Origin of the sequence: Cellulophaga omnivescoria, from assembly GCF_001999725.1 — a bacterium.
Lineage (GTDB): Bacteria > Bacteroidota > Bacteroidia > Flavobacteriales > Flavobacteriaceae > Cellulophaga > Cellulophaga omnivescoria.
Window position 1 is genome coordinate 1 of sequence record NZ_MDDP01000043.1, and the last position, 57671, is coordinate 57671.

A 57671-nucleotide genomic window follows, 5' to 3' on the forward strand; every position below is an offset into this window, starting at 1 on the left:
ATTTTTAATTTAAACATAGTCTTTCTTATGAGGTTTTGTCTTGATTGTTGTAATGTTATAATTAATATTTCCTATATCTTTTTGTATATCTAGTCATAGTAGACGCATCACCATGACCTCAAGATAGACGGCAGCATCAGATGTCTATATCACCGCTACCTTTAGGGGCTTCTACTTCGTCATCATCAGTGCTAACTTCACCACCGCTACCTTTAGGGGCTTCTACTTCGTCATCATCAGTGCTAACTTCACCGCCACTACCTTTAGGGGCTTCTACTTCATCATCGTCTGTAACACTAATGTTGTCGTAAAGTGCGTCGTTAGAATTGCTGTCTACATCGCAAGAAAATAATAATAGGCTAAAAATAAATAATACAAGCAGGTTAATTAAATTTTTCATAATTGTTTTTTTTGGTTAAATATATTTTTATTGCTTTGCTAAAGTATAATCATCTACGTATAAAATTAGTAAGAAATTATATCTGTTAGTGTAAGTTATATATTTGTTAGTGTTTGGGTTGGTTTTGTTAGTTTTTAATTAATTCTGTGTTGAAATAGCGTTTTTGCTAATTTTATTTTTAATTATATCTATTTTTTGTTTGTATGTTTTTGAGAATGGTAGTTTAACATCGCTCTTTTTTATGACACAAATATTTTTACCATAATTAATGCCAGATACGTATGAACTATTTATAATGTAACTTTGGTGTATTCTAATAAAGTTTTCAGGTAGTTTATTTTCAAAAGTTTTAAGGGTTTTAAAAGCGCTAACTATTTTACCACTATTTAAATATATATCTGTTGCATTATTATCTGCCTTTAAATAAAGTATATCTGTAGTTTCTATGTACTGAAAATCTTTATAGGATTGAAGACAAAGTGTTTGTGTTGTTTCTTTTTTTGGAGATTGTTTTCTTATTTTAAAAACAGCTTTTCTAACATCAAACTCATTATATGGAAGTAACCAGTAATCAAAAAAACCATTTTTAATGGCTTCGTAAGCATATTCTTTATTTTTACTTATACCAATAATTAGTGGAATTTCATTAATATATTGATGAAGGTTTGAAACCATCTGAAAATATTCTAAAGCATTTTTCTGAAGGTCTATAAAAATGATATCCGGACTGTATTTAAGTATACTGTTTAGTGCGTTGTTAGCATTATCCGAAATATCAGCGCACATAAAGTCCTTATACTCTTCTAAATAATACTGAAGTTGTAAGTTAGAAGCAGCAGAGTTTCCTATTATTGTATATGAATAATTCATAGCTAAAGTTCTCTAGCATAAAATTACGTATACATACACAAAATTGATTATAGGTAAACCTCTAATTTTTTGTGGTTTTAAGTGTTAAAATGTTGGTATTATTGTATTTTTGGTGTATAAACTTACAAAAATAAAAGAAAATGAAATAAATAGTTGTTTTATTTTAATTTATAAGGGGTTGTTTATAAAATCAATAAGAACTATACAAATAGCCGAATTTAAGACGTTTTTAAGTGTGTTTTTTAATAAAAACTAAAGGAAATAATATTTTATCCATATTATTATAATTGAAAAAAATTATTTAAAATACAGAGGAGTACCCGTTTAATTCTATTTTTTAAATAAAGTAATATGTAAAATATACTCTTTTACCGTTTTAAGAAATGTATTATATATAATAAGGTATATAAATTTTGTATTTATCTGTATTACTCAATAAAAATATTCTTTATTTCTTCAGATACTCGTATGGGTCTAAAACTTTTAGAGTTTAACAAACACCACTCTGTCTTTGCTTTTAGTATAAATTTATTAGTAGCAGCATTTCTCATTTCTACTATACGAACAGATATTGCACCTTCTGATTTTTTAATATATGTTTTAACCTTAATTACATCGTTTAAAACAGCGGCAGACTTATATTCAATATAATGTGTGCTAACCACCCACATATGGTTATTTTGAACTTCTTTGCTTGCAGATGTTTGCCAATGTTCTTTAGAAATGTCTTGTACCCATTGTAAGTATCTAACATTGTTTACGTGATTTAGATCATCTAAATCATCTGTAGTAACTTTTATGGTTTTGTGGTAGACTTTCAAAAGCTTACTTTTTTATTATATTAACTTCAAACATTTTATCCCAGTTTTTACCAGTAACAAAAAATGTTTTGGTCTTTGGGTTATAAGCTATACCATTTAAAACGTCTACATTATCAGTTTTTGTAACTTTATCTTTTAACCCATTAAAATTAATAATTCCTTCTACAACACCGCTACTTGGATCTATAATCACAGCTACATCTTGTCCAGATTGCCAAGTGTTAGCGTAAATTTTACCGTTTACGTATTCTAATTCATTAATTTTTATTAGTTTTTTACTATTTGTATATACTTCAATAGCATCTTCTTCAATTAAAGTATTAGGATTTAACGTCCATATTTTTTCAGAACCATCACTCTTGTATAGTTTTTCTCCATCGTTGCAAAATCCCCAGCCTTCTTTACTTTTTCCGTATGTAAATTGATCTATTTCTTTAAAAGTATCAGTGTTATAAACAAAACCAATATTACTTTGCCATGTTAAATGGTATATTTTATTGTTTAAAATAGTAATACCTTCTCCAAACTGTGTACCCTTTAGTTTGTGCTCTTTAAAAATAGTACCAGTTTTATAATCTAACTTTACTAGAACAGATTTTCCCCTTTTTCCAGTGCTTTCATACAATGTGTCTCTATAAAACTCTAGGCCTTGTGTAAAGTAGTTTGGATTATGCGGATATTCATTTAAAATTTCATAAGTGTATATACTAGGAGAGGTACCTGCAAACACGGTTATTTTTTTTGAAACTTCTACAACAGTATCATCATAACTTATTTCTGCGGTAACAGTTTTGTTACCTACTTTTTCTGTGTTTAAAACTAATTTATTGTCTTGTAAGTTAATTTTTTTTCCATCAATGCTATAGGTAATAGCGTTAATAGTTTTATTTTTTTTATTCTTAACGGTGATATCTACTGTTTCATTTTGATGAAATTTAGCTTTTTCACCTTTAACTTCTATTTCAAATAGTTTAGAAGCGGGTGTATTTGCTCCGCCACAGGAAATTAATAATACTGTTAGTGCGCTGTAAGTTAAAAGCTTAAGTGTTTTCATAATAATGCTGTTAATAATAGCAAGGTATTTAATTAAAATTAGAATGAAAAATGATTGCGAAAAATTTAAAAGATTGTATATTTGCACTCGGCAAGTCCTACACGACCAGCTCCTGCTTAATCCCCCAGGGTGGGAACGCAGCAAGGGTACGCGGTTGAGCGGTGCGATGTAGGTAGCTTGCCTTTTTTTATGCGCTAAATTTGGCAAAGCATAATTTCCACCATCTTTTATTTATTTGTTAATTTGCACTCATAATTATTTTACATAATATGAGTAATAAAATAGTCTTAATAACAGGCGGTTCTTCAGGTATAGGTAAATCTATAGGTATATATTTAACTGCAAAAGGCTATACGGTGTATGGCACAACACGTGATAAAACTAAATATCCAAATTTTAATCATTTTAACTTAGTTAATTTAGACGTAAGAAATACAGAAACTATAAATGAAGCTGTATCTTATGTTATAGAGCAAGAAGGTTGTTTAGATGTTTTGGTTAATAATGCTGGTGTTGGTATTACAGGTCCAATAGAAGAAACACCTAATAAAGAAATTGTTAATGCTTTTGATGTTAATTTAAATGGACCTATACATTTAATGAAAGCTGTTTTGCCGCAGATGAGAAAACAACAAAATGGGTTAATAATTAATATTACATCTATTGCTGGTTATATGGGCTTGCCTTATAGAGGTATTTATTCTGCAAGTAAAGGAGCTCTGGAGCTTGTTGTAGAGGCAATGCGTATGGAAGTTAAAGATTTTGGTGTGCATATAACAACTATTGCGCCAGGAGATTTTGCTACAAACATTGCTTCCGGTAGGTATCATGCCCCTCTTTTAGATTCCTCTCCTTATAAAAAACCATACGGTAATACATTAAATGTAATGAACGAGCACGTAGACTCAGGTAGTGACCCTATACAGGTTGCAGAAATGGTTTTTAAAATAATGAATACTAAAAAGCCTAAAGTACATTATAGAGTAGGGGCTTTTATGCAAAAATTTTCATTGTTTTTAAAGAAAATTTTACCAGATAAAACGTATGAAAAATTATTATTGAATCATTACAAATTGTAGTTTTGTAACAATTGTAAAATAAGCAGATTAACTGTTAACCATATTTACTTAAAACATAATTTTTAAAAAACAAAAGATGAAATTTTTTATTGACACAGCAAATTTGGCACAAATAAAAGAAGCACAAGAACTAGGTGTTTTGGACGGTGTAACAACTAACCCTTCTTTAATGGCCAAAGAAGGCATTACTGGTAAAGACAATATTTTAAAACATTATGTTGATATCTGCAATATTGTAGATGGCGATGTTTCTGCAGAAGTTATTGCTACAGAATATGAAGCAATGATAAAAGAAGGTACTGAGTTAGCAGAGTTACATGAGCAAATTGTTGTGAAATTACCAATGATTAAAGATGGCGTTAAAGCTTGTAAGTATTTTTCTGACAAAGGAATAAGAACTAATGTTACTTTAGTTTTTTCTGCAGGACAAGCTTTATTAGCTGCTAAGGCAGGTGCTACTTATGTGTCTCCATTTATTGGTAGGTTAGATGATATTTCTACAGACGGTTTAAACTTAATTGCCGAGATTAGACATATATATGATAACTATGCTTTTTCTACAGAAATACTAGCTGCATCTGTTAGGCATACTATGCACGTTATAGATTGTGCTAAAATTGGAGCAGATGTAATGACAGGTCCTTTATCTTCTATTGAAGGTTTATTAAAACACCCTTTAACTGATAGTGGATTGGCTAAATTTTTAGAAGACTATAAAAAAGGGAACTAAGTAATTACCTTTTTTCAAAATATAAAAATCCCCTAAAATTATTTTAGGGGATTTTTTTGTGTTCTAAATAAAGCTGTTTTTAATCTGTTAAAACTCGCCATACATATTGGCAAATGCATTTTCAATTTTACCGTTTTCAGTAATTATGGCTCTGTTTAATTTTCCATTAATTATTAAAGCGTTATTTATAGTTTTTAGGCTTTTTGCTCTATACTGTGTCTCTTGGTCTAAATTGTTAGATTTTATAATGTTTTCCCAACTTTGTTTATCTGTTCTTAAACTAATACCAATAAATGTGTTTTTATTATTAGGATCACTTTTTAATTTGTTAACACGGTTAATAATGTGTTTAAAGTGCTTGTTGTTTTCACCCATCCAAAAGTAAAAAACTACATTTTTATCATTTTCACTAATAGTTTTTAATGTTTTCTCATCGCCATTAAACCCTTGTACATAAATAGTTGGCAAGCTATTGTTAGGTTGTAAACGCTCTATATTAACAAACAAAGAATCTATTTCTGCAATGTGCTTATTTTTACCGGCAATGGTATGCAAACCTTGCATAAATAATTTGTTATTGTCAAAGGTATCATCGGAACGTAAAAGGTAATTTAAAGCTACATTTCTCATTAAGTTATCTTTTAGGTTTTTTTCTCCAACCATACTATCAATCAGTTTTAATTGGTGTTCACTAAAATGCAACTGATTTACGTAATAACTACCATTTATTTCACAACCTTCTTTACAATTTATATAAGACATACCACCAAAGTGCTGTTTCATAAAATTGTAATATGGAGTAATGTATGTGTAATTAGGATTGTTGTATGTTAAATCTTTACGGTAAGCATAAAAATCTTCTGGTGGTTGTTTTAAAGCTTTTTCTTTTAGTGCTCTTCTGTGTTTAAAGGGGTATTTTTCTTTGTACAAGTAAGTTGTATAATCTATACCTGTTTTAGCAATTGTTACAGCATTATCAGATAAGTTTGCATCAACCTTTAAATTGTTTAAAGCACTTATTTTTATGTCATGTAAGGAGTCTACTTTTTTGCTAAAGTCACTAGGCTCTAATACATACATTTTATCTACAATGTTTAGTTCCTCATTCTCGTGGGTTAGAAACATTTCTAGTAAAAAATTATTTATTTCTTGTCCAATACCATCAAAAACCAACGACTCGTCAAAATCTACGGTATTTACCCTAATTAATAAACTATCTCCTTTTTCTAGATAAATGTATTGTACTTCTTTATGACCAAAATGGTATAAACCCTCTTCGGCCGAAGAATCTAATTCAAAAGCAAACCTGTTATTACTGTCTAATTTACTAGCGCAAACCTTACGATCATCTTTATACAGAACAACACTATCGTTTTTAGGGTTTACAATTTCACCAGCAAAGTATATGTAGGGGGAGTTTTTTTGTTTCTCGCCGCAACTTATTAAAAAAGAAATGGAAAGAAAAAGTAAAAATTTATTCATATAGTAATAGCTAACGTTACACACAAATTTAATGAACCTTAAGGTGTACTATTGTTAATGTGTCGTTAAAAATAATATTAGAAAGATAAAATACACTGTTTATTGGTTAAAATGTATTGGCATTAGGGGTTTTAATTCACTATTTTTGCACAAATTTTAAAATAAAAATATGCTATCAGTATCTAATTTATCTGTTCAATTTGGAAAAAGAGTCCTTTTTGATGATGTTAACGTAACTTTTACCCAAGGAAATTGTTATGGTATAATTGGTGCCAATGGTGCTGGTAAATCTACCTTTTTAAAAGTATTATCAGGACAAATAGATCCTACATCTGGACACGTGCATTTAGAGGCAGGTAAAAGAATGTCTATTTTAGAGCAAAACCATAATGCCTATGATGAGTATACCGTACAGGAAACTGTGGTTATGGGTAATAAGCCTTTGTATAAAATTAAAAAGGAAATAGATGCCCTTTATGCAGACTATAATGATGAAAATGCAGATAGAATAGGGGAGTTACAGGTGCTTTTTGAAGAAATGGATGGTTGGAACGCAGATAGTGCTGCTGCTACAATGCTATCTAACTTAGGTATTTCTGAAGAATTTCATTTCTCTTCTATGGCAGATTTAGATTCTAAACTTAAAGTACGTGTTTTATTGGCTCAGGCATTATTTGGTAGTCCGGATGTTTTAATTATGGATGAGCCTACTAACGACTTGGATTATGAAACTATTAACTGGCTAGAGCGCTTTTTAGCAGGTTATGATAATACAGTTATTGTGGTGTCACACGATAGGCACTTTTTAGATGCTGTTTGTACATCTATAGGTGATATAGATTTTGGAAAAATAAATTTATACTCTGGTAACTATACTTTTTGGTATGAGAGTAGTCAGCTTGCCGCAAGACAAAGAGCTCAGCAAAATAAAAAGGCCGAAGAAAAAGCTAAAGAATTACAGGAGTTTATTATGCGTTTTAGTGCAAACGTGGCAAAAAGTAAACAAGCTACTTCTAGAAAAAAAATGCTTTCTAAATTAAAGATTGATGATATTAAACCATCAAGTAGAAGATACCCTGCAATTATTTTTGAGAGGGAAAGAGAAGCCGGTGACCAAATATTAAATGTAGAAAACCTTTCTGCTGTTTCTGAAGACGGAGATTTACTTTTTAAAGATGTTAATATAAATTTAGCGAAGGGAGATAAAGTTGCAATAATTTCCAAAGATTCTAGAGCTAGTACCGCTTTTTATGAAATTATAAACAGTAACAAGCAAGCAGCTTCAGGAGAATTTAAATGGGGTGTTACAACGTCACAATCTTACTTGCCTGCAGATAACTCTGATTTTTTTAGCAAGCCTATTAATTTGGTAGACTGGTTACGCCAATGGGCAAAAACGGAAGAGGAAAGAGAAGAAGTACATATTAGAGGCTTTTTGGGTAAAATGCTTTTTAGTGGAGAAGAAGGACTTAAAAAATGTACTGTATTATCTGGAGGAGAAAAAGTACGTTGTATGTTAAGTAGAATGATGATGCTAAGAGCTAATGTAGTAATGTTAGATGAGCCTACAAACCACTTAGATTTGGAGAGTATTACTGCTTTTAATAATTCTTTAAAAAACTTTAAAGGGACTGTTTTATTTACAACACATGATCATGAGTTTGCAAATACTGTTGCTAACAGAATTATAGAGTTAACACCAAATGGAGCTATAGATAGGTACTTAACTTTTGATGAATATATGTCTGATAAGTCTATAAAAGAGCAAAGAGAAAAGTTATATCAATCTTAACAAATTGTTACTTTACCGATAAAATGCGCATTTTATAGTTGTATAGTAATGTAAAAGTTGTATATTGTCGGTGAACTTAAGCCGTTCACCGACAATTATAATGATATTTACTTTTACATTCGCATGAAATTCCCCCTAATTCATCTAGTAATAGCACTGCTGTCTGCAGGCTATTTATCTGCTCAAAACACTTCTACAACAACTAATAATCAAGGGATGAACCCTAATTTTTCTATTGTAGAAAACACGCAACAATCACAAACACACAAAACATTATTAGCTGCTATGCAAGGCACAGATTTAGAAGATTTGTTGCGTAATGATGGTCCTTTTACTGTTTTTGCCCCAAGTGATAAAGCATTTAGTAAAATGTCTGCAGAGAAAATTACAGAGCTTTTAAAAAGTGAAAATAAAAAGGACTTAACCTCTTTGCTTACTTACCATATAATTGCGGGTAAAATATCTGCTTCTAAAATTTTAAAAGCAATGTGCCAAGGAAACGGTGTTGCAACTTATACCACTATACAAGGTAAAAAAATTGTAGCAACAATGAAGGGGACAGATATAATACTTACAGATGCTCTAGGTCAATCAGCTAAAATTACAGCTGCAGATGCAGAACAATGTAATGGTGTTATGCATCTGATAGACAGCGTAATTTTACCAAAGCAGATTTAATTACGTTAATACATTAACGTAATTCTGCTCCTAATTTTTTCTCGTAGTTATTTCTTAGCTTAGACATAATTTTGTCTATTTGTTTATCTTTTAAGGTGTCTTTATCATCAGATAAAGTAAAACTTACTGCGTAAGACTTTTTGCCTTTTGGTAATTTATCACCAGTATAAACATCAAATAAATTAACTTCTTTTAAGTACTTTTTTTCAGTTTCAAAGGCAATATCATAAAGGTCTTTAAAGTTTACTGTTGTATCTAGCAAAAGTGCAAAATCTCTTTTAACACTTGGGTATTTGCTAATCTCTTTAAAAACAATTGTATTATTTGCTGCTAATTTTATAATATTATCCCAGTTAAAATCAGCAAACAAAACTTCTTGTTTAATATCAAAATCAGAAGTTATGCTTTGTTTAATAACACCAAATTCTACTATTGCTAATTTGTTAGCCTTTAATGATAATCCTTCCTGAAAAACATCATTCTCTATAGGAGAAGATGTTGTTTTATTTATACCAAGCTTACTTAATACTGTGCTTATACAAGATTTTAGGTAAAAGAAATCTGATTTATTCTGGGAAGCATACCAGTTTTCATCTTCTTGTTTACCAGTTAAAAACAAAGATAAATGTTTGTTTTCTATTCTTTTATCTAAGTAATTATGATACGTTTTACCAAACTCAAAAAACTTAAGATTTAAATTTTTTCTATTAATGTTGTGTGATATTGCTTCTAAACCACTAAATAACATAGACTGTCTTAACACAGATAAGTCTGAGCTAAGTGGATTAAGCATTGCTACAGAATTACTATCTTTTAAGTTTTCTGAGTGTTTATTGTAATCTATAGTGGTTAAACTATTAGCCATAATCTCATAAAAACCTTGGCTAGCTAATTGGTTCCCTATAACATTTTGCAATTTGTAATCTTCAAACCTAGATGTTGTAGCTATAGATGCATTAAGTTTTGTAGTAAAGTTTATGTTGTTGTAACCATAAACTCTTAGTATCTCTTCAATAACATCTACTTGTCTTTGTACATCTACGCGGTAAAAAGGAATTGCAAGACCCATTCCAGATTCAGATACATTTTTTACTTTAATATCTAAAGATGTTAAAATAGATTTTATAGTTTCTCCTGGTATGTTCTGCCCTATTAACTTATTTATTTTTTCATAAGTTAAAAACACTTCATGATCTTCAACTCTTTTAGGGTATAGTTCTATAATATCAGATGTAATGTCTCCGCCGGCAATTTCTTTAATAAGCGAGGCAGCTCTCCGTAACGCATATTCTACATTTTGGATGTCTATACCTCTTTCAAATCTAAACGATGCATCAGTATTTAAACCGTGTCTTTTAGCAGTTTTACGTACAGATACCGGATTAAAATAAGCACTTTCTAAAAATATTGCAGTTGTGTTTTCTGTTACACCTGAGTCTTTACCACCTAATATACCAGCTATACATAGTGGTTTTTCTTCGTCGCAAATCATTAAGTCTTCTTCGTGCAGTTCTCTTTCTACATCATCTAAAGTTGTAAACTTAGTACCAGCAGCAACTGTTTTAACTTCTATTTTGTGACCTTTAATTTTATTAGCATCAAAAGCATGCAATGGCTGTCCTAATTCATGTAGTACATAATTAGTAGCATCTACAACATTATTTTTAGGTGTTAAACCAATAGCGCGCAACCTGTTTTTTAACCAAGCCGGAGAGTCTTTAATCTCTAAATTACTAATAGAAACACCACAATACCTTGGAGCTAACTCGTTGTTTTGTACATCTACAGTAACTTTTAATGATCTGTTTTCTACATTAAAGTTTGTTACTGGTGGCGTAATTAATTCTTTTTTAATTTCTTGTTGTATTAAACCTGCTCTTAAATCTCTGGCAACACCAAAATGACTCATTGCATCTGCACGGTTAGGAGTTAAGCCTATTTCAAAAACAGTATCAACTTCTACATCAAAAATATCTACACAAGGCGTACCAGGTTTTAAATCATCTGCTAATACCATAATGCCATCATGGCTTTGTCCTAAACCAAGTTCATCTTCTGCGCATATCATTCCGTGGCTTTCTTCGCCACGTATTTTACCTTTTTTAATTTTCCAGGCTTCACCCTCAGCTGTATATAAAGTAGTTCCAATTGTAGCAACAGGTACTTTTTGTCCTTTGTCTACGTTTGGAGCTCCGCAAACTATTTGTACAGGAGCATCTGCTCCAATATCTACAGTTGTTAATTTTAGTTTATCTGCATTAGGGTGTTTAACACAAGTTAATACGTGTCCTACCACAATACCTTTTAGTCCGCCTTTAACGCTTTCAAATTCAGAAATTCCTTCTACTTCTAAACCTAAATCTGTTAATAATTCTGCCGTTTTATCAGCTTCCCAATCAATATGTAAAAACTGTTTTAACCAGTTGTAAGATATTTTCATTCTAAAAATTTAAAACCCCAAAGATAGAACAATGCGTATAGACATTCAACACATATTTTAATCAATTACCATTTTTTATTGTAAGCTTTCAAATTATATTACGATTTTTACAAAAACCACTTTATTATGAAGATTTTAAGATTTTTGCCTATTGCTTTACTTTTTGTTTTTTCTTGTTCAACGCCAAAAAAAGAAAAATTAGAAGAAGGTAAATGGTTAGCGCAACTACAAGTGCAAGATAATGAGGTGCTACCTTTTACTTTTGCAGTAAATTATAAGGATGCAAACGTGATTTCAATACAAGTTTTTAATGCTGATGAAGTAATAGAAGTAGATGAAATTAATTTAAAAAACGACTCTATAACTATAAAAATGCCTGTTTTTGAAGGGTATTTAAAAGGGAAATTTACTGCTACTGAAATTACAGGAAGTTTTATTAAAGAAAGTTTAGATAGGGTAGTGCCTTTTAAAGCAGTTTTTAATAATGATGCAAGCCGATTTAAAATAGGCAAAACTCCAAGTAAAAATGTAACTGGTATTTGGGAAACTGTTTTTAGTCCTAATACAACTAATAGTTATATTGCTAAAGGTATTTTTAAGCAGGTTGATGCTAAAGTTACAGGTACTTTTAGAACTACCACAGGAGATTACAGGTATTTAGAAGGTGTAATGGAAGGTGACTCTTTAAGGCTTTCTACTTTTGATGGAGCACACGCATTTTTATTTACTGCTAAGGTTACAGATTCTGTTTTAGCAGGTACTTTTTATTCTGGTAATCATTTTAAAGAACCTTTTTTTGCAAAAAGAAATGAAGCTTATGAGTTGCCTGCAGATACTACACTTACCTATTTAAATAAAGGGTATAAAAAATTAAATTTTTCTTTTCCTGATGTAAATAATAAGACTGTTTCTTTAAGTGATGAGGCTTATCTAAACAAAGTAGTAATAGTGCAAATTATGGGTACATGGTGTCCTAATTGTTTGGATGAAACAAAGTTTTTAACTCAGTTTTTAAAAGAATATAAAAATGAAGATTTAGAAATAGTTTCTTTGGCTTTTGAATATGCTAAAACAAAGGAAAGTGCTTTTAATAAAATAAAACGTTTAAAAGAAAAAGTAGGAGTAAAGTATCCTATTTTATTAGCACAATATGGCAACTCTAGCAAGGAGCAAGCGCAACAAAAATTACCTATGTTAAACCATATTTTATCTTACCCTACAACAATATTAATTGATAAAAGTGGAGATGTACGTAAAATACATACAGGTTTTAATGGTCCGGCAACGGGAGAAAAGTACACAGAGTTTAAAGCCGATTTTACAAATACAGTAAATAGTTTATTAAAAGAAAAATCTACTAAATAATAGTAGATTTTCCTAAGCCTATATTTTCATCGTTTAAATGTAAATACTCATCTGTATCAACTATGCTATTGGCTATATAATCGCCAACGTAATCTGTACCTAAAGTACTATCAGCATTTAAATCTGGAGTAACAACATTGTTTAATATGGCATTTTCTACAGCCATATGTATAGCTTGTGCTTCTTCTGTTAAGCCGTGATGTTCTAATAGCATTGCAGCAGATAATATTGCAGCTATTGGGTTAGCAATATCTAAACCAGCTGCCTGCGGAAAAGAACCGTGAATAGGTTCAAACATAGCATTATCAGTACCAACAGATGCAGAAGCTAGTAATCCAATAGAACCTGTAATAACACTAGCCTCATCAGAAATTATATCACCAAACATATTATTGGTTAAAATGACATCAAATTGTGATGGATTTAAAATCATTTGCATTGCAGCATTATCAACAAATAAAAAGTCTAATTCAATTTCAGGATAGCTTGTACCTATCCTTGTAACTACTTTACGCCAAAGTCTAGATGATTCTAATACATTTGCTTTGTCTACAAGTGTTACTTTTTTTCTTCTACTTTTTGCAGCTTTAAATGCTAAATGTGCAATTCTGCTAATTTCTTTTTCAGAATACTCACAAAGGTCCGATGCTACCGTTCCTTTTTCATTTAATTTTTTTTCTCCAAAGTAAATACCTCCGGTTAACTCTCTGTAAATAGTGAAATCTACACCAGAAACTATTTCTTTTTTAAGTGGAGACCTGTCTATTAAACTTTGGTAAACACGTACAGGCCTAATATTGCTAAATAAACCTAACTCTTTTCTAAGTTTAAGTAAGCCCTGTTCTGGACGTACTTTTGCATTAGGGTCATTATCATATTTAGGAGCGCCAATTGCACCAAATAATACCGCATCAGAATTTTTACAAAGTTCTAAGGTTTCATCTGGTAAAGGGTTGCCAGTTTGGTCTATGGCGGTAGCACCAACTAAAGCAGGGGAAAAGGTGAAATGGTGATTAAAAGTAGTCTCTACAGATTGTAGACATTTAACTGCTTGTGCAAGAACCTCTGGTCCTATACCATCACCGCTAAGAAGAGCTATTTTTAAGTTCATAATTATACCGTTGTTTCTATTTCTATTTTACAAACACTTATTATTTCGTGTATGTCTTCATCAACTACTTCTTTTTTTCTATCAGCATAGTTTAAAAACTCTGTGTAAACCACATCTAATTGTGTTTTAGTAAGTTCATAACCAATATTTTTAGCTCTATATGCTAATGCAGCTCTACCGCTACGTGCAGTAAGTACTATAGAAGATTCGTTAACACCAACATCCGCAGGGTCTATAATTTCGTAAGTTTCTCTATTTTTAATTACGCCATCTTGGTGTATGCCAGAACTGTGTGCAAAAGCATTTGCACCAACAATAGCTTTGTTAGGTTGTACAGGCATTCCCATTTTATTGGACACCATTAAACTAGTGTCATAAAGTAGTTTGCTATTAATATCTGTATCTAAATTAAGGTTAGGGTGTTGTCTTAAAATCATAACAACTTCTTCTAAAGAAGTGTTACCGGCACGTTCTCCAATACCATTTATTGTACACTCTATTTGCCTTGCGCCATTCATAACACCAGCAATAGAGTTTGCAGTTGCCAAACCTAAATCGTTATGGCAATGGCATGATAAAATAGCCTTATGTATACCTTCTACATTTTCATATAAATATTTCATTTTAGCTCCATATTCTTCAGGTAAACAATAACCTGTAGTATCAGGTATGTTTAGAACAGTAGCTCCAGCTTTTACAACGGCAGAGCATACTTTTGCTAAAAACTCGTTGTCTGTTCTACCTGCATCTTCAGCATAAAACTCTACATCTTCTACAAATGTTTTTGCATATTTTACGGCAGCTACAGCTCTTTCTATAATTTGCTCTTTATTAGAGTTAAATTTGTGTTTAATATGAGATTCAGATGTGCCAATCCCTGTATGTATTCTAGGTCTTTTAGCATATTTTACAGCCTCAGCAGCAACTTCTATATCTTTTTTAACGGCCCTAGTTAATCCACAAACTGTTGCATTTTTAACTAATTTAGATATTTCCATTACAGAATTAAAATCTCCTGGGCTAGATATAGGGAAACCAGCTTCAATTACATCTACTCCCAAAAGGTCTAAACGCTCTGCTATTATTAGCTTTTGCTTAGCGTCTAGCTTGCATCCTGGGACTTGCTCTCCGTCTCTTAATGTGGTGTCAAATATTTGAACTTTATCTTTACTCATTTTATTTATTTAATTTTGGGCTGCTATACGAATATATAGTCCTTTATTATTAATATTGATTCAGCAAAAAAACATTTACAACGTTTAAGCTGTTTTTTAAAATATTAATTAATTGGTAATCAGTTATTTAAATTCAATTTTTTACGATGACAACTCCTCATAAAGATGCCTTGTTTGTATTGGTAAAGTCGCTTTCTAAGTCAGAAAAGCGACAATTTAAGTTGTATGTGGGTCGCTTAGGAGTTAATACAGATGCAAAATTTTTGTCTCTTTTTAATCTTTTAGATAAAGCAAAATCATATAACGAAAAAGTAATTTTAGATAGCGGAATTGTAAAAAAAGCGCAATTATCTAACCTAAAAGCACATCTTTATAAGCAAATTTTGGTGAGTTTAAGGTTAAATCCTGTAAACCAGAATATACGTGTGCAAATAAGAGAGCAATTAGATTTTGCTACAATTTTGTATCAAAAAGGTTTGTATAAGCAAAGTTTAAAACTTTTAGATAAAGTAAAAGGTATTGCTATAGAAAACGAAGAAAAAAATATAGCTTATGAAATAGTTGAGCTAGAAAAAATTATAGAAACTCAATACATAACCCGTAGTATACCAGACAGAGCAAATGAATTGGCTATACAGGCTAAAGAATTGTCTGCGCATAATGTAATGACAAGCAAGCTTAGCAATTTATCCTTGCAGTTGTACGGTATGATGTTAAAAGTGGGTTACGTACGCAGTGATGAGGATTTAAAAAAGGTAAAAACATATTTTAATGATCATTTACCTATTTACAATATTGAAGATTTAGGCTTTAGAGAAAAGCTATGGCTTTATAAGGCTTATTTGTGGTACAGTTTTTTAACGCAAGATTTTTTATCTTGTTATAAATATGCAAATAAATGGGTAGATCTTTTTTATGAAAATAAAGAAATGATTTATTTAAATCCTGTTTTCTTTTTAAAAGGAAATCATTACTTGCTAGAATCTTTATTTTATGTAAAGTATAGTTCACAATTTAAAGCTACATTAACAAAAATGGAAGCTATGATAGAGAGTAAAAGCTTTCCTAAGAATGATAATATCTCTTCACTTGCATTTTTGTATTTAAACTCAAATAAACTTAATCAACATTTTTTAGAGGGTACTTTTGAAAAAGGTTTGTATTTGGTACGTATTGTAGAATATGGCATTAATAAGCATAAAGACCGTATAGATGAACATCACATTATGCTATTGTATTACAAGTGTGCTTGTTTGTATTTTGGAGTTGGCGATAATAAAATGTGTATACAATATTTGAAGAAGATTATAAACAACAAAAACTTAAAAATGAGAGAAGATCTTATGTGTTTTTCTCGTGTTTTAAGTTTAGTTGCGCATTATGAGGCTGGTATGGATTACCATTTAGAGGTGCAATTAAAAAGTACATATAAGTTCTTAATTAAGATGAATGATATGCACGCTGTACAAAAGGAAATGATAAAGTTTTTAAGAAACTTACGAGATATTTACCCAACAGATTTACGTAGCGAATTTAAAAAATTACATACGGAGCTAAAAAAGTATGAGAATCACCCATATGAAAAAAGAGCCTTTTTGTATTTAGATATTATTTCTTGGTTAGAGAGTCACTTACACAACAAGCCAGTTGGAGAAATTGTACGTGAAAAAGCTAAAAAATTAACACGTTAAGTTAAGAGCAAGCATCCCAAATAGGGTCTTTTGGTAAAGGAGCTGTAATTTCTAATGGCTCCTTTTTTACAGGGTGAATAAAAGACAATTTACGAGCGTGTAAATGTATACCACCATCTTGGTTACTACGATTAAAACCGTATTTTAAATCGCCTTTAATTGGGCAACCAATACCGCTTAATTGTGATCTAATTTGGTGGTGTCTGCCAGTTTGTAAGTTAATTTCTAGTAAGTAATAATTCTCTAGTTTTTTTATAACTGTATAATCTAAAATAGCTTTTTTGCTATCTGGAACTTCTTTAATGTTTGCATAAGACTTGTTTTGTTTTGTGTTTCTTTTTAACCAATTTACAAGTGTATCTTTTTGTTTTTTAGGCTGCTGTTTTACAACAGCCCAATATGTTTTTTTAGCATCTTTTTCGGCAAATAGCTTATTTAAACGCGGTAATGCTTTAGATGTTTTTGCAAAAACAACAATACCAGTAGTTGGCCTATCTAACCTATGTGCAACACCAAGGTATACATTACCCGGTTTATTGTATTTTTCTTTTATGTAAGCTTTTACAATATCACTTAGTGGGGCATCACCCGTTTTATCTCCTTGTACAATATCTCCAACACGTTTATTAATAGCAATAAGATGGTTGTCTTCATACAATACCTGAAGATTTTGTGGTGTAGAAACTTCTTTTTTATGCAAAATAAATAATTATAATTAAGTGCTAATGCACTAAATGTAAATTTAGTATTGTTCCTCTTCGTTAGGAAAGTCTCTAGTTTTTACATCGTCTACGTATTGTGAAATTGCAGAGCCCATTTCTTCATACAAATTCATATATCGTCTTAAAAAACGAGGATTAAATTCTTTAGTCATTCCTAAAAGGTCATGTATAACTAAAACTTGTCCGTCTACATCACCACCAGCACCAATACCAATAACAGGTATTGTTAAACTTTCTGCAACTTCTTTAGCAAGTGTAGCTGGTATTTTTTCTAAAACAATAGCAAAACACCCTAATTTTTGAAGTAATAAAGCATCTTCTTTAAGCTTTTTAGCTTCTGCTTCTTCTTTGGCTCTTACGGTATAAGTGCCAAATTTGTAAATAGATTGTGGTGTTAAACCTAAATGTCCCATTACAGGTATGCCAGCATTAAGTATACGCTTAACAGAATCTTTAATTTCTATACCACCTTCTACCTTTATAGCGTGTGCGCCACTTTCTTTCATAATACGTATTGCAGAGCGTAAAGCTTCTTTTGGGTCACTCTGGTAGCTACCAAAAGGAATGTCTACAACAACTAAACACCTATTAATAGCTCGTATTACAGAAGAAGCATGATATATCATTTGGTCTAATGTAATTGGTAACGTAGTTTCATGACCAGCCATAACATTACTAGCAGAATCGCCAACTAAAATTACATCTACATTGGCATCATCTATAATTTTAGCCATAGAGTAATCATAGGCCGTAAGCATAGAGATACGTTCTCCATTCTTTTTCATATCTACGAGTGACTTAACAGTAACTCTTTTGTATTCTTTTTTGGCAACTGACATTGTAAGTTTTATTTAGTTTAGATGGGTTAAAATTATGAAAAAAGATTAAGAATTACTGTGTTTATCAAACTTAAGAATGTGATATATTTTTTATAAATTGATAAAAATTAATATGATGAAAAATATTTTACTCACATTTGCAATCTTATTTAGTGTTTTTGTATCTGCACAAGCTAACGAAGTTGATGTTAAAAATACAATAAACTTGTTTTTTGAAGCTTTTCATAAGCAAGATTCTGTGCAATTAAAAGCGGTAGCTACTAACACTGTTATATTACAAACTATAGGAGCAGATAAAGATGGTAATGCAGTTGTAAAAACAGAGAGTTATTCAGATTTTATACAAAACATTATAAGTATACCTAAAGAAGTAAATTTTAAAGAAAAATTAACTTCATATACCATTAAGATAGATGGTGATATGGCAAATGCCTGGACAGAGTATGAGTTTTGGCTAAATGGGAAATTTAGTCACTGTGGTGTAAATTCTTTTCAGTTATTTAAGGATAATGGTAAGTGGAAAATTATTTATTTAATAGATACAAGACGTAAAAAAGGGTGTAATTAATGTTAAGTTATTACATCATTTTCTCTTTTAAACTGTTCTTTTTGTTCTCCCTTAAGTTGTAACTGTTGTTCTATTTTATTTTCTGTTGGCCTTAAAAATAAAAAGTAAACAATAATAGCTACGGTAATGGCTAAGTAAAGTAAGTTGCCTTTAAACATTGCAAAAAGTAAACAGATAAACGCAGCTCCTTCTATAAAAGCATACTTATATAATAAAGCAGATTGGTAAACTTCTAGTTTTTGTTTTAACGATTTTTTATTTAAAACAGGCTCTATTTTCTTTTTAAAAACATAGTTACCTAAGATTATACCAGTTATGGCTATTAATGGTACTAATACAATATAAATGCTATTTGTTGGCAAACTAAATTCCCATTTTTGTTGCTGATAATACATTACAGCTGTAAAAAATATTAAGCCAACAGAAAAGGCAATGTGCATTACAGACATTACCTTTAAAAATCCTTTAAATGTAAGTGAGTTTCTGTTGTCCATAATTATTTTACTGCATTCTCATAAGCTTGTTGCCCGCCTACTATTGGTAGTGTAATTTGTGTAGCATTAGTATCTACTGTTAATTCTGTGCCCGGCTTAGGTAAAATGGTAAATTGGTTATCACTAGAAAAAATAACTAAGCCAATTTGCTGACCAGCTTTTATTATTTGATCATCTGGTTGTAAATTAAACGTCATAGTATAAAATTTACCAGGTTTTAAAGGCTTGCTCTCAGAAATAGATTTGTGATTTTGTGGATCTGCCCAACCACGAGTAATAATATTGTCTGTAATAACAGCACCTTCATTTGTGTTCCAAGGTAAAGAAACCAATGCAACAGATAAATTTGCTGCAGGCTTGCTACTTGCAAGTTTTATGGTAATAGATGCTAATCCAGATATATGAACATCACTTGTTAGTGTAGGTGTAGTGAATACTAACCTGTTTTTTGAAGATGTAGCTTGTGCTAAATCTTCCATAGAAATGTTGTGGTCATCTACTAGTGTTTCTGGTTTTTGCTTTCTTAAAGGATTTAAAAGCAATTCTCCTTGTGTAGGAGCTCCGTTTTTTAAATATAAGGTAACATCCGTTGCATTAGGATTTGGGTAAGCGTCATATGGCGTAGGGTTGTCTTGAGTATCATATTCACGAACAATCCAAGCTTTTTTATCATCTTCAACACCATTTTTAATACCGTGTAAGTAACGCGTAAACCAACGGTTCATTATTTTTATTGGCGGTGGACCTCCATGTCCGTTTTGGTGGTAGTATATTTGTGTAGGCAATCCCTTTTCCTTAGCAGCTTTATAAATGCGGTAGCTGTGTTCTGGCATAACATTCCAGTCGTTAAAACCGTGAGACATTAATAATGCGACTTTCATTGGTTCCATTTTGTTAAGGTAATCACGCCCTGCCCAAAAATCATTATAATCTCCTGTCTCTCTGTCTAAACCATTTTTAAGCTCTGTATCCCTTATAGTTTTGTTATTGTAAGCACGCTTACTAGGGTCTCCACTATGAATAAAATCATATAAAACATCAATATCTTCACCTAAATAACCTCCAGGACTTCTTACCAAACCATTAGATCGGTAATAATGGTACGATGATGTGTTTGGGGCAATAGGTATTATAGCTTCTAAACCTTCTACACCAGTAGTTGCTGCAGCAAGCGGAATTGTTCCGTTATATGATGTTCCCGTCATACCTACCTTTCCTGTAGACCAAAAAGCTTTAACCTCCTCTTTATTATCCGGAGAAGTAAAACCTTTTGCGCGTCCGCATAGCCAATCTATAACAGCTTTTGGAGCTAATGCTTCATTGGGTCCGCCAACAGTTGGTGCTCCTTGAGAAAACCCTGTTCCAGGTGCAGATGTATGTACAACAATATACCCTCTAGGTACCCATTTTTTTATATGAGAGTTAGATATTATAGGGCGCTGTCCTCTACGTTTTACCTCTGGGTGTGAGCGTTCTGGAGCTTTCTCGCCAAGTTCATGTTTTACATTCCAAAATAAACCTTCTTCTGCACCTGTTGCAGTACCAGCATAATAAGGACTAGAACACAGTATAACAGGTAGTTTTAAATCTTCGGTTTCTGTTTGTTTTGGTCTAGTAACACTTACGTGCATGCGATCTAGTTTTCCATCGCCATCAGTATCAAAAGTTGTTTCAACAAATAAATCGTGACGTATCCAATTGTTAGAGTCACTAAAACCCTCTACAATTTGTGCTTCACCATCTTTAAAAACAGGTAATGTTTTTTCAGTTTGAGCTATACCTATTGAAGTTAGAGATAAAAGTAAATAGCTTACAATAATTTTAAATGTCTTTTTCATAGTGTAAAGTTATAAAATATAAATCTTAACAATCGCTTAAAAATACACCAACTGCTAAACCTCCAGTAGATGTTTCTTTGTATTTAGAGTTCATATCTTTTGCGGTTTCCCACATAGTATTAATTACTTTATCTATAGGAACTTTAGCATTTGCAGGGTCTGTATCTAAAGCAAGTTCTGCAGCGTTAATTGCCTTTATAGCTCCCATAGAGTTACGCTCTATGCAAGGTACTTGCACTAAACCACCAATAGGGTCACACGTTAATCCTAAATGATGTTCCATAGCAATTTCGGCAGCCATTAAAACCTGTTCTGGTGTACCGCCTAGTAATTCTGTTAAAGCACCAGCTGCCATTGCAGATGATACTCCAATTTCTGCTTGGCAACCACCCATAGCGGCAGATATTGTAGCTCCTTTTTTAAATAAACTACCAATTTCTCCAGCAACTAGTAAAAACTTTTTAATATGGTTAAAATCTGCTTGGTGGTTTTCTATAACCATATAGTACATAAGTACTGCCGGTATTACACCAGCACTACCATTAGTAGGTGCGGTAACAACCCTACCAAGAGATGCGTTAACTTCATTAACACTTAGGGCAAAACAACTTACCCATTTAAGTATTTGTCTAAACTTAACTTCAGTTTTACGTATAGTTTGTAACCATTCTTCAGGAGAGCTGTAAGGTAGTTCTCCTTTTAGTTTCTCGTGCATATCAAAAGCACGTCTACGTACATTTAAACCACCAGGTAAAGTACCTTGTGTGTGGCAGCCAATATGCATGCATTCTAGCATAGTATCCCAAACAGCTTTTAAGTCGGTATCTACTTGTTCTGGTGTACGTAAAGATAGTTCGTTCTCTAAAACTATGTCAGAGATAGATTTATTACCCTCATTACAGTGTTCTAAAAGAGCAACTCCAGAATTTATAGGATGCGGAAAAGTTTTAAATACCTGTATATTTTCTTTGGCGTGTACTCTTTCTTCTTTAACAACAAAACCACCACCAATAGAATAAAAAGTATCCTCGTAAATGGTACCGTTGTCTAGAGTGGCAGAAAACTTAATACCGTTTGCATGAAATGGCAAAGAAGTTTTTAAAAACACAATATGCTCTGTAGTATTATATGTAATGGCATACTTACCAAGTAATAATAATTGGTTATTTTTTTTTATCGTTTCTATTATAGAACCAATATTTTGTACTTGCATAGTTACTGGGTCTTCACCAGATAATCCTAACATTACAGCTAGGTCTGTTGCGTGTCCTTTACCGGTTAAAGATAAAGATCCGTACAATTCTGTGTGTATTGTTTTAACACTGTTTATAGGGTGTTCTTCTTGTAATTCTTGCAGAAATCTTTCTGCAGCTCTCCAAGGTCCTAAAGTGTGTGAGCTAGATGGTCCCACACCAATTTTAAGCATATCAAAAACACTTATACATTCCATTTACGAAAACGTTTTATTAGTACGGACAAATATACATTTTGGAATTATATATTAAACCTTTTTGTGCTATTTGTTTATTTGGAATTCCATTATGGCATATTGTTAATCATCATTAATTATGAACGGGTACTGCCACCTTGTCATATTTTGTTTGCTTGGCATATTGTTTGTCTATCTTAAATCAAAAATAAAAATATAAACGCTAATTTATTTAAGTAATATAATATGAGTAAAATTATTGGTATAGATTTAGGTACAACCAATTCTTGTGTTTCTGTGATGGAAGGGAATGAAGCGGTTGTTATTCCAAATGCAGAAGGGAAAAGAACAACACCATCTGTAATTGCATTTGTAGAAGGTGGAGAAATTAAGGTTGGTGACCCTGCTAAAAGACAAGCGGTTACAAATCCTAATAAAACCATATATTCTATTAAACGTTTTATGGGTAACAAATACTCTGAGTCTAGCAAAGAAGCAGATAGAGTACCTTATAAAGTAGTTAAAGGAGATAACGATACGCCAAGAGTTGATATAGACGGACGTTTGTACTCTCCGCAAGAGTTATCTGCAATGATTCTTCAAAAAATGAAGAAAACGGCAGAAGATTATTTAGGACAAGATGTTTCTAGAGCTGTAATTACAGTTCCTGCATATTTTAACGATGCGCAAAGACAAGCTACTAAAGAAGCTGGTGAAATTGCTGGTTTAACAGTAGAGCGTATTATTAACGAGCCAACTGCTGCTTCTTTAGCATACGGTATGGACAAAAAAGATACTGACCAAAAAATAGTAGTTTTTGATTTTGGTGGTGGTACACATGATGTATCTATATTAGAATTAGGAGATGGTGTTTTTGAAGTATTATCTACAGACGGAGATACACACTTAGGTGGTGATGATGTAGACCAAAAAATTATTGATTGGTTAGCTGATGAATTTAATAGTGAAGAAAGCATAGATTTACGTAAAGATGCTATGGCATTACAACGTTTACGTGAAGCTGCTGAAAAGGCTAAAATTGAATTATCTTCTTCTGCACAAACAGAAATTAACTTACCATACGTAACAGCTACGGCTTCTGGTCCTAAGCACTTGGTACGTACGCTAACGTTAGCTAAATTTAATCAGTTAATTGATGATTTAGTTAAAAGAACAATAGCTCCTTGTGAGTCTGCATTAAAATCTGCAGGTTTGTCTAAGAGTGATATTGATGAGATTATTTTAGTTGGTGGTTCTACACGTATCCCAGCTGTACAAGAAGCAGTAGAGAAATTCTTTGGTAAAAAACCATCAAAAGGGGTTAACCCAGATGAGGTTGTTGCAGTAGGTGCAGCTATACAAGGTGGTGTTTTAACTGGTGATGTTAAAGATGTATTATTATTAGATGTTACACCATTATCTTTAGGTATTGAAACTATGGGTAGTGTAATGACTAAGTTAATTGAGGCTAACACTACAATACCAACTAAAAAATCGCAGGTATTCTCTACAGCAGCAGATAATCAGCCATCTGTAGAAATACACGTTTTACAAGGAGAGCGCCCAATGGCTAATGATAACAAAACAATTGGTCGTTTTCATTTAGACGGTATTCCACCAGCACAAAGAGGAGTTCCACAAATTGAAGTAACTTTTGATATTGATGCAAACGGTATTATAAAAGTATCTGCAACAGATAAAGCTACAGGTAAATCTCAGGACATTAGAATTGAAGCTTCTTCTGGTTTAACTGAAGAAGAAATTAAGAAAATGAAGGCTGAAGCTGAAGCTAATGCAGAAGCAGATAAAAAGGCTAAAGAAACTGCAGATAAGTTAAATGAAGCAGACGGAATGATTTTTCAAACAGAAAAGCAATTAAAAGAGTTTGGAGATAAGATTTCTGATAACAATAAAAAGCCAGTAGAAGAAGCTTTAGAAGAATTAAAGAAAGCTTATGAAACTAAAGACTTAGCTGTTATTACTCCTGCTTTAGATAAAATTAATGAAGCTTGGAAAGGTGCTTCTGAAGAAATGTACAAAGCTCAAGCAGAAGCTCAGGGTGGTGCAGCTCCAGGACCAGATGCAGCTGCAGGTGCAGAAGCAAAAGAAGGAGATGATGTAGAAGATGTTGACTTTGAAGAAGTAAAATAACATTTTTTATAAACATATTAAAACCCACTAAATTAATTTTTAGTGGGTTTTTTAGTACGTATTACTACAATTTTTACCTTGTTTTTTGTTTTTTATAAATAATAAATAGTCTAATTTTGGAGTATGACTTTAACCATACGAAACCTATACTTGTTAATTGTTTTTATGTTGCCTTTTGTAATTGAGGCTCAAGAACTACGTATTTTTACCAAAGCAGATTTTAACTTAACTGGTAATGTTAAAAAGAGTACTGTAATTACAAATTATGGTAAAGAAGAATTTTATTTTAATAAAGAAGGAAAGCTAACAAAATCTATAACACGATACTCAGACCAAGATTATAGTATTACGTATTACAAATACAAAAACAATCAAATTTTAGAAAAACGCTTAGAAAACTATAGAGATGGCGCTTTTGATAAAAGTACATCAATAGCACATATTTTTAGTATAGACACTGTAGGTAACAAATATATAACAGAAAAAATATTAACCTATAGTAAAAAATTTTTAGATCAATACGAGTATGAGTTTGATGCGCAGGATAAATTAAAAATTATTAAACGTATTAATGATGAAGAGGTAGATGAAACAACTATAACTTATACAACTACAGATACAGAAAAAGAACAAACATTTTACTTAAACGGAAAAATACTAAAGTCCATACGCGAGTCTTACAAAACAAATGCAAAAAAAGAAAAACTAAAAATAACTTTAACAAAACAATTTTTAGATGGTAAACCTTTAAAAGCAGAAGAGGTTGTTACCAAAGAAAATGGAGAAATAGTATACAAAGATTATTTTGTTGCAGATGCTACTGGAAATAAATTTACTTTAGATAAAAAGGAATTATACACTTACAAGAAAGATGTAAAGGTTGTAGACAAAATAACCGTTAAAAAAGCAAAAACTACTTATGATATTACCTATATGCACCAGTTTGATGGTGATAAAGGCAATTGGATTAAGCAAGTTGTATCACCAGACAATACGTATACAACACGTAAAATAGAATATTACCCAGAAGAAGTGAAAGTAGTTACTGATGAAATTAAACAATAGTTTATTTGTTAAAGTACTTTTGCTTAATTTTTGGCCATTCTTCTTTTAAAATTCCATAGCAGCAAGAGCTGCGTCTAAAATTACCCTTAGTAATTACATTTTTTCTTAAAATGCCTTCAAGTGTAGCTCCAAGTTTTTCAACAGCTTTTCTAGATTTTATATTTCTTTCGTCTATTCTAAACTCTACTTTTTCAAAGTTTAATTCTTCAAAAGCATAGGAAAGCATCAGGTATTTCATTTTATGGTTTAATCCTGTTCCTTGGGCTATTGGTGATATCCATGTCCATCCAATGTGCAATACTTTATTTGTTTTGTCAATATTGCCAAACCGTGTAGAACCTATAAATGCAGAGGTTCTTTTATCAAACACAGCAAAGGCAATTGCATTTTTATCTTGTATAGCTGTTTTTATATAATTGGTTAATTTTTCTAATGTTGATACGTCATTAGAACCATATTTATATAAATCTACTTGTTGTGCGGTAGGCCAAAGCAAGTTTATATGTTTTTGCTCTAAAGGTAATAGTTGTACCGTATTATCTTCCAGGTTGTTTATAGTATGTATCATTCTACTAACGAATTTATTATTTCTTTTTTTACCTCGTGCGCACCTTTAAAAGTTATAAAATTGGTGTTTGGGTCTATGATGTTTTTAATTCTTGTTTTTTCTAAATTTTTACGCTCATCATTAAAATAAGCATCTTCGTTACCAACTATATAAGTTGTTTTGGTTTTATTGTTGTTTAAGTATATAAAATCTGTATTAGATAGTTCTTTGGGCACAGTGCCTGCATATAAAACAATGTGGTTGCATTCAATTTTTTCTTTAGCTAACCATCTTGTTACCACAGATACCCCTTGGGAATACCCTAAAACAATAAAGTTACAGTGTTCTGGAATATTTTCTGCAAGGTATACTTTGCTTAAATAGGTAATAACATTCTTTGTTTCTGCAATTGTATTTTCTCTAGTAAGCCAGCTTGCGCCAATATGAGTAAACTTGTTGTTTAGATAATATTTAGATGGTGCTTGTGGTGCAATTATATAATTTTCTTTACTGTTTAGTTCTTTAAAATAGCGTAAAAAATACTTGCTTAAATAACCCATACCATGACAAACAAACCATACATTTTTAGTTTCCGTAGTTAGGTTGTTAAGGGTTGCGTAGGAGTTGGTAGTTGTATAGCTTACTTCTTTTTCTGTTGGCTGCATAAAACAGTAGTTTCAAATGTGTAAAAAAATCAAAATTTAAAGTTATAGCTTTTGTTGTATTTGGATTGATTATTTTTACAAAAAAATATGAGATGAACGAATTTCAAGAAAAAATACTACGTATTTGTAATGAAAACTCTAAAAATACGCTAATGGAAACATTAGATATAGAGTATGTAGAAGTAGGAGAGAATTTTTTAGTTGCCAAAATGCCAGTAACACCAAAGGTATATCAACCAGACGGAATTTTACATGGAGGAGCAACCGCAGCATTGGCAGAGAGTGTTGGTAGTGCAGCGTCTTATATTTTTTTAGATGGACAGGAGTATTTTGTACGCGGATTAGAAATTACCGCAAACCACGTTAAGAGTGTTAAAGATGGTAATGTGTATGCTAAAGCCAGTATTATGCATAAAGGAAGAACCACGCAATTGTGGGAAATTAGAATTACCAATAACGCAGGTGAGTTGGTTTCTTTATGTAAGTTAACCACTATTTCTTTACCAAGAAAAAAGTAACTAAATGAATCACTTTTTTGATCGACTACAAGAGCAGCTTAATGCACAAAAACCTTTTGTAGTGTACAGAAAACCTAATGAAGATGTAGTTAGTGCTGTGTTGCAAGAAGATGCTGTTTTACACTACGTAAAAAATTACCAAGAATCAGGCTTTGTATTTGCTCCTTTTGATAGTAATTCTGCATCAATATTAATTCCAAATAAAACTATAATAACAACAAACTATAGTACAGATAAACTTTTGAGTTCTACTATAGACAATGATGTTAGTATTTCATCAACCCCAATAGAAAAACAAGACCATATTGCACTTGTTAAAAAAGGTATAACCGCAATTGGTAATGGCTATTTAGAAAAGGTGGTGCTCTCTCGCTGTATAACTACGCATACCGCTACAAAACCTATAGCACTATTTAAAGAACTACTTTCGGTTTACAAAACAGCATTTTGCTATTTGTGGTATCATCCTAAAGTAGGAATGTGGCTAGGAGCTACACCCGAGGTTTTGTTAAAAGTAACCAATAAGCGTATAGAGACTTCTTCATTAGCAGGTACACAAGTTTATGAAGAAGGAAAGGAGCCGGTTTGGGGAGAAAAAGAATATAATGAACAAGATGTAGTTACGCAGTTTATAAAAAAAGAATTAGCAGAAAAAGTAACTAATTTAAAAGCTACAGAAGTAACATCTGTAAGAGCAGGTAAATTATGGCATTTACGCACTAAAATAACTGGTTTAATGCAAAACAACTTGCAAGATATTTTAGTTGCACTGCACCCAACACCAGCTACTTGCGGATTGCCAAAACAAGAAGCTAAAGAGTTTATACTTAAAAACGAAAATTATAATAGAAGCTTTTATACAGGCTTTTTAGGAGAGCTTAACTTTACTAAAGAACAGTTTAGGTCTAAGACTAAAAAAAATATTGAAAACAGGGCGTATACATCTCTCACAAAGGTTAGTAACTTATATGTTAATCTGCGTTGCGCAGAACTTACTAACAAAACAGTAAAAGTATACGTTGGTGGAGGTATAACTAATGGGTCTATACCAGAAAAGGAATGGGAAGAAACTGTAGCTAAAAGTGGTACAATGTTGCGTATTATTTTAAAATAATTGGGTAAACAATGGTTTACGCTGTACTTTTGCATCAGTTTTTACTAATAAATATTCTTGTAATTTGAGATACTCTAGCATACCTACTGCCCAATCTGTAATTTTACATTGTAAGGCTAAAGGGGTTAAAGACATAATAATATCACCCGGCTCTAGAAATGCACCGTTAACTATAGGTTTCACAGAAGACCCTTATTTTAAATGTTATAGCATAGTAGATGAGCGCTGTGCTGCATTTTTTGCTTTAGGTATTGCACAAAATACAGGCAGAATAGTTGCTGTGGTATGTACTTCTGGTAGTGCTATGTTAAACTATTATCCTGCAGTAGCAGAAGCTTTTTATAGTGATATTCCTATGTTAGTTATTTCTGCAGATAGACCAAGTTATAGGATAGATATAGGTGACGGGCAAACTATTAGGCAAGAAAACGTTTTTAAAAACCATATTGGCTATCAGGCAAATTTAAAACAAGATGTTTCCCACGCAACGGCCACAATAAAAAAATTTGGAGCAGAACTTTTATCTGTAAAAAAAACGGTAGAAGAACAGCAAAAAGATATTAATACATTTAATAGCGCAGAATTACAAAATGCTATAGATTTTGCTATTGATGAATTAGCACCAGTGCATATTAATGTACCTTTAGAAGAACCTTTGTATAATACAGAAGAGCATAGTTGTGTTGTCCCATCTGTAAAAGAAGAAGAGGATACAGTGCTCCCTAGTTGCTCTACACTAGATGATTTTGCCTCCATATGGAATACATCTACCAGAAAAATGATTTTAGTAGGTGTAAATAAACCAAATGTTATAGAACAACAATTTTTAGATGAGGTTGCGGAGGACGAGTCTGTAATTGTGTTTACAGAAACAACATCTAATATTCATCATTCTACTTTTTTTAACAGTATAGACAGTATTTTAGCTCCTATAGAAAAGTCCAATGATAAAGAGGAGCTGTTTACAGCGCTAAAACCTGATATTTTGCTGACTTTTGGAGGCTTAATTGTATCTAAAAAAATTAAACAATTTTTACGTACGTATAAACCAAAACACCATTGGCATATTGATGGTAAAAAAGCATACGACACTTTTTTTAGTTTGTCTCACCATTTTAAAGTAGATACAAACACTTTTTTTAATGCATTTTTAGATAAAACAAAATTTGTAGATAGTAGTTATTTTGCAAAATGGTCTAAAGTAAAAGCAAACTACGAAGAAAAAAGAGAAGCATATTTAAACACTATTCCATTTTCTGATATGTTAGCTTTTTCACAAATATTACCAAGTATACCAGATGGTTACCAAGTACACTTGTCTAACAGTTCTACGGTAAGATATGCACAGTTGTTTCCTTTAAAAAATACATTAAAGGTGTATTGTAACCGTGGTACTAGTGGTATAGATGGTAGTACGTCTACAGCAATAGGAGCATCAGTATATAATAAAAAACCAACCTTACTAGTTACAGGAGATTTAAGCTTTTTGTATGACAGTAATGCACTTTGGAACAACTATGTAAAACCTAATTTTAGAATAATTGTAATAAATAATAGTGGAGGAGGTATTTTTAGAATTTTACCAGGCCAAGAAGAAACAGATAATTATAAAACTTATTTTGAAACGGCTCATAATTTAGAAATAGAAAACTTGTGTAGTATGTATAATGTTGATTATAAGTTTGCTGAAGATGAAAATGCTTTAAGTCAACATTTAGAAGATTTTTATAAAGAATCAGATAAGGCTATTTTATTAGAGGTGAAAACACCTAGAATAATAAACAATAAAATTTTGCTTAGTTATTTTGATTTTATATCTTAGAAGCATTATTAACATTAACTATACAAAAGAATATTAAAATTATGAGCCAAAGAGATGATTTAATTGCAAAGTACGCTGCCGATTTAAAAGATAAATTTGGAGAAACTGCAGATATGGATTTATTAACAAAGGTTACTATAGGTCTAGGTCCTTCTATTTATAATAAAGATTCTTCTAAAGTATCTGGTTCTGATGAAAAAGAACTAGAAACAGTAAAGAAAAATTTCTTAATGAAAAAATTGGGGATGAGTGATGACCCAAAATTAATGGAAGGTATTAAAGCTGTTATGGACAAATACGGATCATCTAACAAAAATAAGCATAGAGCTGTAGTTTATTACAAATTAGCTCAGCACTTTAAAAAAGAGTCTGTTTACGATAAATAGAATTTTAAAGAATTATGTAAAAGAGGCTACCTTAAACAAGGTAGCCTCTTTTTTTTACTGTACTTTTGCAAGCATACAATAGTTAAAATGGAATTAGGAAAATATAACACTTTAGAAATATTAAGAGATACCAGTGTTGGTTTGTTTTTAGGAGATACAGATGGTAATGATGTTTTATTACCAAATAAGTATGTACCAGAGAATTTTGAAATAGGTGATATGCTTACTGTATTTTGCTATTTAGATTATGATGAAAGGCCTATTGCTACTACTTTAAAACCCTATATTATTCGTAACGATTTTCATTTGTTGCGTGTTGCAGAGGTAAACAATTTTGGAGCTTTTATGGAATGGGGTTTGGAGAAGCATTTGTTGGTGCCATTTAGAGAGCAACGTACTAAAATGGTAGACGGCCAATGGTATATTGTTTATTGTTATTTAGATGAGCAAACAGACAGATTAGTGGCATCTAACAAATTAGATAAGTTTTTATCTAATGAAGAGTTAACTGTAGATAATAATGATGAGGTTAATATTTTGTTTACTAGAAAAACGGATCTTGGGTGGGAAGTAATAATAAACAACTTACATAAAGGATTAGTTTACGCTAATGAAGTTTTTAAAGATATTGCCATTGGAGATAAGCAAATTGGTTATATAAAAAATATAAGACCAGATAATAAAATTGATGTATCCTTACAACCACTAGGTCATTTAATTTTAGAACCAGTAGCAAACGCTATTTACCAGAAATTAAAAGAAAATGGAGGCTTTCTAGGCTTACATGATAAATCTGACCCAGAAGATATTAAAAGAGAGTTAGAGCTAAGTAAAAAAGCTTTTAAAAAAGGTATTGGAACTTTATACAGAGAACGAAAAATAGAAATTAAGCCAGATGGCATATACTTGAGTTAAATAATTAACGTTAGTTTGTAAAATAAAACTTACAGTACTAATTTTGTTATATAAATTAAGTTATTCATAATTTTATTTTAGAGTAAAAAACGTTAAATTGCATAGACCATATAACTATAAGCAAACATTAACCAACCTGTAAATTAAAAATATGCCATTTATAGAAGAAGTTGATTTATTAGAACTACACAAGGATATAGATAAGGCTCAATTAATGAACGAGCGTTTATTAGACCAAATAAAATTTAAGAATAAAGAGCTAAAAAGAAAAAAAAGACAGCGTAACGTATTAGGTATAATTGCAGCTGTATTTTTCTTAGGTACTTTAGTTTTTACTTCTTTTTCTGCAGGTTTATCTACAAGAGCTAGAGCTTTTAATTCTGCCGAGAATAATAATATCCTTGTATCTATAGATAGTTTAGATGTAATAAAAGCAAGAATAAATAATTTAAAAGAACAAAATGAAGAGTTAAATTTTGTAAACGACTTTTATTTGGCTCGTAACATTTTGGAGAAAAAAGTAATATACTCTGTACAGGTTAAAACTTTTGTAGATAATAATGTAACCTTAGTATCTAACTCACTAGCAAACACGTTATTTGTAAAAAATAACCCTTTTTATACATATTCTATTGGTAATTTTGAAACTATTGAAGAAGCAAGAACTTTTAGGTTGCAGCTTGTAAAGATGGGTTTTGAAGATGCTTTTGTTGCTTCTTATAAAGATGGCAAAAGATTAAAAATAGAGAATCCTAACTAAAAATGAAATTAAAAGCTTGGGTAAATGCCGCTAGGTTAAGAACCTTACCTTTGTCTATATCCGGAATAATAGTTGGTTATGCTTTGGCTTGCTTGTATGGTTATAATAACATAACTGTTTTTATATTAGCACTTTTAACAACCATAGCATTGCAAGTAACATCTAACTTTGCAAATGATTACGGAGATGGTGTTAAGGGCACAGATAATGAAGATAGAATTGGTCCTAAACGTGCGTTACAAAGTGGAATACTTACTCCTAAAGAATTAAAAAAAGGAATTTTTATAGCTATTATTTTATGCCTAGTTTTAATTGCAGGTTTAATATTTACGGCGTTTAGTGCAGATAGTATAATTTACATAATACTCTTTTTTGTACTTGGTGTTTTTGCAGTTTGGGCAGCTATCAAATACACCGTAGGTAAATCTGCTTATGGTTACAGAGGATTGGGAGATGTGTTTGTTTTTATCTTTTTTGGACTAGTTAGCGTTCTTGGCTTTATGTTTTTACTTACAAAAACACTCTGTTTTATGGCTTTTTTACCAGCAATTACTATTGGTTTACTAAGTGTGGCCGTGTTAAATCTTAATAATTTAAGAGATATTGTATCCGATAAAACCTCAGGGAAAAATACAATTGTTGTTAAAATGGGGTTTTTAAACGGAAAAAAGTACCATTATTCATTACTTATAACTAGTTTTATAAGTGTATTAATATTTACAGTTTATAATTATACAAATGTTTTTAATTTTATATGGCTGTTTGCTTATATTCCTTTGGCTAAACACTTTATAAAAGTATTAAAAATGAAGGATTCTTTAACGATGGATCCAGAACTCAAAATAGTAGCCTTAAGCAGTTTTTTATTCGCTATTTTGTTTTATTTTAGTTTTAATAATTTTTTGTAAATTAGCATAGATTAAGTCCATCATAAAACCAACTGAATTGGAAAAACCCATAAAAATTTTAATTGTAGAAGATAACGTTATTATAGCAGATGATATGCAATCTATGCTAGAAGAAATTGGCTATGAAATAGTTGGTAATGTTATTGTATATGAGCAAGCAGAAGAAGTGCTAAGAACTACCGAGGTAGATTTAGTACTTATAGATATTATATTAGCGTCAGATAAAACTGGTATAGATTTAGGTAAGCATATTAGGGATAACTATAACATACCTTTTATTTTTGTAACATCTAACTCTGACAGAGCTACAGTAGAAAAGGCAAAAATTGTAAAACCAAATGGTTATTTAGTAAAACCTTTTGAACAACAAGATTTATACACTTCAATAGAAATTGCATTATCTAACTTTAATTATTTAGACAAGCAAGGCTTAACGGAAGATGATGTAGAAAAGCCAATGTCTAATTCGGTTTTAAAAGATTCTATCTTTGTAAAAAAACAACATTTATATTACAGAATTAATTTTACTGATATTCAGTTTATAAAAGCTGATAATGTTTACCTAGAGGTAAATACTGTAGATAAAAAATTCTTAGTAAGATCTCCTTTAAAAGATTATTTAGAGAAACTACCAAAGGACAAATTTTACAGAGCTCACAAATCTTACATTGTTAATGTGGACCATATAGGAGCTGTAAATTCCAAAGATGTTATGATTAATGATAAATTAATTCCTATTTCAAAAGAATTTAAAGAGTTTATTATTTCTTCAATGAACTCTTAACAATAAAAAAAGCCTTGCCAATTTAAGCAAGGCTTTTTTTATAAACACGAATAGTGTTTTTATAATTTAGAAAAAGCAATTCTGTTAATGTTTATTTTAGGAGTTTAGTCATAAAACCTAACATAAAACAAGCAAAACATAATTACAAAATAGCTATTATGCCATTACTGGAGTTCTTTTCTACTTTTTAAGGGGTTTTACCTTATTATTTTTACTATTTTGAGCTTATAATTATTAAGAAAATCATAACTTGCCCTATAGTTTAACAAAAACTTAAGAAAAAGGAGTGTTTTAGGGCACTACACTCTTTTACTTATACCCAAGTAAGTCAAAATTTTTTTTATAACAGACCCGTAATATGATTACAAAAATTGCTAAAATTTTAAGCAACAATAAAAATATACAGTACATTTTAAAACCTAATAACAACATATCTACTTCTAAAACATATGTTGCAGTTTTATTTTTTTCGTTTGCAATTTTTAATGCTTCTACAGCACAAGAAATACAGTTACAACAAACGGTTTTAGACAGTTTTGTAAAAATACCGTCTGCAAAAGACAAGTTTGCCTATTTCTATAAAACACCAAATAGATATAAAGAAAATTCTAGTTACGAGTGGTTAGAGCGCATAGATTCTATGTTAACCAAAGCCAGAAATGCCCAGGATGATGGTTCTGTAGAATACTATAGAATTTTACAAGCACACATTCATCAAGATTTAGTTCAGTATGACAAAAGTATAGCTATAACCAATGAACTGTATATAGATAAAACAAAGCTTAGTGATACACTTAAAAGTGCATTGCTAGATATTATGGATGAGAATTACTCTCAGCTAAAACTATACGAAAAGCAAATTGCAATTCGTAAAGAAAAGAAAGAGTTAGGTTTAGCAGATAACATCTCTTTTTATGATATTTATGCAGATCAAGGCCTGTACCAAAAAGCTAGAGGCGAATACATTAGAGAAAAAAGTAATGTTGTTAGTAGCGATGATTATTATGGACAAGCTGTTTACAATAATAAAATAGGAGATTTCCTTAGGTTAGATAAATCGTCACAAGTAGCCTTAGAAAAATACCAAGAAGCACGTAAATATATAAACACCTATTTAGATACTATTGCCAGACCAAAAACTGAAGATGAGTTGGTAAAAGGTGCTCTTTTAAAAGGTGTTATAGAAGGTAATATAGGAAAATGTTATATGCTTTTAAAAAGGTATGAAGAAGCTATTCCATTATTAGATTCTAGTTTGGTAAAAATTAGAGAATTTAATGTAGAGGTTTATTCTCAAGATGCCGTAGAAAACACATTGGATTTAGCCAACTGCTATTTACAAACTAATAAATTAGATAAGGTTTTAGAACTTATTAATGATGATTTACGTGCTATAAAAGTATCCAATGTACTACGTAAAAATCAATTATTAGCTGTTTATTATCAAAAAATGAACGATTATAAAAAGGCTAATTTTTACCTAAACAACAATATAAAAATTAACGATTCTATAAGGGTAAATGAAACCTTAAAAAAGCACCAACAAATTGCAACTGTTTTTGAAAAAGAATTAGAAAATTCTGAAGATAGATTAGACGAAAAGAAAATTGAACTAGAGAACGCAAAAATTGAAGCACAAGCCAGTGATGAGCGTATGAGTTTAATTTTAATATCGTTAATATTTACACTTTTAGGATTAGGTGGTTTGGTATTTGCTTACATTAAAAGTATAAAAAACCAACGTGTTATTGCTAAGCAAAATAATATTATTGAAAGCCAGTTAACAGAAAAAGATTCGCTTTTAAAAGAAATTCACCACAGAGTAAAAAACAACCTTCAAATGGTATCTAGTTTGTTAAGTTTACAAACTAAAAATACTAAAAGTAAAGCTGCAATTATGGCTTTAGAAGAGGGTAAAAGTAGAGTAAAAGCAATGGCGTTAATTCATCAAAAACTATATCAGAATGATGATTTATCTGTAATAGAAATGCAAGGTTATGTAGAGAGTTTGGTAAATAGTGTACAGTCGGTATTTAAAAAAGGAGGTCATAATATAAACATTACCATAGATGCAGAAGGTGTAGAGTTAGATATTGATAGAGCAATTCCTTTTGGATTAATACTAAATGAGCTTGTTTCTAATTCTTTTAAATATGCTTTTCCAGATAATGATGAAAATGGAAAAATCTACATTCATTTAAGAAATACAGAAACAGGTGGTTATTTTGAATATACAGATAACGGTGTAGGTTTACCAGAGGATACAGATGAAAGAACTAAATCTTCAATGGGTATTCGTTTAATGAACCGTTTGGTAAATCAGTTACAGTCTACACTTAATATAGATAAATCTGTAGAAGGAGTTCGTTTTTGGTTCAATTTTAAATAAATTTGAACTAAAATAACAAACTATGAAAATTACATTCCTTGGTCACGCAACTTTGTTACTAGAAGTTGGAGGCAAAACTGTTTTGGTAGATCCGTTTATTTCTGGTAATCCAAAGAATAATAATCAAGTAGATAAAGACACTTTAAACCCAGATTACATTTTAGTTACCCACGCACATCAAGATCACGTTTTAGATGTAGAAGACATAGCTAAAAGAACAAATGCTGTAATTGTTAGTAATTTTGAAATTGCTACATATTATGAAAATAAAGGGCTAAAAGTACACCCTATGAACCACGGTGGTAAATGGACTTTTGATTTTGGAACCGTAAAATACGTAAACGCCATACATACATCTTCTTTTGCAGATGGATCTGAAGGTGGACTCCCAGGCGGATTTGTTATCACTTCATCAAATAAAAGTATTTACATAGCTGGTGATACAGCCTTAACTATGGATATGAAACTTATACCAATGTTTACCAAGTTAGACTTAGCTGTTTTACCAATGGGAGACAACTTTACAATGGGTGTAGATGATGCTATTCTTGCATCAGACTTTATAGAATGTAATACTATTTTAGGCTATCATTTTGATACTTTTGGTTTTATAGAAATTGATGAAGAAAAAGCTATAGAAAAGTTTAAAGCGTCAGGTAAGCAATTGCATTTATTACCAATAGGAAATTCCCTTACAGTATAATTTTTACTGTTATGAAAGCAATTTATAAAAAATACACGCTAGATTTTAAAAGGCCTAGTGGTACTTCCCGTGGTGTACTTACCCAAAAAGAAACTTGGTTTATTATTTTAAAAAACGATAATAAAACAGGAATTGGTGAATGCGGAATTTTAAGAGGTTTAAGTATAGACGATGTTCCAAACTATGAAGAAAAGCTAAATTGGGTGTGCAACAACATTCATTTAGGCTTAGAGGTTCTTTTAATAGAGTTATTGGAATTTCCTAGCATTCAATTTGGATTAGAACAGGCATTTTTATCTTTAGCAGCAGATAACCCTTTTGTTTTGTTTAAGAATAACTTTTCTAAAAATGAAGCTACTATTCCCATAAATGGATTAATTTGGATGGGAGAGGAGTCTTTTATGCACCAACAAATACAACAAAAGCTACAAGACGGTTTTAGTTGCATTAAAATGAAAATTGGAGCAATAGATTTTGATAAAGAGATTTCGCTTTTAAAATCCATTAGGAAAACATACAAAAAAGAAGAAATAGAACTGCGTGTAGATGCTAATGGAGCTTTTAAGGAGGATGCTTTGGATAAGTTAAAAATTTTAGCCGAATTAGACTTACATTCTATAGAACAACCAATTAAGCAAGGTAATTATGTTCAAATGAAAAATTTGTGTGCCGTTACACCATTACCAATTGCTTTAGATGAAGAATTAATTGGTGTGTTTGGTGTAACAAAAAAGGAAGAACTACTACAAACAATACAACCGCAATATATAATTTTAAAACCAAGTTTAGTTGGTGGTTTTAAAGGTGCACAACAATGGATTTCTTTAGCAGAAAAATATAATATTGGTTGGTGGGTTACAAGTGCATTAGAAAGTAATATTGGCTTAAATGCAATTGCACAATGGACCTATGGCTTACATAGTAAAATGCCGCAAGGTTTAGGCACTGGTAGTTTGTATACCAACAATTTTAATAGTCCTTTAGAGGTTAGCAACGGTGCTATTAGTTACCGTAAAACCTTAAAATGGCAACAAAATTTAATAGAAGATTTATGTATATAGAACAAGGGCTTAAAGCAAAAACAAGAGGTATGTGGAAGTATTTTATACTTCCAACTGGATTTATAATTTTAATGATATTTAATTATATCTCTGTTAAAACCTCTCCAATTCCTGTAGATGAAATAATGAATAAGTTAATAGAACAATTTGGTAGAAATCCAGTGTTTGCTATTAATTTATTGCCTTTAGCATTTGGTTTATTTCTTGTTTTAGGGTGGACAAAACTTATTCATAAACAATCTATAACATCTTTAACAACAGCCAGAAAAAAAATAGACTTTAAACGTATTGGTTATTCTTTTGCTTTTTGGGGATTACTAACCATATTTTTATTTGCTGTTGGTTTTGTACTTTCTCCAAACGATTTTGTTTTTAATTTTAAACTAGGGCCTTTTATTGCCTTAGCAATTATTAGCTTGTTATTAATACCATTACAAACTAGTTTTGAAGAATACCTCTTTAGAGGTCATATGATGCAAGGAATTGGACTTATGGCTGGTAATAAACTAGTGCCTCTAATTATAACATCTGTATTGTTTGGTGTAATGCATATGGCCAATCCAGAGGTAGAAAATCTTGGCTATGGTATTATGGTATACTACATTGGTACAGGTTTCTTTTTAGGGATTATAACGCTAATGGATGACGGCCTAGAACTTGCTCTTGGTTTTCACGCGGCTAATAATTTAATTGGAGCTTTGTTGGTTACTGCAGATTGGACTGTTTTTCAAACAGATTCTATTTATCTAGATGTTAGCAAACCGGAGTTAGGTTGGGACATTTTTGTTCCTGTTTTAGTAATATATCCAATACTAATATTCCTTTTTGCTAAAAAATACAAATGGACTAACTGGAAAGAAAAGCTAACTGGTAAAGTTTTTAAAGAAGAAGAATTGACTGCAGAACAGCTTACAGATGAAGCATTTTAGTAGCATTAATCCTAAGTTTAAATTAAATGGCATTTTATATACTAAGGATCAATTGTGTTCTTTAGCAGTAGAATTGGCAGAAAAAGACAATTTTAAAAAAGAAATAGGCTCGTTTTTGCAAGATTGGCTTTCTAATTCGCCTACATTAATTGTTCATACTTCTGGCTCTACAGGCACACCTAAGCCAATAATACTACAAAAACAGCAGATGGTAAATTCTGCTTTAGCAACAGGTTCTTTCTTTAACTTAAAAGAAAGTGACACAGCTTTATTATGTTTGCCCGCAAGTTATATTGCTGGTAAAATGATGCTGGTAAGAGCATTGGTTTTAGGTTTAGAAATAGATTTTGTAGAACCTAGTTCTAATCCTTTAAAAGAAATAAATAAAAAATATAAATTCTCTGCAATGGTTCCTATGCAAGTTTATAATTGCTTGCATAATTTACACTTTATAGATACACTTATAATTGGTGGTGCCGCAGTTTCTTTAGATTTAAAGGAGAAGTTAAAAAGCGTGTCTACACATTTGTTTGAAACTTATGGGATGACGGAAACCATTACCCATATTGCAGTAAAAGAAATTAAATCTGATTCTTTTAAAACCTTACCAAACGTTAAAGTTTCTTTAGATAATCGTAATTGCTTAGTTATTAATGCGCCCAAAGTCTCAGATGTTATTATAACAACTAATGATGTAGTAGAATTAGTTTCAGAATCTGAATTTATATGGTTAGGTAGGTTTGATAATATTATAAATTCTGGAGGAATAAAATTGAATCCAGAACAGATAGAAGCTAAATTATCTGACTATATTAATTCTGATTTTTTTATTACAAGCTTGCCCGACCCTGTTTTAGAAAACAAACTTGTTTTACTAATAGAAGGGGAGCAAAAAAATGAAGATATTTTGGCTACACTAAAAGAATCCGAAGTGTTTACTTCTTATCAAATACCTAAAAATGTTTGGTACATACCACAGTTTATACGTACTAAGTCTGGTAAAATTCAACGTACTAAAACTTTAGAATTACTTAAAAAGTAACTTAACTCACTCAAAAGTACACTTCCCTAATTCTGTGTTTTTCTACTAATGACTCTATTGTAGGTTTGTTTTAAACTTATAAACTAGTCATTATGAAAAACTTTTTAATAGCCCTATGTATTATTTTTTGTAGCACAGAATTAAGTGCTCAGACAAAAACAGTTACGGGAACTGTAATGTGTGATAACAACCCTTTGCCAGGAGTAAATGTTGTTGTTAAAGGAGCAAACAAAGGCGTATTAACAGATTTTAATGGTCATTTTTCAATAAAGTCTAAGAAAAATGATAAACTTGTCTTTACCTGTTTAGGTTATAAACCTAAAGAAATTAAACAGAAAAAAATAAAGTTAACAGTAAACCTACAGGAAGATTATACAATTTGCTTTCCAAAACTATCAGATAATCTTCCATTCAACATCTATGAGTTTGGATCAGAAAATATTAATACGCAGCAAGATTTGTACAATACAATTAGGTCAAAGGTACCAGGTGTACAAATAAGTAATACTCAACTTAACAATACACCAACAATTACAATGCGTGGTGATAGCAATACCATTGTTATTATAGACGGTGTACGCTACACAGATACTTCAATTTTACAAACTATAAATCCTTTAGATATAGAAAAAGTGTATGTTGCTAATTCTGTTGCGGCTTCTAATTATTTACTAACCAAAAGAAACTAAACCTTATGAAAAATCTATTATTTATACTTTGCATAATTGTATGTAACATACAAGCAAACGCACAAGAACAAACAATTACGGGTACAGTTACAGATGCTACTGGTCCTTTACCAGGAGTAAATATTATCAGTAAAAGAGCAAAATATGGCACTACCACAGATTTTGATGGCTTATATACTATAAAAGCTAGCAAAGGAGATACGTTAGCATATACTTACATAGGTTACAAATATAAAGAGGTTGTAGTAAAAGATAATCTTAAAATTGATGTGGTATTAGAAGAAGATAGTGCAACTTTAGACGAAGTTGTTGTTATGGCATATGGCACTACTTCAAGAAAATCATATACAGGTAGTAATGTTAGAAAGGTAACAAAGAGAGAAAAAATACAAAACAACATTTCTAGCCAATTAGCAGGTAATGTTGCAGGTGTACAGGTTACAAAAGGGATAAAAAAAACAGGTAAACCAATAAAAATCAGAGGAGTATCTTCAATCAATGCAAATAATGAGCCATTGTATATTGTTAATGGAGTTCCTGCAAAAGAGGGTAATAGAGCTATTTATAAAATTAAACCATCAAAAATTAAATCTATGGAGGTTTTTAAATCTCCTAAGGCAAGTGTTTTGTTTGGTGAAGCAGGTAAAAATGGATGCGTAATTATTACAACAAAAGGATATACTAGTACAATTAATTATGATGAAGAATATGCTAAATTATCCGAAAATCAGTTCAAAAAGGCTAAGCTATCTCCACTTTCTACTTTTTCTATAGATGTTGATAAGGCTGGTTATAGCAACGTAAGAAGAATGATAAATAACGGAGATAATATACCTTATGATGCTGTTAAAATTGAAGAAATGGTAAATTATTTTGATTATGATTATCCGCAACCAATAGATGAACATCCATTTTCTATATCTACAGATGTAGCTAAAACGCCTTGGAATACACAAACACAATTGGTTCGTATAGGTTTACAAGGAAAAGAATATTTAAATGAGGAATTGCCAGCCTCTAATTTGACTTTTTTAATAGATGTTTCTGGCTCTATGGAAGATCATAACAAGTTGCCTCTTTTAGTATCTGCTTTTAAATTATTAGTGCAACAACTTAGAGAAAAAGACAAAGTTGCTATTGTTGTTTATGCTGGTGCCGCAGGCGTTGTTTTAGAGCCAACAAATGGAAATCAAAAAGAAAAGATAATAAATGCATTGCAAAAATTAGAAGCTGGTGGCTCTACAGCAGGCGGACAAGGAATTCAATTGGCGTATAAATTAGCAGAGAAAAATTTTAAAAAGAACGGAAATAACAGAGTAATACTTGCTACTGATGGCGATTTTAATGTTGGTGCGTCTAGTAACAGCGATATGGAAAAACTAATAGAGGAAAAAAGAACATCTGGTGTGTTTTTATCTGTACTTGGTTTTGGTATGGGTAATTACAAAGACTCTAAGTTAGAAACTCTTGCAGATAAAGGTAATGGCAACCACGCTTATATAGATACTATGCAAGAGGCACAAAAAGTATTTGGTAAGGAGTTTGGAGGTACATTATATACTATTGCTAAAGATGTAAAAATTCAAGTTGAATTTAACCCTGCTAAAGTACAAGCTTATCGTTTAATAGGTTATGAAAATAGACTTTTGGCAGATGAAGATTTTATAGATGATACCAAGGACGCAGGTGAATTAGGAAGCGGACATAAAGTTACTGCACTCTACGAAATAGTTCCTATTGGTATTAAAAGTGATTATGTAAAAGATGTACCAGATTTAAAATATACAAGTAGTGAAGAACTAGATAGTTTTTCTGATGAGTTGTTTACGGTTAAGTTTAGATATAAAAAACCAGATTCAGAAACAAGTGTAGAAATGGTTCACATTCAAAAAAATGAAGAATTAGAAATGTCTGCAGATTTTAAATTTGCTTCTGCAGTAGCGTTGTTTGGACTTAAATTACGTAAATCTCAGTTTACAAATAATGCTAATTTAACAACTGTAATTAAGCTAGCAGAACAGGGTAGAGGTGAAGATAAACAAGGATACAGAGCCGAATTTATACGTTTGGTAAAAGCATCTGATAAGGAATTGTAATTAAAAGTGGTTGTGTTTTTAAAAAGGCTGACTAATTATGGTTAGCACTTTTTTTATATTGTAATTTGTAAAACCAAACAGAAGCTAATAAACCTATTATAGAGAAAACAGTGAGCATAATAAACACGTGTTGGTGCCCTAATTCTCCAGGAGAATTATCTAATAATATACCCATTAATGGCCCTGCAAAAATGTCTGGTGTGTAACCAATAATAGAAATTAAACCTACTGCTGTGCCAGTTAAGACTAAAGGTATTTGCCCATCTTGCATTGTAGCAAAATACAGAGAGCGTACAGCATAAACTCCCGTTACTGTTACCAAAACAGATACAATAAATAGTGTAGTGCTGTTAGGGGTAATTATCCCCGATGCAAATAACAAAGCGCCAAAAATACTAAGTATAAAACTATTAATGAGCCAAAGTGTAGTTTTACTTTTATCTGCTATAAAACCTATTATTATACCAATAACTGGCCTAATAAATAGTAAAAGTGTACCAATTTTAGCCGACTTTACTTCATTATACAACATAACTTCTTTAGCGTAGAGCGAGAAAACATCTGTAATTTTATAGCCAACATAAGCACACAAAATAATTACCATTAATAACCAAACAGATGGTATTTTTAAAACTGTTTTTATTTGGTGTGTAGAAATAGATTGTAGCTGTATTTCTTCTTCTTTAATTTCTTTAGATTTTAAAAAGAACCAAACAATAATTCCAATTACAATAATTATAAAAGATGTTACCCAAATAATATAATTAAAAGCCTCTGCTCTATTTGCTAAACCTGAAGTTTCTACAGAACCAATTATAAATAATGAAAATATAAAAACACCTAAAGCTCCAAAACCAGCACCTACTAAACCTCTGCCACCATCTAAAAACCCAAATGCTTTACCTTGAGATTGGTTTCCGCCCCACACACGCGTAGCTTTTATCATAGGAGCCCAAAACAAAAAAATGGTTGTAAACCCCCAGTAACCATAAAGTATTTTAAGTACTAAGTAAGTTGGGTTACTTGCAAGTACTAACCCGCCTAAGGCTGTAGCAAACAATGCTATTGCAATTAGTTTTCTTGGCGGAAATTTATCTGCAATAGGTCCGCCTAGTAAATAAGAAGCCATTGCAACAAAACCATAAACGGAAAAACAAGTTCCTAGTTCTAAGTTTGTTAGGTTAAATACCTCTAAAACTGTAGGTCTAAATACTCTAGCTAAAACAAATGGTAATATAAAAACTGCTTCTCCAGATAAAATTAGAAGAAGCAGATATAGCCAGTTGTATTTTTTTTTGGTATCGATAAATTTAAGTATAAAATTAAACCTGTATTACTCCTAAGTTAAAAGGCTTTTCAATAGGCGCGTGATTGGCAGCTTCTATCCCCATAGATATCCATTTTCTTGTATCTAGTGGGTCTATAACACCATCTGTCCAAATGCGAGAAGCTGCATAATAAGGAGAAATTTGCTCATCATACCTTGCTTTTACCTTATTAAACAATTCTTTTTCTTTTTTCTCGTCTATTTCTTCTCCTTTTTTAAGTAATGAAGCTTTCTCAATCTGCATTAAAACCTTTGCAGCAGAATTACCACTCATTACCGCAAGTTCTGCACTTGGCCAAGCAGCAATTAATCTAGGATCGTATGCTTTACCACACATAGCATAATTACCAGCACCATAACTGTTGCCAATAACAATTGTAAATTTAGGGACAACAGAGTTACTAACGGCGTTTACCATTTTAGCACCATCTTTAATAATACCACTATGTTCACTTTTACTACCTACCATAAAGCCAGTAACATCTTGTAAAAATACAAGCGGTATTTTCTTTTGGTTGCAATTTGCTATAAAACGGGTAGACTTATCTGCACTGTCATTGTAAATAACACCTCCAAATTGCATTTCTCCTTTTTTGGTTTTCACCAACTTTCGTTGGTTGGCAACTATACCAACAGCCCAACCATTTATACGAGCATAACCTGTAATTATAGTCTTGCCGTAACCTTCTTTGTATTCTTCAAACTCAGAATCATCAACCAAACGCTTAATAATCTCAAGCATATCATACTGGTCGCTTCTAGATTTTGGTAGAATACCGTAAATATCTTTAGGGTCTAATTTTGGTTTTTTAGGTTCAATTCTGTTAAAGCCAGCCTTGTCAAAATCACCAATTTTAGCTACTATTTTTTTTATTTTATCCAAAGCATCTGCGTCATCTTTGGCTTTGTAATCAGTAACACCAGATATTTCGCAGTGTGTAGTAGCGCCACCTAATGTTTCATTATCAATGCTTTCTCCAATAGCAGCTTTAACAAGGTAACTTCCCGCTAAAAATATACTAGCTGTTTTATCTACAATTAAAGCTTCATCACTCATAATTGGTAAATAAGCACCACCTGCAACACAACTTCCCATAATTGCAGATATTTGGGTAATTCCCATACTACTCATTACCGCATTATTTCTAAAAATACGTCCAAAATGCTCTTTGTCAGGAAAAATTTCATCTTGCATTGGTAAATAAACACCAGCACTGTCTACCAAATAAATTATTGGTAATTTATTTTCTATGGCAATTTCTTGCGCTCTTAAGTTTTTCTTGCCAGTTATAGGAAACCAAGCACCAGCTTTAACAGTAGCATCATTAGCAACAACAATACATTGTTTACCTTGTACGTACCCTATTTTTACAACAACACCACCAGATGGGCATCCGCCGTGTTCTTTGTACATACCCTCACCTGCAAAAGCAGCTATTTCTATAGCGTCTGTGTTGCTATCTAAAAGATAATCTATACGCTCTCTGGCTGTCATTTTACCTTTAGCATGTTGTTTTTCAATTTTACTTTTGCCACCACCCAACTTTACTTTGGTCAGTTTATGTTTTAAATCTGATAAAAGGAGCTTGTTGTGATCTTCGTTCTTATTGAAATTTATATCCATTATGTAAAAATTGCTTTAGACCATAAAGATAAGCGGAATAATATATATGATATTGATTAACTTTGATAAAAGTTTAAAAAAATAGTTGATTGATGAGCAAAAAAATAGGTTGGGGTATAGTTGGTTTAGGAAATATTGCAGATAAGTTTGCTACAGATTTGGCTTTAGTTACAAATGCAAATTTAGTCTCGGTATCTTCTAGAAGTGAGGAAAAAGCAAATACGTTTGCAGACAAACATAATGTAAAAAATAGATATACCAATGCCCAAGATTTATTTAATTGTATAGATGTAGATGTTGTTTACATAGCTACTCCACATACGTTGCACAAAAATTTAAGTTTACAAGCTATGGACAGTGGCAAGCACGTTTTGTGTGAAAAACCTATGGGAGTTAACAAAGAGCAAGTGCAAAGTATGATTGCTGCATCTATTAAAAACAATGTTTTTTTAATGGAAGCTTTGTGGAGTAGGTTTTTACCATCAATACAAAAAGTAAAGCAAATTGTAAATGCTAATGAGTTGGGAACTATAAGTTATATTAAGTCCGATTTTGCTTTTTATGGTTTAAATAGGGCAGAAGAGAGCAGACTTTTAAACCCAAACTTAGCAGGTGGCTCTTTGTTAGATATAGGAATTTATCCTGTATTTTTATCTTACCTTTTGTTAGGAAAGCCAAATGAAATATTAGCAACTGCTAATTTTTATAAAACCGGAATAGAAAAGCAGATTTCTATTATTTTTAAATATAATAATGCACAGGCACATTTGTACAGTGGTTTAATGGCCAATACAGAAACCAGCTCTGAAATAGTAGGAGAACAAGGGTTATTAAAGTTAGAAACCAGATGGCATGAAGCAGATGGGTATTACATTGAAAAAAACCGGGAAAAGAAGTATTACAAAACTCCTAAACTAGGTATTGGTTATACGTATGAAATAGAAGAAGTGCACAAATGCATTGCTAACAACCAAATACAAAGTAACCTATGGTCTCATAAAAATAGTTTAGATTTAATACAATTATTAGATCAAATTAGAGATCAAACAGGTATAGTTTTTCCTTTTGAAGCTTAATTTATTAGGTATTTTACCTTTAAAATTACGATATTTGGCATCTAATAAACCAACAATAATTAAAGATGAATAAAAATACAGTTTTAGCTTGGGCTACATTTATTATGATACTTGTGGGCTTATCACTAATTGCACTTGGTGCATTTAGATATGATGATGTTGCCGGATGGGGATTTGCAGCCGTAGGAATTGGCTTTTTTGCTATTGCGTGGGTTTTTAATGCACTTAAAGGTAGAGTGTAAAAATAAAATATATGTGGGCAAAATGGTATAGTTATGTACTGTTTTGCCTTTTTTTAATTCAATTAATAACAACTAATAATACAAGATATGTCAGACGATATAAAAGTCATTTTTTCAATGTCTGGAGTTTCTAAAACCTTTAAAACGGCTAACACTCCAGTATTAAAAAATATATACCTAAGTTTCTTTTACGGTGCAAAAATTGGTATTCTAGGTCTTAACGGATCTGGTAAATCTACCTTATTAAAAATTATAGCAGGTTTAGATAAAAATTACCAAGGAGATGTTGTTTTTTCTCCAGGTTATAAAGTTGGTTACTTGGAACAAGAACCTAAGTTAGATGATGATAAAACAGTTTTAGAAATAGTTAAAGAAGGCGTTGCAGAAACTGTAGCCATTTTAGATGAGTACAACAAGATAAACGATATGTTTGGCTTAGAAGAAGTGTATTCTGATGCAGATAAAATGGATAAGTTAATGGCTAGACAAGCAGTATTACAAGACCAAATTGATGCCAGTAATGCTTGGGAGTTAGACACTAAATTAGAAATTGCTATGGATGCATTGCGTACTCCAGATGGTGACAAAAAGATTAGTGTATTGTCTGGAGGTGAGCGCAGAAGAGTTGCTTTATGTAGACTGTTATTACAAGAACCAGAAATTTTGCTTTTAGATGAACCTACTAACCACTTAGATGCAGAATCTGTGCACTGGTTAGAGCACCATTTAGCACAATATAAAGGTACTGTTATTGCTGTAACGCATGATAGATACTTTTTAGATAATGTAGCGGGTTGGATTTTAGAGCTAGATAGAGGTGAAGGTATTCCTTGGAAAGGAAACTACTCTAGCTGGTTAGACCAAAAATCTAAACGTATGGCAGACGAAAGTAAAACAGCGTCTAAGCGTCAAAAAACATTAGAACGAGAGTTAGAATGGGTGCGCCAGGGTCCTAAGGGAAGACAAACAAAACAAAAAGCTCGTTTAAAAAACTATGATAAATTAATGAGTCAAGATCAAAAGCAACTTGACGAAAAATTAGAAATTTACATACCTAATGGTCCGCGTTTAGGAACAAATGTTATAGAGGCTAAAGGAGTTAGTAAAGCTTTTGATGATAAATTACTTTATGAAGATTTAAACTTTAAATTACCACAAGCAGGTATAGTGGGTATTATTGGCCCTAATGGTGCTGGTAAAACCACAATTTTTAGAATGATAATGGGTGAAGAAACTCCAGATAAAGGAGAATTTAGTGTTGGTGAAACTGCTAAAATTGCCTATGTAGACCAAAGTCACTCTAACATTGACCCAGAAAAAACAATTTGGCAAAACTTTAGTGATGAGCAAGAATTGGTAATGATGGGTGGTAAGCAAGTAAATTCTAGAGCTTATTTAAGTAGATTTAATTTTTCTGGAAGTGAGCAAAATAAAAAAGTAAGTATGTTATCTGGTGGTGAGCGTAACCGTTTGCATTTAGCAATGACGTTAAAAGAAGAAGGTAACGTTTTACTTTTAGATGAGCCTACAAACGATTTGGATGTAAATACTTTACGTGCCTTAGAAGAAGGTTTAGATAACTTTGCAGGATGTGCTGTTGTTATTTCTCACGATAGATGGTTTTTAGATCGTATTTGTACACATATATTAGCTTTTGAAGGAGACTCGCAAGTTTATTTCTTTGAAGGATCTTTCTCTGATTATGAAGAAAATAAGAAGAAACGTTTGGGCGGAGATTTAATGCCAAAACGTATTAAGTATAAAAAATTAATTAGGTAATTGTATTTAATTAATTGAAAATAAAAAACTCCTTAAAGTTATTTAAGGAGTTTTTTATTTTCTTTAGTATGACTCGTTAGGGTACCAATCTAATTGTACAACTTTAATGTCTTTATTACCTTCGTTTACCAATTGTTTAAATTTAGCAATATCACTAACATCGGGTTTGCCACGATAGTGGTATGGGTATACTTGTTTTGGTTTAAACTCTAATACTGCACTGGCAGCACTATTAACTGTCATTGTATATGGCAAATTCATACAAATAAATGCTTTGTCAATATCTTGTAAAGCACGCATTTCTGGTATATCTTCTGTATCTCCAGAAAAGTAAACGCGCTCACCAGCTTTTTCTATTAGGTAGCCATTTCCACGTCCTTTGCTATGAAATTTAACAGCTTCTTCCCTTAAATTATACATTGGTATTGCTGTAATTTTAATATCTAAAAAATCTACAGATTCGTCATTGTTTAGTACTGTAAGCTTTGTTTTTAAATTATCAGAAAGTTTGTCTGCAACGGCTTGTGGAGCTACAATAGTAGTTTTATTAGTGTTAATAGCTTCTAAAGTTTCAACATTTAAATGATCTCCGTGAATATCTGTAACCAAAATTAAATCTGGTTCATCTTGTCCATCAAACATATTTGCACCTCCTACAGGATCTATATAAATAGTAGTGTTTCCCCATTTAAAAACAGCTGTAGCGTGCTCTATAGGTGTTACATTAAAGTGATTATCAATTTCACTTGTTTCTTCTTCTGTGGTATTCTTAGTTTCTTTATTGTTTTTACAACTAGTTATAAATAAACAGAAAACAGCAATAGTTATTAGTTTTTTCATTGGTTTTTATTTTAAATTTAGCCTCATTTTAATACTACTTCTTTTGTAAACAACATTGGGTTCTAATGGTATTTCTTTAAAACCTATCTTTTTATATATGTGCAAAGCGTTGGTAAGTTTAACACTAGAATACAAAATAACTTGCTCCCATTGTTTTTCTTTGGCAAAGTTAATGGCGTAGTTTAGTAATTCTTGACCAATTCTTTTACCTTGGTAGTTTTCGCTTACTGCCATTTTTCCTAATTCATAAACGTTTTCTTTAATTTTAATATAAGCTACACAGCCAACAATGGTATCCTCAATTTTAGCAAAAAAGATATATCCACCTTTGTTAATTATATTCTCTTCACAGTTGTTTAAAAGTTCTATATCTTTTTTTTCAACTTCAAAATACTTTTTTATCCACTCTAAATTTAGATTTTTAAAGGTTTTAGCGTATTTTGGCAGAAAGGGAATAAATGTTAAATTATTCATTATAAATTATAATTTTAGATAATTATTTCCGTTAGACGATTAATATTGGACTTAAACCAATTTTTAAGTGCATATAATCTAAATGTTAAACCAAAACGTATATAAATTTGAACCAAAAGATTAACTTAGTCAAGTTAATAAATTAAACTGAATTAATAGTATTGTTATGAGTGAGAAAAAGAGTAATACAGGATTAAAGGTACTTGCTGTTTTATTAGGAGTAGGATTATTAGCTTCTATTGCCTACACAGTTTCTTTGTATAAAGACAGAGAGAAAACCAAAACTGTTTTAACACAAGAGAAAGAATATGTAGTTAATGATTTAACTAGCTTACAGTCTGAGTATGACAAGGCTATTATGGAAAGTAATGCTACAAATGAAGAATTAGTTGAAGCTAGAGACAGAATTGCTAAATATATTGACTCTGTAAAAACTATGAAAACAGATATTTCTTCGTTATCTAGGTATAGAAGACAGGTTGATTTGTTAAAGAAAGAAAGAGCTTTTTTACTTAAAAAGGTAGACTCTTTAACTACATCTAACACTATGTTAGCTATGGAAAGAGATAGTACTTATCAAGAATTATCTAGACAAACAGTTTTTAATGATTCTTTAGTTGTACAAAATACTCAATTAGCAGATGCGGTAGAAAAAGGTTCTGCTTTAAATTTATCTAAGTTCTCTGTAGATGCAGTAAAAGAGCGTAGTAGTGGTAAATTGGTTTCTACAACTAGAGCGGGAAGAGCAGACAAACTTAAAATATGTTTTACTGTTGCAGACAATGCAATTGCGCAAGCTGGTGATAGAGAGTTTTATTTAGAAGTTTTAGATCCTCAAGGTAATGTTTTAGGTGAAGGAACTACTAAATCTAACGAAGGCGGTGCATCTTTAACTTATAGTAAAGCAACTGCTTTTTACTACGAAAACAGAACTTTAGATATTTGTGATTATGTAAATAAGCCAACTGGTGATTTCCAAAAAGGAAACTATATGGCTATTGTTTATGATTCTAAATTAAAAATATTAGGTAAAAGTGAGTTTACACTTAAATAAACTTTTATTTTTAGTTATAAAAAAAGGTGCAATTAAAAATTGCACCTTTTTTGTATTTATATGGTTCGGTTTTTTATTTTAGGGAACCTACCATTTCTTCTGGTTTAACCCATTCATCATATTGTTCTGCGGTAACATAGCCTAAGTTAATAGCTTCTTCCTTTAATGTAGTGCCATTTTTATGAGCAGTGTTTGCAATCTCTGCAGCTTTATAGTATCCTATTTTAGTATTTAAAGCTGTAACTAGCATTAAAGAGTTGTTTAGTAGTTCTTTAATAACATCGTGGTTTGGCTGTATGCCAGCAGCACAATTAACATCAAAACTAACACAGGCATCACCAATTAACTGCGCAGATTGTAATATGTTTGCAGCCATCATAGGTTTAAAAACATTAAGCTCATAATGACCTTGTGTGCCACCTACAGTTATAGCAACATCATTACCCATAACTTGTGCACAAACCATAGTTATAGCTTCTGCTTGTGTAGGGTTAACTTTTCCTGGCATTATAGAACTACCAGGCTCGTTTGCAGGAATAATAATTTCGCCAATACCAGAACGTGGGCCAGAAGCCATCATTCTAATATCATTAGCAATTTTATTAAGTGAAACAGCTAGTTGTTTTAATGCACCATGACTTTCTACTATAGCATCATGTGCGGCCAATGCTTCAAATTTATTTTTAGCGGTAATAAATGGTAATCCTGTAAATTCTGCTATGTATTTAGCAACTAGAACATCATAACCAGCAGGTGTGTTTAAACCTGTACCTACAGCAGTACCACCAAGAGCAAGCTCTGCTAAGTGTGGCAATGTGTTTTCTAATGCTTTTAAACCGTGATTTAATTGAGAAACATAGCCAGAGAACTCTTGTCCTAAAGTTAAAGGCGTAGCATCCATAAGGTGAGTACGTCCAATTTTTACAACATTTGCAAATTCTTTAGATTTTTGTTCTAAAGTATCTCTTAGTTGTTTAACTCCAGGTATAGTAACTTCTGTAATTTTTTTATAAGCGGCAATGTGCATTCCTGTAGGAAAGGTATCGTTAGATGATTGTGATTTGTTTACATCATCATTAGGCTGTATCGTTTTTTCTCCTTCACCAATAACATTACCGGCTATTTCATGTGCTCTGTTTGCAATAACCTCATTTACATTCATATTACTCTGTGTGCCAGAGCCGGTTTGCCATATAACCAACGGAAACTGGTCATTATGTTTACCTTCTAAAATTTCATCACAAACCTGTGCAATTAAATCTCTTTTTTCTGTAGATAAAACACCTAGCTCACAATTGGTGTAAGCTGCTGCTTTTTTTAAATATGCAAAACCATAAACAATATCTAATGGCATAGATGCAGCAGGACCAATTTTAAAATTGTTTCTAGAGCGCTCTGTTTGTGCTCCCCAATATTTATCAGCAGGTACCTCTACCTTGCCCATTGTATCTTTTTCTATTCTAAAGCTCATTGTACTAATTTTTTATAGCCACAAAGGTAAGAATTTGGAAAATTTTTAATGCTTATTTATTTGATGATTTTAGTTTATTTTGGAGCAAATATGAACTTTAATTAAAAATAATGTTAATTAAATTTATATGTTAATGTAGCTCTTAGGTTTCTTTGGTCTGATTGAAGTTCGTTGTATGAGATAGAATTGTTTAAGGTAGTAGTAGAATATCTTTTGTATGCATTAAAAATATCAGTAACACCAATAGATACTGCCACTTTATTTTTTAATAAATTTTTACTAAATGCAATATCTAACCTATCTAATGCTTTTGTTTTTGTTTGGGAATTAGTATTTGCCCCTATGTAATAGTAATTTGTTTGAAAATTTACATCGTAAATAAGAGGTAGTTTAGCACTAGCACTCCCTGTCCACCTAAACTGGTTAGCACTAAAGTCTACATTAACTATTTGGTTGTTGTTGTTAGTATAGTTATAGTTGCCATTTAATTTTTGGTTATACATAAACATATTTAAAGATAAACGCCATTTTTTTAAGGGTACATACGTTACTGTTGCGTCTATGCCATATCTATCTTCTTCTGCAATGTTTCTTTTTGTTTTTGCTATTATTGGCGCAGATATTGTACCGTTAGTACTAGTCACAGTTTCAGTATTTCCGGTTTCTATAACTACATTGTGTATAACATCTTCTGTTTTAGAGTAAAATAATGCAGAATTAAAAGTTATTTTATTCCACTTATTTATATAATTAAACTCAAAAGAATTAGTAAACATTGGGTCTAGATCTGGGTTGCCATAAAACAAATTGGTTTTGCTAACCCTATTAGGAAAAGGATTTAAATTCCCAGCCGTAGGCCTATCAATTCTTTTACTGTAGTTTAGACTTATTTTTTCTTTATTACTAAACTCGTAACTTAAAAACATTGAAGGAAACCAATTGGTGTACAACTTATTGTCTGTAGTATTTGTATTAGTAAGTAAAATAGACAAATTTGTATGTTCTACTCGGATACCTAATGAGGCATTAAACTTATTAAAACCTTGTGAAAATTGTAAATAACCAGCATTAACATCTTGACTGTAAACTAGGTTGTTACTGTAATTGTTGTTTTTTATAAATAGATTATTAATTATAGATCCTTCTGTATAGTCTATATTATAATTGTCATAAACACCTCTATAACCAACTTCTATTTTAGAATTGTAATTTTTACCAAATGGAAGTGTATAGTCTATTTGTGCAAGTTGGCTTATTTGTGTGTCGTCTGTTATGGCCTCATCAAATAGATTGGTGCTGTTATTTTCTAGTATAAATTCATTAATAGCCCTGTCTTCTAACTCAAAACTTCTAGAGTACTGATAGTCTGCGGTTAAAATATGACCTTTAGAGTTAAATTTTCTTTTGTAATTTAAAGAGTATCGTATACTTTCTTCGTCGCTATCTTCTTCTGTATCTCTATTTCTGTTAATTGTTGTATTGTTTGTAGTATTAAAGTTAGTTAAGTCTATAGCTGTGTAGTTTAAACCAGATCCTTTGCTATATGCTACCGAGTTAGTTACACTAGAATTTTTATTTAACAATAGTTCTATACCGGCATTTACAGATAAATTTTTGTAATTGCGGTCTAAAGATCTGTATTCATTTTCAAAACCAGTAGTGTTGTTGTTATTGTCAAAAAAATCATTGTAAAATAAAGAATAGCCAGGTCTTTCTCTGTCTGTATAAGTTATATTAGAAAAAATATTAAATAATTTCTTTTTAACACCTAATGATACTCCCAATTTATAATATTCCGGGTCTTTAACTGTTGCAGTTATAGAACCGTTTAATCCAGATTTTTTAGATTTTCGTAGTATTATGTTTAATATGCCAGCTGTACCAGAAGAACTGTATTTTGATGAAGGGTTTGTTATAACTTCTACCTTTTGTATGGTGCTTACAGGCATTTGTTTTAAAGCTTCGGGACTAATGCCAGATAGGGTAGAGGGTTTACCATTAATTAAAATTTTTACATTATTATTTCCTCTTAAGCTAATTGTACCTTCTGCGTCTACAGCTACTGCAGGAATATTATTTAAAACATCCGAAGCGGAACCACCATTTAAAGTTAAATCTTTACCAACATTGTATATTTTTTTATCTAACCTTAATTCTACGGTTGTTTTTTCAGCAATAATTTCAACTTCGTTTAGTTCCTCTACATCTAAGCTTAACATTATTTGTCCTAAATTCTTAGATTTTGTTAATGTTATATTCTTTAAATAGTAAGTTTTGTAAGAAATATGCTCAATTTTTATATTGTAATTTCCATATGGTATACCATCAATACTAAACTTACCATTTTTATTACTTATACCACCAGAAATATAATTAGAGTTATTTTTATCTTCAATTATTAGTGTAGCAAATTCTAATGGAGTTTTTGTTTCAGAGTCTACAATTGTACCAGATAATTTTACAGTATTATTACTATTATTTATTTGGTTTTGCTGGGCATTAATAACTGTAGATAAGGCAAAGAATAGAAAGAATATTTTTTTCATTGTTTATTAGTCTTTTGTATTTATAACAAATAGGACTAATGTGTGGTAAGTGTTATTAAGCATATTATAAAGTAGGTTATTAAGTTGAGTTGTTAGTTTAAAAACGGTTAATAATACTTAAGCTACTTACAGGTATTTTATGGCAATATTAGTACGTCTTATACTACAAATATAAAAAAATATTAAAATAATTATTATTTTTTTTTGATTTAGATTTGTACTATTCATCTTAACAAGTATCTTTGTAACCGTTAAAATAAATTACTTATGTTTGAATTTGACCAGTATTTAGGTTTTTTAGCTTTTTTAACTATCCTTACTATAGGATTTTGGCTAATGATATTTTTATTAACATTTGTTATACCTTATTGGTTGGGCGGATCACTTATAGAATTTCTGAAAGAAAAACGAGAAGCTAGAAAAGCAAAGCGTTTAGAATAAAAAACAAAAAAGAGACTTATTTAAGTCTCTTTTTTTGTGCTTCACTATTAACTAAAATGTTTAATTGTATTATATACATACTAAAACTTTGTAGTTAATAATTATTATAATAATTAAAAAGGGTGTTGTTCACTTAAACAACACCCTTTTTTTATAATTTTATTCCGTATTATTATCCTTGCATATCCATTTCATCACCTCCGCCATCTCTCATTTCACCTTTATTGCGTTGGTTTTTTTGTTGATTAAATCTGTAAGTAAAAGTTAAAGCTACACTTCTTTCTCTCCACTGAAACTCACTGTTTGAGAAAATATTTTCAGTTCTACTTTCAGATCTTCTTTTTCTGGAATTAAAAATATCGCTAACACTTAATGATAAGGTTCCTTTTTCTTTTAAGATATCTTTACTTAATGCTAAGTCAGATCCAAACATTCCTTTGGTATCAGTTTGTGCATTTTTGGATGGACCTCTATAGGTTAAGTTTGTCTGAAAATCTATTTCTGCAGGTAATGGTATTTTTGCACTAAATTTAGAAAACCAGCTAAAGTTATCAGCATCAAAATTTTGAGTAATTTCTTCGTTTAAGAAATTAGTATAGGTATGTTCACCTTCTAAGCTTTGTTGAAATAAGTTAAGGTTTAAGCTAAACCTCCAGTTGCGTATTGGTGTATAGGTAGATGTAATATCTAAACCATATCTAGTCTCGGTAGCTAAGTTAATTGGTGTTCTAGCTTGTACAGGTATTTCTACAGAACTCCCTGGGTTTGCAGGATCTTCTATACTAACAAAGTCACCTGTTTCTTGTGAAACAAACTGAAAAACTCCTGTTGAGTGGTTGTAGTAACCAGAGATGTTAAACAAAACTTTGTCCCATCTTTTTAAATAACCTAAATCATACGCATCTGTAAAAGTTGGATCTAAATCTGGATTACCAAAAAATAAGTTTGTGTTACTAGACCTAGAAGGAAAAGGGTTTATAAACCTAGAACGTGGTCTTCTAAGTCTTTTACTGTAACTAAGTGTAAATTGTTCCATTTCTGATAACTCATATCCTAAAAATACAGAAGGGAACCAGTTGGTGTAATTTTTGGTGTTAATTTCATTTGTTTCTGCTAGTTCAATTTCTATATCTGTAGATTCCATACGTAAGCCACCAAGTAAACTAAACTTATCAAATTTAGTACCTAATTGTACATAAGCAGCATTTATATTTTCTCTGTAAAAAAGCTCGTTACTAAAATTTGGATTACTAGTAAAGTTACCATTAACTTCTTCTCCAAAATCATAATCTGTATTATAATAATTAAAGTTACCTCTATAACCTGCTTCAAACTGAGAGGCTAAATCTTTGCCAAAAGGTAATACATAGTCTACCTGTACTAATTGGTCTATTTGTTTGTTATCAGAAATTGTACGCTCTAAAGGACTACTATTTGCATTACCACTTACAAGTTCTTCTATACTAGCATTTTCTAATTCGTTAGATCTAGAGTATTGGTAATCTATAGTTAATTTATTACCGTCATCATTAAACCTTTTAACATAGTTTAAAGAGTATTGTACTGTTTCTTCATCATCATCTTCTATTGTATTTCTTTGTCTTTCAATGGTAGGGTTCATATTACCATCAAAATTAAAAAAGTTAACATCTGCTTTGTCTAAACCGTTAGAGTT

51 protein-coding genes and 1 other RNA gene (1 of these 52 running past the window's edge) are annotated in these 57671 nt (G+C 31.2%); 30 read left to right on the top strand and 22 right to left on the bottom strand.

Annotation, left to right across the window (positions count from 1 at the left end):
• Window positions 1–136 precede the first annotated feature (136 nt).
• The 4 genes from BFJ87_RS13190 to BFJ87_RS13205 form a co-directional block, all read right to left on the bottom strand.
• On the bottom strand, window positions 137–400 hold the full coding sequence (locus BFJ87_RS13190) for a translocon-associated protein subunit alpha (RefSeq protein ID WP_077405438.1): 264 nt from the start codon (window positions 398–400) through the stop codon (window positions 137–139).
• Between the two features lie 138 nt (window positions 401–538).
• A complete protein-coding gene (locus BFJ87_RS13195) occupies window positions 539–1270 on the bottom strand; it encodes a LytR/AlgR family response regulator transcription factor (protein WP_077405441.1) in 732 nt (243 codons plus the stop codon).
• Window positions 1271–1698: 428 nt separating this feature from the next.
• The gene (locus BFJ87_RS13200; protein WP_077405444.1) at window positions 1699–2091 is read right to left on the bottom strand and encodes an acyl-CoA thioesterase; all 393 of its coding nucleotides are present in this window, start codon (window positions 2089–2091) and stop codon (window positions 1699–1701) included.
• A 4-nt stretch (window positions 2092–2095) separates the two neighbouring features.
• Complete coding sequence (locus BFJ87_RS13205; RefSeq protein ID WP_077405447.1) at window positions 2096–3145, bottom strand: glutaminyl-peptide cyclotransferase; 1050 nt, start codon at window positions 3143–3145, stop codon at window positions 2096–2098.
• Between the two features lie 88 nt (window positions 3146–3233).
• On the opposite strand from BFJ87_RS13205, the gene ffs reads away from it, so the two are divergent.
• The 3 genes from ffs (at window position 3234) to fsa (ending at window position 4954) form a co-directional block, all read left to right on the top strand.
• An RNA gene (ffs, locus tag BFJ87_RS13210) (signal recognition particle sRNA small type) lies at window positions 3234–3331 on the top strand.
• 83 nt (window positions 3332–3414) lie between these two features.
• A complete protein-coding gene (locus BFJ87_RS13215; RefSeq protein ID WP_077405450.1) occupies window positions 3415–4224 on the top strand; it encodes an SDR family oxidoreductase in 810 nt (269 codons plus the stop codon).
• A gap of 76 nt (window positions 4225–4300) precedes the next feature.
• The gene (fsa, locus tag BFJ87_RS13220) at window positions 4301–4954 is read left to right on the top strand and encodes a fructose-6-phosphate aldolase (protein WP_013622225.1); all 654 of its coding nucleotides are present in this window, start codon (window positions 4301–4303) and stop codon (window positions 4952–4954) included.
• Window positions 4955–5041: 87 nt separating this feature from the next.
• Here fsa and BFJ87_RS13225 read toward each other — a convergent pair whose 3' ends face one another.
• The gene (locus BFJ87_RS13225) at window positions 5042–6436 is read right to left on the bottom strand and encodes a hypothetical protein (protein ID WP_077405453.1); all 1395 of its coding nucleotides are present in this window, start codon (window positions 6434–6436) and stop codon (window positions 5042–5044) included.
• 169 nt (window positions 6437–6605) lie between these two features.
• Here BFJ87_RS13225 and BFJ87_RS13230 point away from each other — a divergent pair, with 169 nt between their 5' ends.
• On the top strand, window positions 6606–8228 hold the full coding sequence (locus BFJ87_RS13230) for an ABC-F family ATP-binding cassette domain-containing protein (RefSeq protein ID WP_077405456.1): 1623 nt from the start codon (window positions 6606–6608) through the stop codon (window positions 8226–8228).
• Window positions 8229–8351: 123 nt separating this feature from the next.
• On the top strand, window positions 8352–8906 hold the full coding sequence (locus tag BFJ87_RS13235; protein WP_245799635.1) for a fasciclin domain-containing protein: 555 nt from the start codon (window positions 8352–8354) through the stop codon (window positions 8904–8906).
• 13 nt (window positions 8907–8919) lie between these two features.
• On the opposite strand, the gene pheT is transcribed toward BFJ87_RS13235, so the two are convergent.
• Entirely contained in the window at window positions 8920–11346 is a 2427-nt protein-coding gene (pheT, locus tag BFJ87_RS13240) for a phenylalanine--tRNA ligase subunit beta (protein WP_077405458.1), read from the bottom strand.
• A 126-nt stretch (window positions 11347–11472) separates the two neighbouring features.
• Here pheT and BFJ87_RS13245 point away from each other — a divergent pair, with 126 nt between their 5' ends.
• Complete coding sequence (locus BFJ87_RS13245) at window positions 11473–12711, top strand: peroxiredoxin family protein (RefSeq protein ID WP_077405461.1); 1239 nt, start codon at window positions 11473–11475, stop codon at window positions 12709–12711.
• On the opposite strand, the gene leuB is transcribed toward BFJ87_RS13245, so the two are convergent.
• Both leuB and BFJ87_RS13255 read right to left on the bottom strand, forming a co-directional pair.
• Window positions 12704–13822: a 3-isopropylmalate dehydrogenase gene (leuB, locus tag BFJ87_RS13250; RefSeq protein WP_077405464.1), complete on the bottom strand. Its 1119-nt coding sequence runs from the start codon at window positions 13820–13822 to the stop codon at window positions 12704–12706. The genes BFJ87_RS13245 and leuB overlap by 8 nt on opposite strands.
• A 2-nt stretch (window positions 13823–13824) precedes the next feature.
• Window positions 13825–14997 carry a 2-isopropylmalate synthase gene (locus BFJ87_RS13255; protein ID WP_013622232.1) on the bottom strand — a complete coding sequence of 391 codons (1173 nt, stop codon included), beginning with the start codon at window positions 14995–14997 and terminating at the stop codon, window positions 13825–13827.
• A 146-nt stretch (window positions 14998–15143) separates the two neighbouring features.
• Between BFJ87_RS13255 and BFJ87_RS13260 the strand changes: the two genes are divergently transcribed.
• Window positions 15144–16688, top strand: a complete 1545-nt coding sequence (locus BFJ87_RS13260) for a hypothetical protein (protein WP_077405467.1) — start codon at window positions 15144–15146, stop codon at window positions 16686–16688.
• A 1-nt stretch (window position 16689) separates the two neighbouring features.
• On the opposite strand, the gene BFJ87_RS13265 is transcribed toward BFJ87_RS13260, so the two are convergent.
• Window positions 16690–17388 carry an RluA family pseudouridine synthase gene (locus BFJ87_RS13265; RefSeq protein ID WP_077405470.1) on the bottom strand — a complete coding sequence of 233 codons (699 nt, stop codon included), beginning with the start codon at window positions 17386–17388 and terminating at the stop codon, window positions 16690–16692.
• A 42-nt stretch (window positions 17389–17430) separates the two neighbouring features.
• Complete coding sequence (gene panB, locus BFJ87_RS13270) at window positions 17431–18249, bottom strand: 3-methyl-2-oxobutanoate hydroxymethyltransferase (protein WP_077405473.1); 819 nt, start codon at window positions 18247–18249, stop codon at window positions 17431–17433.
• A 115-nt stretch (window positions 18250–18364) separates the two neighbouring features.
• Between panB and BFJ87_RS13275 the strand changes: the two genes are divergently transcribed.
• Window positions 18365–18817, top strand: coding sequence for a 3-methyl-2-oxobutanoate hydroxymethyltransferase (locus tag BFJ87_RS13275; RefSeq protein ID WP_077405476.1), 453 nt, complete (start codon window positions 18365–18367; stop codon window positions 18815–18817).
• Between the two features lie 2 nt (window positions 18818–18819).
• Here the strand turns inward: BFJ87_RS13275 and BFJ87_RS13280 are convergent, their stop codons facing one another.
• The 3 genes from BFJ87_RS13280 to BFJ87_RS13290 are packed head-to-tail and all read right to left on the bottom strand — an operon-like array spanning window position 18820 to window position 22599.
• Entirely contained in the window at window positions 18820–19311 is a 492-nt protein-coding gene (locus BFJ87_RS13280; protein WP_077405478.1) for a hypothetical protein, read from the bottom strand.
• A gap of 2 nt (window positions 19312–19313) precedes the next feature.
• Window positions 19314–21149 (bottom strand): Xaa-Pro dipeptidyl-peptidase, encoded by a 1836-nt coding sequence (locus tag BFJ87_RS13285; protein WP_077405481.1) that lies wholly within the window; start codon window positions 21147–21149, stop codon window positions 19314–19316.
• A gap of 25 nt (window positions 21150–21174) precedes the next feature.
• On the bottom strand, window positions 21175–22599 hold the full coding sequence (locus BFJ87_RS13290; protein ID WP_077405484.1) for an L-serine ammonia-lyase: 1425 nt from the start codon (window positions 22597–22599) through the stop codon (window positions 21175–21177).
• A gap of 225 nt (window positions 22600–22824) precedes the next feature.
• Here BFJ87_RS13290 and dnaK point away from each other — a divergent pair, with 225 nt between their 5' ends.
• Window positions 22825–24729, top strand: a complete 1905-nt coding sequence (gene dnaK / locus BFJ87_RS13295; RefSeq protein WP_077405486.1) for a molecular chaperone DnaK — start codon at window positions 22825–22827, stop codon at window positions 24727–24729.
• Window positions 24730–24852: 123 nt separating this feature from the next.
• Complete coding sequence (locus tag BFJ87_RS13300) at window positions 24853–25794, top strand: hypothetical protein (protein WP_139344249.1); 942 nt, start codon at window positions 24853–24855, stop codon at window positions 25792–25794.
• 1 nt (window position 25795) lies between these two features.
• Here the strand turns inward: BFJ87_RS13300 and BFJ87_RS13305 are convergent, their stop codons facing one another.
• On the bottom strand, window positions 25796–26362 hold the full coding sequence (locus BFJ87_RS13305) for a GNAT family N-acetyltransferase (RefSeq protein ID WP_077405492.1): 567 nt from the start codon (window positions 26360–26362) through the stop codon (window positions 25796–25798).
• Window positions 26359–27006 (bottom strand): alpha/beta hydrolase, encoded by a 648-nt coding sequence (locus BFJ87_RS13310; protein WP_077405495.1) that lies wholly within the window; start codon window positions 27004–27006, stop codon window positions 26359–26361. Before BFJ87_RS13310 ends, BFJ87_RS13305 begins: the two co-directional genes overlap by 4 nt.
• 92 nt (window positions 27007–27098) lie before the next feature.
• On the opposite strand from BFJ87_RS13310, the gene BFJ87_RS13315 reads away from it, so the two are divergent.
• From BFJ87_RS13315 to BFJ87_RS13385, 15 genes are all read left to right on the top strand, one after another.
• Window positions 27099–27524: a PaaI family thioesterase gene (locus BFJ87_RS13315; protein WP_077405498.1), complete on the top strand. Its 426-nt coding sequence runs from the start codon at window positions 27099–27101 to the stop codon at window positions 27522–27524.
• Window positions 27525–27528: 4 nt separating this feature from the next.
• Window positions 27529–28638 (top strand): chorismate-binding protein, encoded by a 1110-nt coding sequence (locus BFJ87_RS13320; protein ID WP_077405501.1) that lies wholly within the window; start codon window positions 27529–27531, stop codon window positions 28636–28638.
• Between the two features lie 64 nt (window positions 28639–28702).
• Entirely contained in the window at window positions 28703–30460 is a 1758-nt protein-coding gene (gene menD / locus BFJ87_RS13325) for a 2-succinyl-5-enolpyruvyl-6-hydroxy-3-cyclohexene-1-carboxylic-acid synthase (protein WP_077405504.1), read from the top strand.
• A gap of 41 nt (window positions 30461–30501) precedes the next feature.
• Entirely contained in the window at window positions 30502–30846 is a 345-nt protein-coding gene (locus tag BFJ87_RS13330; protein ID WP_077405507.1) for a DUF2853 family protein, read from the top strand.
• An 87-nt stretch (window positions 30847–30933) separates the two neighbouring features.
• Window positions 30934–31761: a CvfB family protein gene (locus BFJ87_RS13335; protein ID WP_077405510.1), complete on the top strand. Its 828-nt coding sequence runs from the start codon at window positions 30934–30936 to the stop codon at window positions 31759–31761.
• 151 nt (window positions 31762–31912) lie between these two features.
• A complete protein-coding gene (locus BFJ87_RS13340) occupies window positions 31913–32521 on the top strand; it encodes an SPOR domain-containing protein (RefSeq protein WP_077405513.1) in 609 nt (202 codons plus the stop codon).
• A gap of 2 nt (window positions 32522–32523) precedes the next feature.
• On the top strand, window positions 32524–33429 hold the full coding sequence (menA, locus tag BFJ87_RS13345; RefSeq protein WP_077405515.1) for a 1,4-dihydroxy-2-naphthoate octaprenyltransferase: 906 nt from the start codon (window positions 32524–32526) through the stop codon (window positions 33427–33429).
• 37 nt (window positions 33430–33466) lie between these two features.
• Window positions 33467–34213: a LytR/AlgR family response regulator transcription factor gene (locus BFJ87_RS13350; RefSeq protein ID WP_013622251.1), complete on the top strand. Its 747-nt coding sequence runs from the start codon at window positions 33467–33469 to the stop codon at window positions 34211–34213.
• Between the two features lie 358 nt (window positions 34214–34571).
• Window positions 34572–36602 (top strand): sensor histidine kinase, encoded by a 2031-nt coding sequence (locus BFJ87_RS13355; RefSeq protein ID WP_077405517.1) that lies wholly within the window; start codon window positions 34572–34574, stop codon window positions 36600–36602.
• A gap of 22 nt (window positions 36603–36624) precedes the next feature.
• Entirely contained in the window at window positions 36625–37305 is a 681-nt protein-coding gene (locus tag BFJ87_RS13360; RefSeq protein ID WP_077405519.1) for a metal-dependent hydrolase, read from the top strand.
• An 11-nt stretch (window positions 37306–37316) separates the two neighbouring features.
• Window positions 37317–38366 carry an o-succinylbenzoate synthase gene (locus tag BFJ87_RS13365; protein WP_077405523.1) on the top strand — a complete coding sequence of 350 codons (1050 nt, stop codon included), beginning with the start codon at window positions 37317–37319 and terminating at the stop codon, window positions 38364–38366.
• Complete coding sequence (locus BFJ87_RS13370) at window positions 38357–39295, top strand: CPBP family intramembrane glutamic endopeptidase (RefSeq protein ID WP_077405981.1); 939 nt, start codon at window positions 38357–38359, stop codon at window positions 39293–39295. The genes BFJ87_RS13365 and BFJ87_RS13370 overlap by 10 nt, the downstream gene beginning before the upstream one ends.
• On the top strand, window positions 39282–40337 hold the full coding sequence (locus tag BFJ87_RS13375) for an AMP-binding protein (protein ID WP_077405526.1): 1056 nt from the start codon (window positions 39282–39284) through the stop codon (window positions 40335–40337). Before BFJ87_RS13370 ends, BFJ87_RS13375 begins: the two co-directional genes overlap by 14 nt.
• Before the next feature lie 92 nt (window positions 40338–40429).
• A complete protein-coding gene (locus BFJ87_RS13380; protein WP_077405529.1) occupies window positions 40430–41026 on the top strand; it encodes a carboxypeptidase-like regulatory domain-containing protein in 597 nt (198 codons plus the stop codon).
• 5 nt (window positions 41027–41031) lie between these two features.
• Window positions 41032–43122 (top strand): YfbK domain-containing protein, encoded by a 2091-nt coding sequence (locus BFJ87_RS13385; RefSeq protein ID WP_077405532.1) that lies wholly within the window; start codon window positions 41032–41034, stop codon window positions 43120–43122.
• Window positions 43123–43153: 31 nt separating this feature from the next.
• Here BFJ87_RS13385 and BFJ87_RS13390 read toward each other — a convergent pair whose 3' ends face one another.
• Together BFJ87_RS13390 and BFJ87_RS13395 are read right to left on the bottom strand one after the other, a co-directional pair.
• Window positions 43154–44428 (bottom strand): MFS transporter, encoded by a 1275-nt coding sequence (locus BFJ87_RS13390; protein ID WP_077405535.1) that lies wholly within the window; start codon window positions 44426–44428, stop codon window positions 43154–43156.
• A 16-nt stretch (window positions 44429–44444) separates the two neighbouring features.
• Entirely contained in the window at window positions 44445–46073 is a 1629-nt protein-coding gene (locus BFJ87_RS13395) for an acyl-CoA carboxylase subunit beta (protein WP_077405538.1), read from the bottom strand.
• A gap of 92 nt (window positions 46074–46165) precedes the next feature.
• Between BFJ87_RS13395 and BFJ87_RS13400 the strand changes: the two genes are divergently transcribed.
• The 3 genes from BFJ87_RS13400 (at window position 46166) to ettA (ending at window position 49170) form a co-directional block, all read left to right on the top strand.
• Window positions 46166–47149, top strand: a complete 984-nt coding sequence (locus tag BFJ87_RS13400; protein WP_077405542.1) for a Gfo/Idh/MocA family protein — start codon at window positions 46166–46168, stop codon at window positions 47147–47149.
• A gap of 65 nt (window positions 47150–47214) precedes the next feature.
• On the top strand, window positions 47215–47391 hold the full coding sequence (locus BFJ87_RS16920; RefSeq protein ID WP_171974517.1) for a CAL67264 family membrane protein: 177 nt from the start codon (window positions 47215–47217) through the stop codon (window positions 47389–47391).
• A gap of 87 nt (window positions 47392–47478) precedes the next feature.
• Window positions 47479–49170, top strand: coding sequence for an energy-dependent translational throttle protein EttA (ettA, locus tag BFJ87_RS13405; RefSeq protein WP_077405545.1), 1692 nt, complete (start codon window positions 47479–47481; stop codon window positions 49168–49170).
• A gap of 63 nt (window positions 49171–49233) precedes the next feature.
• On the opposite strand, the gene BFJ87_RS16815 is transcribed toward ettA, so the two are convergent.
• Both BFJ87_RS16815 and BFJ87_RS16820 read right to left on the bottom strand, forming a co-directional pair.
• A complete protein-coding gene (locus tag BFJ87_RS16815; RefSeq protein ID WP_139344250.1) occupies window positions 49234–50010 on the bottom strand; it encodes an MBL fold metallo-hydrolase in 777 nt (258 codons plus the stop codon).
• A 6-nt stretch (window positions 50011–50016) separates the two neighbouring features.
• Window positions 50017–50484, bottom strand: a complete 468-nt coding sequence (locus tag BFJ87_RS16820; RefSeq protein ID WP_139344251.1) for a GNAT family N-acetyltransferase — start codon at window positions 50482–50484, stop codon at window positions 50017–50019.
• Window positions 50485–50650: 166 nt separating this feature from the next.
• On the opposite strand from BFJ87_RS16820, the gene BFJ87_RS13415 reads away from it, so the two are divergent.
• Window positions 50651–51538 carry a hypothetical protein gene (locus tag BFJ87_RS13415; RefSeq protein ID WP_077405548.1) on the top strand — a complete coding sequence of 296 codons (888 nt, stop codon included), beginning with the start codon at window positions 50651–50653 and terminating at the stop codon, window positions 51536–51538.
• Between the two features lie 73 nt (window positions 51539–51611).
• Here BFJ87_RS13415 and fumC read toward each other — a convergent pair whose 3' ends face one another.
• Together fumC and BFJ87_RS13425 are read right to left on the bottom strand one after the other, a co-directional pair.
• Window positions 51612–53009 (bottom strand): class II fumarate hydratase, encoded by a 1398-nt coding sequence (gene fumC / locus BFJ87_RS13420; protein WP_077405551.1) that lies wholly within the window; start codon window positions 53007–53009, stop codon window positions 51612–51614.
• A gap of 113 nt (window positions 53010–53122) precedes the next feature.
• Entirely contained in the window at window positions 53123–55555 is a 2433-nt protein-coding gene (locus BFJ87_RS13425; RefSeq protein WP_077405554.1) for a TonB-dependent receptor, read from the bottom strand.
• Between the two features lie 267 nt (window positions 55556–55822).
• Here BFJ87_RS13425 and BFJ87_RS16925 point away from each other — a divergent pair, with 267 nt between their 5' ends.
• Entirely contained in the window at window positions 55823–55996 is a 174-nt protein-coding gene (locus BFJ87_RS16925; RefSeq protein ID WP_170854684.1) for a hypothetical protein, read from the top strand.
• Window positions 55997–56168: 172 nt separating this feature from the next.
• On the opposite strand, the gene BFJ87_RS13430 is transcribed toward BFJ87_RS16925, so the two are convergent.
• Window positions 56169–57671, bottom strand: partial view of a TonB-dependent receptor gene (locus tag BFJ87_RS13430; RefSeq protein ID WP_077405557.1) — the 3' portion only. The gene runs 1011 nt beyond the window's last position; only the last 1503 of its 2514 coding nucleotides appear in the window; its start codon lies off the right edge, out of view — the gene reads right to left on this strand; its stop codon occupies window positions 56169–56171.

Coding starts and splice junctions, on each gene's coding strand:
- BFJ87_RS13190 (WP_077405438.1), bottom strand. CDS start 400: ATGAAAAATTTAATTAACCTGCTTGTATTATTTATTTTTAGCCTATTA.
- BFJ87_RS13195 (WP_077405441.1), bottom strand. CDS start 1,270: ATGAATTATTCATATACAATAATAGGAAACTCTGCTGCTTCTAACTTA.
- BFJ87_RS13205 (WP_077405447.1), bottom strand. CDS start 3,145: ATGAAAACACTTAAGCTTTTAACTTACAGCGCACTAACAGTATTATTA.
- BFJ87_RS13215 (WP_077405450.1), top strand. CDS start 3,415: ATGAGTAATAAAATAGTCTTAATAACAGGCGGTTCTTCAGGTATAGGT.
- fsa (WP_013622225.1), top strand. CDS start 4,301: ATGAAATTTTTTATTGACACAGCAAATTTGGCACAAATAAAAGAAGCA.
- BFJ87_RS13225 (WP_077405453.1), bottom strand. CDS start 6,436: ATGAATAAATTTTTACTTTTTCTTTCCATTTCTTTTTTAATAAGTTGC.
- BFJ87_RS13230 (WP_077405456.1), top strand. CDS start 6,606: ATGCTATCAGTATCTAATTTATCTGTTCAATTTGGAAAAAGAGTCCTT.
- BFJ87_RS13235 (WP_245799635.1), top strand. CDS start 8,352: ATGAAATTCCCCCTAATTCATCTAGTAATAGCACTGCTGTCTGCAGGC.
- pheT (WP_077405458.1), bottom strand. CDS start 11,346: ATGAAAATATCTTACAACTGGTTAAAACAGTTTTTACATATTGATTGG.
- BFJ87_RS13245 (WP_077405461.1), top strand. CDS start 11,473: ATGAAGATTTTAAGATTTTTGCCTATTGCTTTACTTTTTGTTTTTTCT.
- leuB (WP_077405464.1), bottom strand. CDS start 13,822: ATGAACTTAAAAATAGCTCTTCTTAGCGGTGATGGTATAGGACCAGAG.
- BFJ87_RS13255 (WP_013622232.1), bottom strand. CDS start 14,997: ATGAGTAAAGATAAAGTTCAAATATTTGACACCACATTAAGAGACGGA.
- BFJ87_RS13260 (WP_077405467.1), top strand. CDS start 15,144: ATGACAACTCCTCATAAAGATGCCTTGTTTGTATTGGTAAAGTCGCTT.
- panB (WP_077405473.1), bottom strand. CDS start 18,249: ATGTCAGTTGCCAAAAAAGAATACAAAAGAGTTACTGTTAAGTCACTC.
- BFJ87_RS13275 (WP_077405476.1), top strand. CDS start 18,365: ATGAAAAATATTTTACTCACATTTGCAATCTTATTTAGTGTTTTTGTA.
- BFJ87_RS13280 (WP_077405478.1), bottom strand. CDS start 19,311: ATGGACAACAGAAACTCACTTACATTTAAAGGATTTTTAAAGGTAATG.
- BFJ87_RS13285 (WP_077405481.1), bottom strand. CDS start 21,149: ATGAAAAAGACATTTAAAATTATTGTAAGCTATTTACTTTTATCTCTA.
- BFJ87_RS13290 (WP_077405484.1), bottom strand. CDS start 22,599: ATGGAATGTATAAGTGTTTTTGATATGCTTAAAATTGGTGTGGGACCA.
- dnaK (WP_077405486.1), top strand. CDS start 22,825: ATGAGTAAAATTATTGGTATAGATTTAGGTACAACCAATTCTTGTGTT.
- BFJ87_RS13300 (WP_139344249.1), top strand. CDS start 24,853: ATGACTTTAACCATACGAAACCTATACTTGTTAATTGTTTTTATGTTG.
- BFJ87_RS13305 (WP_077405492.1), bottom strand. CDS start 26,362: ATGATACATACTATAAACAACCTGGAAGATAATACGGTACAACTATTA.
- BFJ87_RS13310 (WP_077405495.1), bottom strand. CDS start 27,006: ATGCAGCCAACAGAAAAAGAAGTAAGCTATACAACTACCAACTCCTAC.
- BFJ87_RS13315 (WP_077405498.1), top strand. CDS start 27,099: ATGAACGAATTTCAAGAAAAAATACTACGTATTTGTAATGAAAACTCT.
- BFJ87_RS13320 (WP_077405501.1), top strand. CDS start 27,529: ATGAATCACTTTTTTGATCGACTACAAGAGCAGCTTAATGCACAAAAA.
- BFJ87_RS13330 (WP_077405507.1), top strand. CDS start 30,502: ATGAGCCAAAGAGATGATTTAATTGCAAAGTACGCTGCCGATTTAAAA.
- BFJ87_RS13335 (WP_077405510.1), top strand. CDS start 30,934: ATGGAATTAGGAAAATATAACACTTTAGAAATATTAAGAGATACCAGT.
- BFJ87_RS13340 (WP_077405513.1), top strand. CDS start 31,913: ATGCCATTTATAGAAGAAGTTGATTTATTAGAACTACACAAGGATATA.
- menA (WP_077405515.1), top strand. CDS start 32,524: ATGAAATTAAAAGCTTGGGTAAATGCCGCTAGGTTAAGAACCTTACCT.
- BFJ87_RS13355 (WP_077405517.1), top strand. CDS start 34,572: ATGATTACAAAAATTGCTAAAATTTTAAGCAACAATAAAAATATACAG.
- BFJ87_RS13360 (WP_077405519.1), top strand. CDS start 36,625: ATGAAAATTACATTCCTTGGTCACGCAACTTTGTTACTAGAAGTTGGA.
- BFJ87_RS13365 (WP_077405523.1), top strand. CDS start 37,317: ATGAAAGCAATTTATAAAAAATACACGCTAGATTTTAAAAGGCCTAGT.
- BFJ87_RS13370 (WP_077405981.1), top strand. CDS start 38,357: ATGTATATAGAACAAGGGCTTAAAGCAAAAACAAGAGGTATGTGGAAG.
- BFJ87_RS13375 (WP_077405526.1), top strand. CDS start 39,282: ATGAAGCATTTTAGTAGCATTAATCCTAAGTTTAAATTAAATGGCATT.
- BFJ87_RS13380 (WP_077405529.1), top strand. CDS start 40,430: ATGAAAAACTTTTTAATAGCCCTATGTATTATTTTTTGTAGCACAGAA.
- BFJ87_RS13385 (WP_077405532.1), top strand. CDS start 41,032: ATGAAAAATCTATTATTTATACTTTGCATAATTGTATGTAACATACAA.
- BFJ87_RS13395 (WP_077405538.1), bottom strand. CDS start 46,073: ATGGATATAAATTTCAATAAGAACGAAGATCACAACAAGCTCCTTTTA.
- BFJ87_RS13400 (WP_077405542.1), top strand. CDS start 46,166: ATGAGCAAAAAAATAGGTTGGGGTATAGTTGGTTTAGGAAATATTGCA.
- BFJ87_RS16920 (WP_171974517.1), top strand. CDS start 47,215: ATGAATAAAAATACAGTTTTAGCTTGGGCTACATTTATTATGATACTT.
- ettA (WP_077405545.1), top strand. CDS start 47,479: ATGTCAGACGATATAAAAGTCATTTTTTCAATGTCTGGAGTTTCTAAA.
- BFJ87_RS16815 (WP_139344250.1), bottom strand. CDS start 50,010: ATGAAAAAACTAATAACTATTGCTGTTTTCTGTTTATTTATAACTAGT.
- BFJ87_RS16820 (WP_139344251.1), bottom strand. CDS start 50,484: ATGAATAATTTAACATTTATTCCCTTTCTGCCAAAATACGCTAAAACC.
- BFJ87_RS13415 (WP_077405548.1), top strand. CDS start 50,651: ATGAGTGAGAAAAAGAGTAATACAGGATTAAAGGTACTTGCTGTTTTA.
- fumC (WP_077405551.1), bottom strand. CDS start 53,009: ATGAGCTTTAGAATAGAAAAAGATACAATGGGCAAGGTAGAGGTACCT.
- BFJ87_RS13425 (WP_077405554.1), bottom strand. CDS start 55,555: ATGAAAAAAATATTCTTTCTATTCTTTGCCTTATCTACAGTTATTAAT.
- BFJ87_RS16925 (WP_170854684.1), top strand. CDS start 55,823: ATGTTTGAATTTGACCAGTATTTAGGTTTTTTAGCTTTTTTAACTATC.